We start from the raw sequence: 57,671 nt of genomic DNA, 5'->3' as shown, positions 1-57,671 counted from the left end.
GCCGCGAGGTGAGCAGCACGCCGCCGACGGCGGAGAGCAGACCCGCGATCCCGTAGACGGTGATGGTGACGAGGGTGACCGGGACGCCCGCGAGGCGTGCCGCCTCAGGGTTCGAGCCCACCGCGTAGACGTAGCGTCCGAAGACCGTGCGCTTGAGGACGAAGGCGGCTATGGCGGCGATGGCGATGAAGAGGATCAGTAGGTTGGGGATCCCTGCGACCGAGCCGTTCGCGATGGCTTGGAAGTCCTCCGGCAGACCCTGGATGGTGTTGGCGTCGGTGATGACCAGCACCACACCACGGGCGATGCCGAGCATGCCTAGAGTCGCGATGAACGGTGGCAGCTTGAACCTCGTGACTAGCAGCCCGGTGATGATGCCGAGGACGGCGCCGACGAGAGCTCCGAGGAGCAGCGCCGCAATGACGGGCACTCCTGCCACGAGGAGCTGCGCGGTGACCGCGCCGGCGAGGCCGAGGATCGATCCGACGGAGAGGTCGATGCCGCCGGTGAGGATCACCATGAGCTGACCGATGGCGAGGATGCCGTAGATCGACACCTGCCGTGCCAGGTTGGCGAGGTTGTTCCCGGTGAGGAAGTCGTCGCTGGCGAGGGTGAGTGCACCGAAGACGACGAGAAGGACGATGAGTACGCCGCTCTCTCGGCCGGCGATGCTGCCCAGGGTCGCGACCCGGGGCTTGAGGGACGTCGAGGACGAGCCGCTCTGCGCGGTGCGGACGGCATCGTCCTTGCGCACGACGCGGATCGTGGTCGTCTCGATGGGCTCGCGCCACATCAGCTTAGGCATGGGGTACTTCCTCGATGTTCTGTCGGATGACCGGGTCGGTTGAGGGATTGTGCTGGAGAGGCGGAGTGCGCCGGAGGGGGTCCGGTGCTGTGCCGCCGCCGCTGGCGAGGTGGAGGACCTCCTCCTCGGAGGCGCCCCCGCCGAGTTCTCCGGCGATCGCCCCCTCGCGCAGGACGAGTACGCGGTCGGCGAGGCCGAGCAGCTCGGGCAGGTACGAGGACACGACGATGACCGCCAATCCCTGCCGGGCGAGGTCGTTGATGACGTCGTAGAGCTCGCCTTTCGCTCCCACGTCGATGCCCTTGGTGGGCTCGTCGAACATGATGACCTTGGGCTTGGTGAGCAGCCAGCGCGCGAGCAGCACCTTCTGCTGGTTGCCGCCGGACAGCGTCGAGACCGGCTGATCGTAGGACCCCGCCCGCAGCCGCAAGCTGTCGAGCAGGGCGTCCGCCTCGTCGGCCTGCGACTTGCCGGGCACCAGCCCCTTCCGTGACCCGGCGCGGAGACTCGCGATGGTCACGTTCTCGCGGATGGACAGCTCGGGGAGGAGACCGAGAACCTTCCGGTCCTCGGTGAGCAGCGCGACGCCCGCGGTCATCATGGTGCGCGGGCTGTCCGGATTTACGGGCACCCCGTCGATCCGGACCACGCCCTCGATGACCGGCTCCGAGCCGAAGATGCTCAGCAGCAGCTCGCTGCGTCCCGAGCCGAGGAGACCGCCGATACCGAGGATCTCGCCGCCGCGCGCCTCGAAGTCGACAATCGGCCCGTCGGCGGTGCGTCGGAGGCCGCTAACGCTCAGGCGGGCCTGTCCCGTCTCGCGCGCTTCGTCGGGATAGAGGGAGGACACCTCGCGGCCGACCATCGCATTGATGAGCGTCGCCTCCGAGTAGTCGCTCATCGGTCCGCTTTGCGACAGTTCGCCGTCGCGGAGGACGGTGACCCAGTCGCCGATCTCGAACATCTCCTCGAGACGGTGGGTGACGTACAGGATGGCTACGCCCTGGTCGCGGAAGAGGCGGATCTGGTCGAGCAGGCGTGCTGATTCCGCCTCGGTCAGCGCAGTCGTCGGCTCGTCGAAGACGATGACTTTGACCGCGTCGGCCGTGACGACCTTGGCGACCTCGACGAGCTGTTTCGTCGCGGCGGGAAGTCGTTCGACGACGACGTCCGGGTCGAGCTCGGTCAGGCCGAGCGAGTCGAGAACGACGCGGCACCGGTCGTGTAGGTCACCGGTCTTGATGACACCGGAGCGGGAGGGAAGCCGCCCCATGAACATGTTTTCGCCGACCGACAGGTGCGGTAGCAGGCTGAGCTCCTGGTAGACCGCCTGGACACCGGCGGTTCGCAGCGAGGCGGGTGTGATCGCAGTGACCGGCTGACCCTCGATCTCGTACTCGCCGGTGTCGCGGTGCAACGCTCCGGTGAGAATCTTGATCAGCGTCGACTTCCCGGCGCCGTTCTCACCGGCGAGGCAGTGCACCTGGCCGGGCACCAGCGTGAGCGAGACGCCGTTCAGTGCCTGGACGGCGCCGAAGGCTTTCGAGACCCCGGTGAGCCGAAGTACAGCCGTCCCGTCGGGATTGATGACTGCCATCAGTCGACCTCAGCGGTCTGCGGCTCCAGCAGCGACTTGATCTCGGGGGTCTCGCTGTTCTCGCGATCAGCGATGGCCACGCCGGGGTCGAGGTTCGCGGGAGGGATGCGGCCTTGGGTCGCCATGGCCGCCTCGACGACGCCCTGGTATCCGAGGAACCAGGGGTTCTGCACGACGAGTGCGTCGATGGTGCCCGCGGCGAGGGCGGCGTTCTCGGCGGGGTCGGAGTCGAAGGCGACGACCGCGATGCGGTCGGCCGCGTCGTTGTCCTTGATGGCTGTCGCGGCGCCGACTCCGGAGCTGTTATTGTCGGCGAAGACGCCGACGAGGTCGGGGTTCGCCGAGATGGCGTCGTTGACCTGTGCGGCAGCGGTAGCGATGTCGTTGTTGTTGTAGCTCTGCAGGCTCGAGTCGATGTCCGGGCAGCCTGTCGCGAGTCCTGCGCGGAACCCGGCGTCGCGATCCTGGTTCGCTTCGATCCCGGCGATGGGCGCCTCCACGAGGACCTTGCCCGTCGTCGTTCCCTGAGCGGTGAGCAGCTCGCACATCCGCTCGCCCGCAGCGGTACCCGCGGAGATGTTGTTCGTTCCGATGTGGCCCTCGATGTCCGCGGTCACGCGGGTGTCGGCCGTGATGACCTTGATCCCCGCCTCGCGGGCAGCGTCGATGGAGGCGTTGAGTGCCTCGCTCGAGCTCGGCGCGATGAGGATCGCGTCCACGCCCCGGCTGACCGAGTTCTCGACGAGCTGGACCTGGCCGGCGATGTCGGTCTCGGAGGTGGGACCGAAGCTGGACACGTCGATGCCGTAGTCCGTGGCCGCCGCCTCGGAGCCGGCGAGGAGGGTCTGCCAGTACGCGGAGTCGCTGGCCCGGATGATGACGTCCACTGCGACGCCGGACGCGGCGCCGCCGCTGCCCCCGCCGGTGGTGTCTGCCTGGGAGACGGTGGCCCTGCCACCGACGACTCCCCCGACGAGGGCGACGAGGGTGATCGCCGCCACGAGGGAGAGTGAGAAGACTGTTCTTGATCGCGCCATTGCGTGTTCCACCTAGTGGTTCGGGCATGGATCATGCCGGTTGTCGTGGGGTGTTGCCGTGCTTCGGGGAGGAGGGTTGGGAGGGAGGGAGAGGGGTGGACCGGCTGCGGCGACCGAGATGCCCCGGTGTCGCAGCCGGTACCGGTCAGGAGGCGGGGGTCGGAACGGCGATCCCCAGAAGCTCGTTGCGGAGCTGCTGCGAGGCGATGCCGTCGGCCTTCTCGATCACCGAGGTGATGCGGTCGACTCCGACGGCCTCGATCTTCGCGATGAGCAGCTCGACCGTCGCCCGGTTCGTCTCGGCCTCCTCCTGCGCGTCCTCGCGAATCGGGAACGTGTCGAAGTAGATGACGCCGTCGTACTCGTGACGGAGGAGGTAGTAGAGGAACTCGATCGTCTCGAACGGGTGGATCGAGCCGATCATCAGTCCGTCGTCGTGATCGTTGTTGCCGTCGTTGAGGTGGACGCCCCACAGCTTGCCCTCGGCGAGGAGGAGCGCGGCCCCGAATCCGGGGGCGTCTCCAGCCATCAGCATGTGCGCGAAGTCGAGGGTCGCGCCGACGTTGGGACGGTCGATCAGCTGAAGGATGTGCAGCGTCTGGCCGACGCTGCGGATGACGGAGTGGACGCGCTCCTCGTACGGCTTGTACTCGATGCTGATCCGGATGTCCGGACGGTAGTCGGCGAGCTCCTGGAACGCCTCGACGATGCGGCCGAGATCCTTCGCGTAGTCCTTCTGGAAGGTGTAGTCGAAGCCGTCGTAACCGAGCCAGACGGTGACGAGGTCGCTGCCTCCGGCGGCGGCGGCGTCGATCCCCTCCTTCGTCAGCTCGATCGCCTCGCGGCGGACGGCCTCGTCGCGGTTGCTGTACTCCCCGTGGACGAAGTCCTTCCGGAAGCGCATGGCGACGCTGTTGAGGGTGAGTCCGAGCTCGTCGAGCAGGGGCTTCATGGCATCGGAGCCGATACCCGTGAAGTGCTCGGGGTAGTTGAGGTCGACGTAGTCGATGCCTCGGGTCGCACTGATGCGACGGAGGGCTGCAGCGGTGTCTCCGCCGCTGATGAACGAGTTGAGGCGCGTGGCGAACTTCATGACCTGAAAGTACGACCGATGACAAGCGTTGTCAAGAATATTCATTCCGGGTCATTCTGAGGCGGCCCTGTCCGACAGATGTCGCTGTGAACCGAGCTTCGTGCGGTCCTTTGACAATTTTTGTCATGGGGTCGTAAGGTCACAGGCAGCGAAGAGGAGACCTCTATGACAGAGAACGCCATCCTGGTGGTCGGCAGCATCAACTACGACCTGATCATCAGTCAGCAGCGGCTCCCGCGTCGGGGCGAGACTCTCGCGGCAGACAGCTTCCGCGGCGACTTCGGCGGAAAGGGCGCCAACCAGGCTATGCAGGCGGCGCGGCTGGGAGCGGCCGTGCGCTTCATCGGCGCTACGGGCGCCGATCACTACGGTCGGCTCTGCAGCGACAACCTGCAGGAGGCGGGTATCACCTGCCGCCTTCGCCCCACGAGCGCTCCGAACGGTTTGGGCATCGTGCACGTCGTGGGCCAGGGCGAGGTGTACGCGACCATCGTCGAAGGCGCGAACGCTGAGGTGACGGAATCCTGGATCGATGACAGTGCGGACTTCTTCGAGGGCGTCGGACTTGTCGTGCTGCAGAACGAGGTCCCCATCTCCGCGAACGAGCGTGCCGTGCAGCTCGCGACGGCCGCGGGGATCCCTGTCCTCTACAACGCTGCGCCGGCGAGGCCTGTGTCGCGCGAGCTCACCCGCGCCTGCGCCTGGCTTATCGTGAACGAGGACGAGGCGGCGTCCTATCTGGGACGCGACCTCGGTCAGGTCGATGACGACGCCGCAATGCGCCTCGCCGTCCGGGAGCTGCGCTCCTGGTGCGATGACGTGATCCTCACCCTCGGTAGCCGTGGCTGCTATGTTGCAGCGGGTCTGGACGTCGAGTTCGTTCCGGCCGTCGCGACCTTCGCCGTCGACACGACCGGCGCCGGAGATTCGTTCATCGGCGCCTTCGCCGCGGCGATCGTCGACGGAGCAGCGCCGTTCGACGCGGCGCGGGGTGCGGCACGTGTCGCCTCGATCACGGTCGAGGGCGTCGGTGCTCAGTCCAGCATGCCGACACGAGAGGCCCTCCAGAGTGAAATCGTTCGCCAGGCACCAGCTCATCCTCGACCGGGTCGCGCTGGGTGACTCGATCCTGATCGAGGACCTCGTCACCGCGACGGGAGCCTCGTCCTCCACCGTCCGGCGTGACATCCGCCTCCTCGAGGAGGAAGGACGCGTCGTCAGTCTCCGCGGCGGAGCCATCCGCGCCCAGGACCGCGCAGCGGAGCTCCCGGCTGCCGCGAAGTCGCTGATCAACCATGCCGAGAAGGTCGCCATCGCCCGGGCCGCCGCCGCCCTCGTGACCGACGGCGAGACGATCTACGTCGACTCCGGAACGTCTCTCACCGAGTTCATGCTCGCCTTGACCGACGTGCGCGTGCACGTCATCACGTCGAACACGCAGGTCCTCGCCGTCGTTCCGGCACCGGGCATCACGGTGACCGCGCTCGGCGGCGACTATCTTCCCGACATCGGCTCGGTCGCGGGGACGATGACCGACCGCCAGCTCGACGAACTGTACTTCGACCGCGCCTTCATCGGAGTCACAGGGATCCACGCCCTGGCGGGAGTCACGACCTTCGATGTCCGCGAGGCGAACAAGAAGCGCATCGTGCAAGCGCACAGCCGCGAGACGTTCGTCCTCGCGGATAGCAGCAAGTTCGACGTCATCTCGTTGTGCCGGTCGTTCAGCCTCGCCGACTGCACCGTCGTCACCGACCGGGACGGGCCTGTCCTGGCCTCCGCCGGCGCGAAGGTCATCGCACCGTAGGACGCACCGCCCCCGAACGAAGGAAGCGCCTACTGCGCGTCACCTCGTCCGGCTCGCTGCCCCCGGGCCGTTCTCGTACGAGAACCGGGTGAAGCGCGCGATGGCCGATGATGCACGCCCGTTCCCGGTCGCGTAGGGGCCGAGGTGCACGCCCGTGAAGCCGCCCGCCCGTTCCGTGCTCAGCGCGCGGATGTCGATCGGTGCGGCCGCCGGTCTGAACTCCTCGGAGCCGCCGAGGCGATAGCGGAAGCTGTAGTGGGTGCCGTCGGACTGCACCGACAGCTCGACTACGCCGCCCGGTACTGGGGAAGATTCGATCGTCTCGACGCCCCGGTCGCGTCGACGGACGGTGAGCACGACCTCAGCTCCCGCAGGACGCCGCAGCGTCATCGTGGCGAAAGCCGATCGGTTCTGGACGATCACGACGCCGGCCTCGTCGTGCGGCTCGAGGGGCTCGAAGTCCAGCGTCACGCGGAGGTCGAACTCGTGGTGCTGCTGCCGCCGAAGGAGGGCGGCCTGAGGTCCGGTCCCCGTCAGATCGCCCGGGAGCAGAGTCATCGTCAAGCACCCCTCGTCGGTCGAGACGCCCGAGGTCTCGCGCGGGTAGCGGAGAGTCGACCAGATAGGTGAGTCCCAGCCATCGCGGTCCGGTTCCGGACGCACGAACCGATCGGCTGCCGAGTGTGCTGACGTGCCCGAGAGAGGCCGCCGCTCCACCTCGCGGACGTGGCCGACTCCGGGTGAGAAGACCGGACCGCTCTCCTCCCACTCGACGGGAACCAGGAAGACCTCACGTCCGAGCACATGCGAGCCCTGCCGAGGACGCACGCCGAGCACGAGGGCCCACGTCTCACCCAAGGGAGTGTCGACGAGATCCGCATGCCCCACGTTCTGAATCGGAAAGCCGGAACCCAGGTGTCGGTGAGTCAGTACCGGATTCCGACCCGACCCGCGGTAGGGCCCAGTGATACTTAAGGCGCTGGCGAGGGTCACCGAGTGGTTGCGCTCGGTGCCGCCTTCCGCTCCGATGAGGTAGTAGATGCCGTCACGCTTGTACAAGTGAGGTCCTTCGACCCAGGCGCCGGAGAGCGCTCCAGTCCAGAGGGAGTACTGCGGGCCGACGAGTTGCAACTCCTCGAGGTCGAGCTCCTGCATCCACAGCTCCCCAGGATTGCCGGCGGCTTGGTTGTCTCTGCAGGCGGTGAACCAGCATCTGCCGTCGTCGTCGAAGAAGAGGGACGGGTCGATGCCGTCCGCGATCAAGGGGACGGGGTCGGACCAGGGACCGGCCGGATTGGTCGCGGTCACGACGAAGTTGCCGCCGCCCTTGCGGTTGCGGACGAGCGTCGTCACGACGTAGTACACGCCATCGTTCTCGCGAATCGTGGCCGCCCAGATACCGTCCGAGCTGTCGACGCCCGTCAGGTCGAGCTGCTCCGGTCGGTCCAGCACGTGGCCCAGGGGCGTCCACGTTACGAGGTCCTCGCTCGTGAACAGAGGCACTCCCGGGAAGTACTCGAAGGAGGAGGTGACGAGGAGATAGCCGCCGCCGTCTCTCCGGCAGACGGAGGGATCCGGGTGGAATCCGGGGAGGACGGGGTTGCTGAAGGTGCTCATGTGTCCCTCCTGCTGCTCGAGGGGCATGAGCTGAGGGGGCGGCGACGCGATCATCGGCGGCGCTCCGTCTCGCGAAACACTGCGACGTCGCCCGGCGCGATGACGGCCGCACCGTCGGCGGTCATCCCTGTCATCAGGTCGACCCCGGTGACGTGCAGCGATCGCGGCTCAAGGGTGTGGTTGATCGCGAACAGCCAGGATGACGGAGCCGATGAATCGCTGGAGACGCGTCGCACGCGCTCCAGGCCGGGGTCGCCTTCGGCGACGGGCCGGAGATGGTGGCGGCGGGCGAGCGAGGCGATGAGGGCATCCTTGGAGTCGGTGTCGAGGAACGTGGAGTGGTAGATCGCGGTGCCCGACCCGACGGATCGGCGGAAGAGTGCGGGGGAACCTGCGAGTGCACCCGTCCGGTAGGTGGCCGTCACTTCGGCGCCGGCGCTGCGCCCCAGCTCCGACCAGAGATGACCGGCGGATCCATCCGAGAGAACGGTCTTCTGCCGCTCGAGCAGCGGAAAGAATTCTTCCATCCGCACCCCCAGCAAGTCGCGGAGCGCTCCCGGGTAGCCGCCGCCGATGACTCGGCCCTCGTCGTCGACGATGCCCGAGAACGGCGAGACGACCAGCACTCCCCCGGCCTCGACCCAGCGGGTCAGTCGCTCGACGGCCGCTGCGGGCAGGAGGTACACCGAGGGGAGGAGAACGAGGCGGTAAGCCTCGAGATCCGCCTCCGGCGGGAGTACGTCGACCGCCAGCCCCCGCGCGGTCAGGACGCGGTGGTAGGACAGCGCCTCTTCGAGCGGAGTGAGCTCGATGCTCGGCTTCGGACCCGATCGTAGTGCGGCTGCCGCGTCCTCACTGAAGAGGATCGCGATGTCGGCTCGTTCTGTGACGGAGCCCGCCACTTCTGCGAGTCGCTCGAGAGAGGCACCGAGTGCGGCGACCTCGCGGAAGATCCTCGAGTCGGCGCCCGCGTGCGGAACCATGGCGGAGTGGAACTGCTCGCTGCCCGCGGTCGATTGCCGCCACTGGAAGAACAGAGCGCCGTCGGCTCCGCGGGCGATGTGCGCGAGGCTGTTCCGCGCGAGCTCTCCTGGTGCCTTCGCGCGATTGCGCGGCTGCCAGTTCACCGCGGAGGTGGAGTGCTCGATGAGCAGCCACGGCCGGCCTCCCGCGACCCCGCGGGTCCGGTCGGCACTGAATGACAGCTCCCCGTGTCCCTCTGGGTCGGCGGCGATCGGGTAGTGGTCGTTGGCGACGAGGTCGACGTCCTGAGCCCATCGCGAGTAGTTCGCGACGCCGGGCTCGTTCTGGATCATGAAGTTGGTCGTGATCGGGATCGCGGGTGCGAGGCTCCGCAGCAGGTCGCGCTCGGCGCGGTAGTGCTCGAGGAGCGCGTCACTCGAGAACCTCTCGAAGTCGAGCAGGAGCCCTGGGTTGTGGCTCGTCCCCGTGGTTCGGGGCGGCAGGATCTCGTCGAAGTCCGAGTAGACGTGGCCCCAGAAGGCCGTCCCCCAGGCTCGATTCAGGGCGCCGATGCTCTCGAACCGACGGCTCAACCAGAGCTGCCAGGCGCGAGCCGTCTCGTCGCTGAAGCAGCGGTGGTTCTCGTTGCCGAGCTCGTTGCTGACGTGCCAGAGCCGCAACGCCGGGTGCGCTCCGTACCTCCTCGCCAGGGCCTCGACGATCCGGAGCGCGTAGCGGCGGAACACGGCAGAGCTGGGTGACCAGCCGAGCCTCCCTCCCTGCGACATCCGCACCCCGGAAGCGTCGGTGCGGAGGATCTCGGGGTGCTTCTGCAGTAGCCAGACAGGAGGGGCCGCGGTCGGCGTGGCCAGGTTGATCCCGACCTCGTTCTCGTGCAGGAGATCGAAGACCCGGTCGAGCCAGCCGAAGTCGAAGACGCCGTCCGCGGTCTCGACGAGTCCCCACGAGAACACTCCGAGGTTGACGCAGTTCACCCCCGCCTCGCGCATCAATCGAACGTCGTCGACCCAGACGGACTCCGGCCACTGCTCCGGAGAGTAGTCACCCCCGAAGGCGAAGCCGTCGGCTATTCCGGGGAACGTCGTGCCGGTGGGGAGGTCGAGGGAGTGGGAGACGATCGCTCTGCGCACCCTCGATCAGCCCTTGAGCCCGCCGGAGAGCAGGTCGAGGCGCCAGAAACGCTGCAGCACCAGCATCAGCGCGATGAGCGGGATGATCGACACCGCCGCGCCCGTGATGGCCAGCGAGTACAGCGCGGGCGACCCCGAACCTTTCGACAGCAGCGTGTAAAGACCGACAGTGAGGGGGTAGTTGTCCTGGTCCGAGAGCATGACGAACGGGAGGAGGAAGTTGTTCCAAATCCCGACGAACTGCAGCATGAACACCGTCACCATCCCGGGAACCAGAAGCGGGAGCGCGATCGAGCGGAAGATGCGCCACTCGCTCGCGCCGTCGATCCGCGCGGCCTCGATGGTGTCGGTCGGCACCGCGGAGGCGGCGTAGACCCGGGAGAGGTAGATCCCGAACGGGCTGATGATGACGGGGAGCAGGACCGAGAGGTAGCTCCCGGCCAGACCGAGTTGCGACAGGAGCAGGTACTGCGGGATCGCGAGAGTGATCCCGGGGATGAGCACGCCGCCGAGGATGCAGTAGAAGATCAGGCTCCGTCCGCGGAACTCGTACTTCGCCAGCGCGAAGCCGGCCATCGCCGAGACGAGGGTCGAGAGGAGTCCGCCGAAGCCGGCGAAGAGGATGGAGTTCAGCGACCAGAGGCCGAACTGGCCGCCGCCGTAGCTGAAGAGGTCGGCGAGGTTCCCGAGGAGACCGGAGCCGGGAGCGAAGGTGAAGCTCGAGAAGAGCTCGGCCGGAGACTTCGTCGAGGCAATGAAGACCCAGGCGACGGGGATCAGGCAGTAGAACGCGCCGATCAGGAGCAGCGCGGTGGGAATGAGGCGTCCCCAGAACAACGACTTCTTGGGCTCGGTCCTCTGCGTCGTCGTGCTCGACGCGGTCCTGGTGCTGAGTGCGGTCATTCGCTGACTCCTGCCGTGCGGCGACGGGTGATGCCGAGGACGAGCGCCGACAGGGCGACCGTTCCCACGGCGAGGACGACGGAGAGTGCCGCAGCGGACGGAAGATCGTCGGTGAGGAATGCATCGCGATAGATGGTCATGAGGGGCACCCAGGTCTGGCTGATCACGTTCGTCATCGGCTTCAAGGTGGTCGGCTCGCCGTAGAGCTGGAGAGCGCCGATCACAGAGAAGATCCCGGTGAGGACGAGGGCAGGGACGACGAGGGGGATCTTGATTCTCAGCGCGAGTTGCATCTCGTTGGCTCCGTCGATGCGGGCCGCCTCGTAGATGTCGGCGGGGATCCCGCGTAGCGAAGTGAAGATGATGATCATGTTGAATCCGACGCCGCCCCAGATCGCGATGTTCGCGATGGAGCCGAAGATTCCCGTCTCGTCGAGGAACGGGATGGCGCCCCCTCCGAGAGTTATGGAGACGTCGGAGAACGGGCTCGTCCCCGGCAGGTAGAGGAAGCCCCAGAGAAGGGCGGCAATGACCCCCGGCACGGCATAGGGGATGAAGATGGCCGTGCGCGCGAACCTCGTCGCCCGGGCGGCGGGGACATCGAGCAGCAGAGCGAACAGCAGCGCCAGCCCGAGGGTGACGGGAACGGCGATCACGGCGTAGATGCTGAGGTGCCCGAACCCGACGAGGAGCTCCGGGTTGGTCAGCGCAGAAACGTAGTTGTCCAACCCTGCGAACACCTGGACACGGGTTCCGAGGATCCCGCCGCCCTGCAGGCGGTAGGTCTGGAAGCTCAGCCAGGTCGCGTAGATGATCGGGACGACCATGAACACGACGAAGAGCACCAGCGCGGGCAGGAGGAAGAGGTAGGGGGCGGCGCGGCCGCGACGGCGCCTCGAAGGGCGGCGCCGGGGCGCAGCTCCGGTCGTGACGGCCGGAGTCGCGGCCGGGGTGGTCGTGGTGGTGGTCATGGTCGTCCTTTCGGCAGCGTTCCCCGCCGGCGCGAGGCCGGCAGGGAACGAGCGGTGCTGCTAGTTGGAGACCTCGAAGCCGGACTTCTTCATGTCGGCGACGACGACGTCCTGGACCTCGATGAACGCGTCGCGCCACGAGGTGCCGTCCTGCACGGCCTTGTTCAGGGTGTCGCCGAAGGCGGTGTTGGCGACGTTGTAGTTCGGACCCCAGGTGACCGGGATGGTGTCGGAGGAGATCTCGGCAGCCGTCTGGTAGTAGTCGGTCTGCTGCGGCATCAGAGCGGGCGGTTCACTCGACGCAGCGGTCTCCTGACCGGAGGTCGCGGCCGGGTAGATGTTGCCCTCGGAGAGCAGGAGATCGGCGCCCTCCTTGCTGGAGTTCATCCACTCGGCGAACTCGGCCGCCTCCTCCGGGTGATCCGAGCCCTTGGTCACGATGACTCCCGACCCTCCCTGGTAGGCGACGGCGGCGTCACCGGCGGTCCACTGCGGCAGGGGCGCCATCGACCACTTGCCGATGGTGTCCGGGGCGACGCCCTCGATCACGCCGGGCGCCCAGAGCGCGGACGGCCAGGAGAGCACCTTGCCGGTGTTCGCCGCGGCGTTCCACTCCGGGGTGAGAATGGCGTCGGTCGAGATGTAGCCCTTCTCGGCGAGGTTCTGGAAGAAGTCGGCGACCTCGAGTGATGCGTCGTCGGCGATGCCGACCGTCCAGGTGCCGTCCTCGACGCTCCACCACTTCGCCCCTGCCTGCGTGGCGACTCCGGCGAAGAATCCGGTCTGGTTTGCGGGCAGGGCCGCGAGAGTCGCCGTCGGGTCGGCGGCCTTCACCTTTTCGGCCGCCGCCCCGAACTCCTCCCACGTGGTCGGCACGGGAATGCCGTACTGCTCTAGAAGGTCCGAGCGGTACATCAGCGCCATCGGGCCGACGTCCTGAGGAAGGGCGAAGATCTGGCCGTCGAAGGTGACCTGCTGGAGGGTGCCCTCGGTGTACGCGGCCTTCGCGTCATCGGTGAGGACGTCCGTCAGGTTGAGGGGTACATCGGCCACGATCAGCGACGGGAGGGTCGTGTACTCGACTGCGGCGAGGTCGGGTGCGTTGCCCGCGCGGCTCGCGGTGAGCAGCTTCGCGGAGGAGTCGGTGCCACCACCCGCGTCGGTGTGCTTGACCTGAATGTCGGGGTGCTCCGCGTTCCACGCCGCGACGAGCTCGGCGCTCCCGGGGGCCCAGGCCCAGTAGTCCAGGGTCACGGACCCGGCATCGCCGCCACCGTCCGACCCGCCGGAGGTGCACCCCGAGAGGATGAGGGCCAGGGCGGCCGAGACGGCACCGGCGACGAGCACATTTCTCTTCTGCATGTCATCTACTTCCTTGTAGTTCGAGCGACTGCGATGAGCCTGTCACCGCCGAGAAAACGTGTCGATTGATTTACGCAATAAAGCTACGCTTGCTCGATGGCAGCGATACCTGGGGGCGGAGACGCCAGGCGGCGGGCTGTGCGCCTGGCCGATGTAGCGGAGCGGGCCGGCGTGTCGGTCCCGACGGTGTCCCGGGTCCTCGCGGGGCGCGGCGAGACGAGCTCGGTGACGCGCGCCCGAATCCACGAGGCAGCCCACACACTCGGCTACATGCCGGGAGTCGAGAAGCGCGGGCGCCCTCGCACCAAGGGCGCGTACCTGATCGACCTTGTTATGGGGAGATTCCACGATCCCTGGACCAACGAGATCACGACCGGCGCTCGCACCGCAGCCGCTCGCCACGGATTCGACCTGGTGCTGACCGTCGAACGGGACGACCCCGACGACGACTGGCCGCAACGGATTCGGTCGCGCAGCTCCGTCGGGGTCGTGCTCGGCCTGATCTATCCGACCTCCGATCAGATGTCGGTCCTCGAGAGCGCGCGGATCCCAGTCGTGCTGCTCGAACCTCTGACCGACGTCCGGCCAGGCCTCACCAGCGTGGGCGCCACCGACTGGCAGGGAGGTTTCGACGCGGCCGCGCACCTCCTCTCCTGTGGACTGAGGAGCCTGGTCATCGTGACCGACGAGCCGCGGTTCCGCTTCGGCCGGGAGCGCGTCCGCGGATTCACCGACGCCGTCGAGCGGATCGATCCCACCGTCGACGTCGTGGTCCTCAGCTACCCCTGGGCCGAGCGCAGAGCCGAGCCCTGGCTCGTCCAGCACCTTTTCCGGCGCCACGACACTCCGATCGGTGTCTTCGCTCTGACGCACTACATCGCCACGAGCATTTACCGCGCGGCGCATCTTGCGCAGAAGTCCATCCCGACTGACGCCTGCGTGGTCGGATTCGACGATCCGCCCGAAGCTCGTTTCGCTGCCCCACCCCTGACTACCACCCATCAGCCCTTACGGGAGATGGCGACGGTCGCGGTGGATCTCGTCGTTGAGGCCGCGCACGGGGCCGGGCTGCCCGGGAGCCGCATCGAATTGCCCACCTCGCTGATCGTCCGAGGGTCCACCGCCTTCAGAAGCGGCCGGACGGGAGACGAACCCGTCGGGGCGGGCGAGGACGGCGAGTACCGAACGCCTCGCTCGGCTGATCCCGAGCCGGTCTCCGGCGACGACCGCGGTCGAGGAGTGGCGACGTCTCGGTCGACGGCACGTGGCGCTCGCACCGAGGGGTGATCCTGGAGCGAGCAACGGTCGGCAGGTGGTCGCTCTCGAACCGGTGGCCGAAGTCCGTGTTCACCGCTCCGCTCGCCAGAGGGCGCGATGGAGGAGGACGCGCACTCGGTCGTCCATGCGGCGGCCGGTCCTGGCCGACTCCGCGATGGCTTCTGCCGCCATCGAGAAAGCGAGCATCACGTCGTCCATCTGCACATCGGCGTGAATCGTGCCGTCCCGCAAGCCGGTGACCAGCAGTGGGCCGAACGCCTCGCGCGTCCGGCGCGACAGGGCAAGCAGAGGTGCTTCATCCGCTCGCACCAGGACTCGCACGAGTGCGCCGTTGACGCTCTGCTGATCCAGAACGAAGTCGAAGAGGAGCACGATCCCGCGAGAGGACCCGTGAAGGGCGGCAGCGTGCTTCTCGATCTCTGTGACGTTCTCCTCGAGAAGCGTCGCGATGAGCTGTTCCCGAGTGCGGAAGTTGCGGTAGAGGGTCGTCCTGCTTACCGACGCAGCCTGCGCGACATCCTCGAGGGGCGCATCGGGGCCGGATTCAGCGAAGACCCGCCGTGCTGCTGCAACCAGTTGCTCTCGATTCTTCGTCGCGTCGATGCGCGGTGCGCGCTTGCCTGACGACGACATAGGAGAGAGCGTATCTCGCACCTATCGGCCCGGAGGCGGGGCCTTCGCGCGTTATCGAGTCACCCGTACTCATTTGCGTGCAGAGGTGTACGTTTAGCGCGAACCACGTACCACGACACGAGCGGCACAGCCGCCGCTCACCCGAAGGAGGGCCTCATGGACGGCTTGCAGGACAAAGTCATCGTTTTCGCGGGAGCAGGCGGCATTGCGACTGCTACGGCGGGCATCCTCGGGGCCGGCGGCGCGAAGATCGTCGTCGGCGATGTCGTGCTCGCTCCGGCCGAGAGGACGGTGCAGGCCGCCGTCGACGTCGGAGGAGAGGGCGTCGCCACGACGTTGGACATCTCGGACGAGCAGCAGGTCAAGGCACTCATCGATCTCGCGATCGAGCGGTACGGCCGGATCGACGGGCTCTTTAACGTCGCCGCGAACATCGACCCCGACCAGGTCGAGCTCGACACCAACGTGGTTGAGATCAAACTCGCCGCCTGGCAGCGAACGATCGACGTCAACCTCACCGGGTACCTGCTGACGGCCCGTTACGCGATTCCGCATCTGATTGCCGCCGGCGGCGGATCGATCGTGAACACCTCGTCCGAGGCCGTCTACGCGGGCATGGCCGACAAGGTCGCCTATGCGGCGACCGCCCTCACGCGCCACATCTCCCGGAAGTACGGCAAGGAGGGCGTCCGCGCGAACACCGTCTCCCCCGGACTCGTCCTCACTCCTCAGACGGAGGCGAACCTGCCCGACGAGTTCCGCCAGACGATTCTCGCGATGACGCCCGCACCCCGCAACGGAAACCCGTCCGACATCGGCAACACGGTCGCGTTCCTACTCTCCGACGCCGCTGAATGGATCACGGGACAGGTGTACTCCATCAACGGCGGAACGACCATGCGCGCCTGACGCCGTCAGCGCGCACACTTGCGGGCCGATCCCGGGTCCAGAACGCACGAACGATAAGGAGCATGACGATGGAGTCGACGAACTCTCGGTCCGAGACAGAGCGACGGCGCCCGCCGTACGACCCAGGGGTGGCCGCCGCGTTGGCGACGATGGCAGAGGGCGGCATCTTCGCACCGCTCACGCTCGAGTCGATCCCGGTGATGCGCCAGTACGCCGTGCCGGAGGACATCAGCCGATTCGACCTAGTGGAGTCGGAGTACACAGCACCGGGCTTCGGCGGTGCGGAGCTGGCTGTCACCGTCCTTCGCCGCCGCGACCACACCGGTACCGGTCCAGGCGTCTTCCACATCCATGGCGGCGGGCTGGTGATGGGCACGAGGAGGACCGGCATCTCCCTGGTAGCACCGTGGGTCGACGCTCATGACGCGGTCGCCGTCACGATCGAGTACCGCCTGGCCCCTGAACATCCCGACCCCGTTCCCGTCGAAGACTGCTACGCGGCGCTGCTGTGGACGATCGAGAACGCCGACGAACTCGGAATCGATCCGTCCCGGGTTGTCCTTGCCGGAGCGAGCGCCGGCGGCGGTCTCGCTGCAGGAGTCGCGCTCCTCGCGCGGGACCGCGGCGGACCCGAGCTCTTCGGGCAGGTCCTCATCTGCCCCATGCTCGACGACACCGACTCCACCGTCTCCGCGCAGCAGTTCGACGGTGTCGGCTTGTGGGACCGGGGAAGCAACCGGGTCGGGTGGACAGCGCTTCTCGGCGAGCGACGGGGAACCGACCACGTGAGCGAGTACGCCGCGCCTTCTCGCGCGAGTGACCTCTCCGGACTTCCTCCAACCTTCCTGGATGCAGGGTCGGCCGAGGTGTTCCGCGATGAGAACGTGTCGTATGCGAGTCGGCTCTGGGCGGACGGGGGCAACGCGGAGCTGCACATCTGGCCCGGCGGCACTCACGGCTGGGACGCCCTGATCTCCGGTTCCCCTCTCGCCGAACTGGCCGCGGCAACACGAAACGCCTGGGTGGCCCGACTCCTGTCCGCCTGAGGTCGGACGGAAGCGGAACCGACGAGAGGAAGCGCCATGAGCGTCATCACCGCTGCCCACGGGGACGTTCCATCGAGGGAGCTCGGGTACACCAGCATGCACGAGCACCTCGCTGCGAATCTGAGCCTGATGGGTGCGGTGCTCGCTCGTTACGGCGCACAGCAGGCGCCGGCCTCGATGCTCACTCTGACGCCCGAAAAGTTCGCTTTACTCCGCGACGGCGCAGCGATCTTCTGGTCGGAGTGCAGCAGGTGGGGGACGTCGACTCCACGGCCGAGTTCGGCTTCTTAGCACGTGCCGTGGGCAGTGATCGAGCGCGCCCGAGGCAGGTTTTTCCTGGACGGCACGTCCTTCAACGACGTGCCCGACTACGTCCGGGCGATGATCCCGGCCGACCAGGCCGACATCTCGTTCGAGGAGTTCGCGGCGGGGGTCCGAGCCGCTACCCAGGAGCGGCAGCCGACCGACCCCGTTCTCTACGCGCCAGATGCCGTCGAGGAGTACGGGCGCTACTACCTGTACTTCTGCCTCTCGGACGACAGCGAGGGCGTGGCGATCGCCGCTTCTCCTGCCGGGTCGTTCCGCGGGGCGCGGCGCCTTCCGATCAGCGGAATCGACCCTGCCGTCTTCCTCGACGAGGACGGCTCCGCCTATCTATACATGGGGCATGTTCGAGGCCAGCGCGGCGCGGGTCGGCACCGACCTGGTCACGATCGACGAGCACTCGATCGTGACGGTGGCGGGGCGGAGCACTTCTTCCACGAAGGGTCTTCTCTCCGGAAGCGGGGGGATCTCTACTACCTCGTGTTCTGCGAGACCTCCTGCGGCACGGCGACCACCCTGGGCTACGCGACCTCCACCTCCCCTCTCGGTCCCTTCACCTACCGTGGTGTGATCATCGACAACGCCCCGTGCGACCCGGAGAGCTGGAACATCCACGGCTCGATCGAGGAGTTTGGCGGCCAGTGGTACGTCTTCTACACCGGTCGTCGCAGAACTCCCCGTCGATGCGTCGGGCCTTCGTCGAGCGGATCGAATTCGCCGCCGACGGTTCTACCCCGAAGGTGCTGATGCCCTCGCAGGGTGCCGGATTGCCCCTCGCCGTCGGGGAGCACCTACCCGCGTCGCTCGCCCGCGAGCTCGCGGGCACGGCTCACCTCGCCCCGTCGACGGCGAGGACGCAGTCGTCGGCATCTCGGACGGCGACTCGGCGACCTTCCGGTACCTCGAATTGGATGAAGTACCGTGGACGGTTCGCCTCGTGGCTCGAGGTCTCGGTAGGTCGAGGTGCACTTAGGCGATGTCCACGCCGCCACCCTCGTAGCGGGAGGCGCTGCCCAAAGGCTTCCCGCGCTCGCTGGGCTGCACGAGGTCCGTCTCGTGTTCCGTGCGCCCGACGGGCTCGAGCTCGACGCCCTCATCATCGAGTAGGACTTGCAGCGGCGGAAGACTCACCGCGGTCTTGCACTCCGGGTCCGCGAGACAGTCAGACAGGGGACAGTATCGTTCGTGCCTCTCGGATACGACCGGGGAACTCCGTCGTTTCGATCGCCGCAACGTACCCGTCCGGTCTGACCAAAATCAGAGCATCTCCCGTCACCCCGTATCGGCGATGGATGTCTCCCGTCGTGTCTTCCAGGCTCCTGAGCTCACCATCCGCCTTCGGCCGGACATGGACGACGCGCAGCGAGGCCCCTGTCGCGGGCCAGGGAAGTGAGTCGGCAGCGAATTCCGCGGCCGCTCCGAAGGCGAGCAGGGTGAACTGCGGTCCGCGGTAGACGTCGAACAAGTGCGAGACACCTTCGGCGACGCACTCTGCATCCGGGGCCCGGTCGCCCGCCCTGACCGCGCCGGTCGCTCCCCCTCCGGACGGCGCGAGAGGCCCACCCGAGTAGGAAACTGAGAGCTGTCGCTCCGCGTCTCCCCGCCGTAACGCTTGAGGCGTGGACGATCCGAGCTTCGCGTAGAGAGCAGACGACAGCGCGAGTACGTCGGCGGCGACGGGCCGTCGTTCCGCTTCGTAGCTCTCGAGGAGAGCGTCGTCCGCGCCTGCGAGCACCTGTCCTAGCTTCCAGCCAAGATTGTTGGCGTCCTGGATTCCCGTGTTCAGGCCTTGCCCACCGGCCGGTGTGTGGACATGCGCGGCATCACCGACGAGGAGGACTCGTCCTGCACGGTAGTGGTCGGCGAGACGCACATTTGGGCGGAAGACCGATCGCCAGGTGATGTCGTGCAGGCGTCGTCCGGTGCTCAGCCGGAAGCGCGCTGCGATCGCCTCGTCCCCCAGGTCCACCTCCTCATCCGCTCGCAACCGGATCATGACCTGGAACCGGGTCCCGTCGGGCAGCGGGCACGCCGCGGTGCCCCTCCCCCTCCGACCCGGCCACATGTGCCAGCGCCTGCGCGACAGGCCGTCGACGCTCGCATCGACGATCAGCATGCGGTCTGCCGGGTCGGTCTCGCCCACGAAGGTGATCCCGGCCGCCCGCCGGACAGCGCTGCCGCCACCGTCGGCGCCGATGAGGTAGCGAGAGTGTATTACCTCTCCCGTCGTCAGCTCGGTCGTCACGCTGGCGGAGTCCTGCTTCATTGTCGAGAAGGCACTCCCGTACTCGATGCTGACGCCGCCGCGTTCGAGGAGCCGGTGCAGAACGGCGTCTGTCCGGTCCTGCGGCAAAAGCAGCGCGTTCGGATACGGGACGTCGCTGGTCGCCCGGTGGTTCGGCTGCATCCGGACGGGGACGGTGACGGGTCCGAGATGAAGTCCGACGAGCGGGTACGGCGAGCCCAACTCTCGCGCTTCCTTGAGCACTCCCAGGTCATCGAGGATCTCCTGGGTCCTCGGTTGCACGCCTTTCGCCCGCGAGCCGTCGAAGCTGTGCTCGGCACGATCGACGATCCGGACCGTGACGCGACGGCGGAGGAGGTCGGCGGCGAGAGCGGAACCCGCAGGCCCCGCTCCGATAATCAGTACATCCAGGTCGGACTGCGGCATAGTTTGTTCTCCATTTCGGTTACGTCGTAACCATATACTGAATGGATACGATGTAGCCATAAAGGTTTCACACAACAGGAGGCAGCGGCTTGGCGGACGATACGAAGGCACCAAACCCAGCCGACGGAACGACCCGGAGGCGCCGCGGCCGCCCGGCGTTGTCCCGGGAGCATCTCCTCAGCACGGCCCTCGAGCTCCTGGACGACGTCGGGCCCGACGCCTTCAGCCTGAGAGAGCTGGCGGAACGGCTCAATTCGGGAACGGCGACCCTCTACCGGCACTTCGCGGGGAAGCACGAGATCCTCGATCTCCTGCTCGACCGGGTCTTCGCGGAGATCCCGGAGCACCTCGATGCCTCGCCCAAGGACGCCGACTGGCTGGAACGGACCCGCGCGCTCAGCGTCGCCTTCTTTCGAACGCTCGTCGCTCATCCCCGGGCCGTGCCGCTGCTCGTGGAGGGAATCCCATCCGGACCGGCGGGCCTCACCGCTCGCGAGTCCATGCTCGCGGCACTGCTGCCGACCCCGTTCCCGCCGGACGCGGGTGCCCGCGTCTACACGACGATCGCCCACTACGTGATCGGCTTCGCGACGCAGGTGGGACCGTCGCGCGCGGCGACGAGCGAGACCCCCCGAAGACCTCTCGAGCTCGACTCGGCTCGGTTCCCCGCGACGACGGCGGCCTCGCCGTTCCTCGCAGCGGACGCCGAGGAGGAATTCGCGTTCGGCCTCGAGCTAATCCTCTCCGGCCTGCGCGTCCTGGAAGTCCGAAGCCGCAGCACCCCGCCGCGACTCCAGGTGCGGGCCGCCGGAGGAGGCTCGACAGACGGCGAGCATCCCGTCAGCTCGTAGCAGGGCCGTCCTCGAGTTCGTCGGCGTCACGCAGGCGGGACATGAAGACGGCGGACAAGATCGCCACACCCGTGGCGACGGCGCCGGACACGAGGTACGGGAGGTGCAGGTCCTCTCGCGCCAGGATGCCGCCTGCGAGCGAGCCGGCCGGCATCGCACCCCACAGGATCATCCGCCAGGTCCCGTGGACGCGGCCGAGCAGCTCCGTGGGGATCATTCCCTGGCGGAACGACAGCCCCAGGACCGCGAACGACATCGCCCCGACCGAGGAGGCGAACAGTGCCGTGCCAGCGACCCACAGGTTCGGTGCCAGCCCGACGACGATCATCGGCACTGTGAACAGCAGGTTCGCCGCCGCCATCGCCGGCCCGGTCGAGAACTTCCTCCGCAGCCTCGGCGCCAGGGTGGATCCCAGGACCGCGCCGGCGGCGCTGGTCAGCATGAACAGCCCGAACAGCGGCTCCGGCAATCCGAAGCCTTGCACGAGGTAGACGACGAGGGGCCCGGTCCCGACCGCCTGGCAGAGGCTCACGACCATCGAAATCAGCAGCAGGACCCGAAGCGTCGGGTTGCTGAAGATGAAACGGAAGCCGCCCGCGAGGCCGGCGCCGCGCTTCCCTCGCGTTGCCGACGGCGACGGCTGCCGACGACCGGCGGACGATGAGAGCGCAAGGACGAGCCCCGCTGAGACAGCGAACGCAAGCACGTTGAGACCGAGCGGGATGAGAGCTGCGACCGCGAGTAGCGTCGAGGTGAACGGTCCGGCGAGGAACGTCTGCGTCACGATCTCCGACGACTCGATCCGCGAGTTGGCTTGTGCAAGGGAGGAGCGGGGGACGATGCCGGGCACAAGGGCACGGGTGGCGGTGTCGTAGACGGTCTCGCCGATTCCCAGGATGAAGATCAGGACGAGCAGACTCCAGATCTCGAGCACGCCGAGGAGCGACAGGGCCGCGAGGGCGGCCGCTGCGACGGTTCGGAGGGTATTCGCCACGGCCAACGCGGCGCGCTTGTCGACGGCGTCGACGATCGCCCCGGCCGGGACGGCGAAGACGAGCCAGGGCAGCATCACCGCGGCTCCCACCGCCGAGATGAGGAACGGGTCGTCGGTGAGCCCGAGGGCGAGCAGCGGCCCGGCGGTCCGGAGGATCCCGTCCGCCAGGCTCGAGACGATGTTCGCCGAGAAGAGGAGGCAGAAATCGCGGCCGAGGCTCGGCCGGGTCACCGGAGCGCGAGACCCTCCGACCGCATCGTGTACCGCCAGCTGTGCACCCCTCCGCTCACCTCGAACGGGCGCGGATCGGGGTGCTGCGGGAGCTCGACGTGCGCGGAGCAGCCGGGCGGCACCGTGGCGTCGACGGTCATTGTGTCTCCCTCGATCGCCCACGACACCTCCGTGTCGCCGAAAGGTGTGCGGAGTCGGAGGCGCGCGTGCCGCAGCTCCCCGCCCGGGCGCGGGGCGATCCGCATCCGACGGTAGCCGGGTTCCAGCGGAGCGAGCCCGCCGACGACCTCGTGTAGCCACTGCCCGATCGCACCGGAGGCGTAGTGGTTGAAGCTCGTCATCTCGCCCGGATTGATCGATCCGTCGGGAAGCATCGAGTCCCAGCGCTCCCAGATCGTCGTCGCCCCCATCGTCACGGGGAACAGCCACGACGGGCACTCGGTCTGCAGGACCAGACGGTACGCGTCATCGAGGTGCCCGGTGTCGGTCAGCGCCCCCGCGATGAAGGGGGTGCCCGCGAACCCGGTCGTGACGACGTGTTCCGCCTCCCGGACGAGCTCGGCGAGCCGATCGCCCGCCGCCTGCCGGGCCTCACCCTCGACCAGGCCGAAGGCGATGGCGAGCGCGTACACGGTCGGTGCGTCGCTCTCGAGGCGATCACCGCGGAGGAAGGCGCGGCGGAAGGCGGTGCCGATGCGCTCGGCGGTGGCCGCGAACTCGGCCGCGTCCGTCGCGCGCCCGAGTTCACGGGCGGCACTCTCGACGATTCGCGCCGACCGGTACACGCACGCGGTGGCGACGACGAACGGATCGGCCTTCCCCTGCGAGGGTTCGTCGGCCGGAGCATCCGGGTCGAGCCAGTCGCCGAACTGCAGGCCACGCAGGATCCCGTCCGAATCGAGGGCCAGCGCGATGCGCCGCGCGTACGACGCCATCGACGAGTAAGCCGACTCGAGTGCGGGGCGCCGCCCGTAGGCGCGCCAGGCCGCCCACGGGACCCAGGCCGCGGCATCGTGCCAAAGCGCCGCGATCGGGTAGGGCAGCTGCTTCATCCGCTCCGTCATCCCCCAGCGCTTCTCGAGCTTGAAGTTGTCGGGGACCACGAGGGGGATCATGCCGTCCGCGTGCTGCTGCTCGACGGCGAGGTCGGCGAGCCAGTCCTCGAGGAAGGATCCGACATCGTAGAGGACGACGCCCGTCTCGACGAACGCAGAGAGGTCTCCCGTCCAGCCGAGGCGCTCGTCGCGCTGCGGGCAGTCGGAGGGGACGTCGAGGAAGTTCCCGCGCATGCTCCACACGACGTTCGAGTGCAGCCTGCTCAGCAGCGGATCCGAGCACTCGAACCAGCCGATGCGCTCCAGATCGCTCGACACCACCACGGCGGTGAGGGCGGTGGCGAGCTCCTCGGCGCTCCCCGCCCACCCCGTGATCTCGGCGTATCGGAAGCCGTGGAACGTGAAGGTCGGCTCGAAGTCGTCGCGCCCCCCGCTCAGCACGAAACGGTCCGTCGCGGCCGCAGTGCGGAGAGGACGGACCCCGAGCTCGCCGTGCTCGAGGACCTCGGCGTGACGGAGCCGGATCGTCGAACCACGGGTGCCCTGCACCGTCAGCCTGATCCAGCCGACGAGGTTCTGCCCGAAATCGAGGAGGGTCGCGCCGGACGGAGCGGCCCAGATGGACACCGGTGCGACCTCCTCCTGGCGGCGCACTGGCGGGCCGATGTAGGGAGTCAGTCGCCCCTGATCGAACGGGAGTGCGACCACGGGTCTGCCCGTCGCGGCATCCTGCGTCCCCGCGGACCACGGCTCGTCCCTGAGCCCGGCGTCGATGGTCTGGCCGTCGTAGAGGTCGTCGGCGAGGACGTCCGACGGGCCGGAGCGCCACGACTCGTCGGTGACGACGGTCTGCTCGTGTCCGTCCTCGTACCGGATCAGCAGGACGAGCCACGCGGCGCGCTCCTCGCCGTACAGGGCGCGCTTCTCGACGAAGCCGAGGCGTCCCGTGTGCCAGCCGTTGCCGAGGAGGATGGCGAGATCGAAGGTCGGGCGCAGCAGTGCTCCGACCTCCCAGCGGGCGTAGCGCAGTCGCCACTCGTAGCTGCTCCACCCCGGGGTGAGAACGTCCTCGGTCACGACCGTGCCGTCGATCCTGATCTCGCAAAGGCCGAGCGCGGTCGCGAAGATCGTCGCGTCGACGACCGCCCCGTGCCCGGACTCGAGCGCGACGGTCCGCCGGAGCAGTGGCGCACTGCCGAAGTCCTCCTCGGCCGCGATCATGCGCGCGTCCCTCCGGAGGTGCCCGGGGAGCCCGGCACCCGGCGTCTCGAGGTCACTCATCGCCCACCGCCAGCAGCAGGTGCCACTGCCAGCGGTACCGGCTCTCCACGAGACGGTGCTGCGCGGTCGTGTCCGGGCCGATGCGTCCGGTGCCCATACCTCGATGCGCGACGTCCACGTGCACAACGGTGCCCTCGCGCACGGGGAGCTCCCACCAGTGGTCGACGGACTCGAGCTCGTCGACGCTGTACCGGGACGCGTTCACGTGCAGAGGTGCCGCGCTCGACAACGTCGCGACGCCGCGCCCCCCGGTCATCGTGAGGTCGACCACTCCGCTGCGCGTGCCGTTCTCCTGCGGGCGGAGGTAGGGCACCGCGAGATCGTCGATCGGTGCCGACCAGCGTCCGAGGAGCGCTCCGCTGCGGCGATCCGTGTAGTTCTCCCAGGGGCCAAAGCCGGTCCACTCCGCGTGGTCGAAGCCTTCCCTCAGCTCGAAGACGACACCGACGCGGAGGTGGTCGTGCGTCCCCTTCGCGAACCGGACGTCCTCGTCGAAGAGGTAGCCGTCCTCCGTCCTGCTGATGCGGCGGCGGTGCTCGACGCGCGCGCCGAAGGCGGCGCGGTAGACGATCGACACCTCGGTCGCCTCCTCCCCCGGCGAGACGACCGTCTCGATCGGATCGAGGCAGAAGAACCCGGAGCGGACGAACCGCTGATCGAGCGCCGCCGAGAGGTCGTTGTCGGTGAGGGCCCGCCACAGCTCGAGCCGCGGCCCTGAGCGCAGGAGCGGGTCGACGATGTCACCGCGCTCGTCGACGACGGCCGGCCCGATCCCCCGCGGGAGGACCGTCGATGGTCGCCTCAGCACGATCTGATCGAGCGCGAGCTCCGTCCCCTCCGGCGCCCAGAGCGATCCCGTCCCGGTCCTGACGATCGCCGTCAGGGCGAGCGCGGCGGGGTCGTGGATCGCGGCGAGCACCACCTCGGGGAGCGGGAGGCGCGCCTCGGAGCCCGCCGGGAGAGGCGGCAGGTCGAGCATCGTCTCCTCCCCGGAACCACCGTCGGAGCGCTCGACGCGCAGGTGCACGGTCAGCGCACCGGCATCGGCGAACGACTGCCTGTTCCACACACGGATCCTGCCGGCGTGCAGTTCTTCGGGGGACGCGGCGAAGCGGAGGGGCGCGAAGACGGCGCGCACCTCGTGCAGCGCGGGTTTCGGCGTGAGATCGGAGGCGACCAGACCGTTGAGCATTGTCGCGCCGTTGTTCGGCTCGTCGCCGAAATCACCGCCGTAGAGGCTGCGGCCGTCGCCGTCCGGATCGAGCGCGTGCTCGAGGAACTCCCAGATGAAGCCGCCCTGGAGCCCGGGAAGCGTCTCGAAGAGCTCCCAGTACTCGGCGAAGCCTCCGGTCGAGTTCCCCTGCGAGTAGGCGTACTCGCAGGTGATCAGCGGGCGATCCGCCCGGTCGTCGGTCGCGTAGGCGCGCAGGCTGGCGAAGGAGGGGTACATCGGGCAGACCACATCGCTCGCGGCCCGGCCGCCGTACCAGTCCGAGGCGACGGCGCCCTCGTACTGCACCGGTCGTGTCGGGTCCGTCCCGCGGACCCAGGCCGCCGCGGCGTCGTGAGCGGGGCCGTAGCCCGACTCGTTGCCGAGCGACCACAGGATCACGCAGGGGTGCGTGCGATCGCGCAGCACCATCCGCGCGACGCGCTCGATGATCTCGGTCAGGTAGAGCGGATCGTGGACGAGCGTCGAGGCGAAGGCGTGCGATTCGACGTCGGCCTCGTCGATGACGTAGAAGCCGATCTCGTCGCACAGGTCGAGGAACTCGGGCGAGTTCGGGTAGTGGGAGGCGCGGATCGCGTTGACGTTCGAGCGCTTGAGCAGCGACAGCTCTGCGAGCATCCGCTCGCGGCTCATGATGCGGCCCGTGGTCGGATCGATGTCGTGGCGGTTGACCCCCTGCACGAGGATGCGCGCGCCGTTCACCAGCAGATCTCGTCCCGCGATGCGGACCCGGCGGAAGCCGATCCGCCACCTGGCGGCATCGACGACCCGGCCGTCGGGGTCGAGCAGCTCGACGAGCAGATCCTCGAGATGCGGGGACTCCGCCGACCAGGGCGGCACGTCGAGATCCTCGAGCTCCAGCTCGGCCTCTCCCGGCGCGGTCAGCTGCGGGGTCACCCACCACATCGCGTCCGGGTTGGCCCGGAACTCGGGCGGGAGCTCGGCTCCCGCTGCGGCCATGCTCAGGGAGTCCATGAAGTCGTCCGGCATCCGCTGCGGCGGACGCACGCGGCGATCCCGCGACGGCTTCGGGAGCGTCTGCGTCGGCATCCGCGCCGCGACGGGGACGAGGTGCTCGCCGCCGAGGACGGCGACCCGGGCCCGGTACCCCGGCTCCTCCCGGCCGCGCAGACCGGTCGTCTGCACCGTCACGCTCAGTCGGCCGCGTCGCGTCTCGGAGTCGTAGTCGGAGACGACGACCGCATCGTGCAACCTGATCCGGGGTACCCGGTGCAGGCTGACAGGGCGCGAGACCCCGAACTGCCACCACTGGTCCTGATCCTCGAGGTAGCTCGCGGCCGACCACTTCGAGACCGCGAGCTCGAGGACGTTCGCGCCCGGGACCACGTGCTCGGTGAGGTCGAACTCGGCTTCGAGGTGCGAGTCCCCACTCGTGCCGACGTTGACACCGTTCACGGCGACGCGGAGGAATCCCTCGGCCGCACCGACCCGCAGGATCAGGCGCTGATCCCCGAGGCCCTCGACCTCGATGTCCCGCCGGTAGACGCCCATCGGGTTGCTGGTTGGGAGATCGGGGAACGCCTCAGGGAAGGGCATCGGCACGTTGGTGTAGTGCGGATGCTCGCCCCCTGCGCCTCGCATCGTCCACAGGTCCGGCACGGTGACCGGTTCCCACGGCGTACCGTCCGCTGCCGCAGCGCTCGGACGCAACTGGAACTGCCAGCCCTCGTCGAGGACGGGATCGGCGTCCCGCCGCAGCGAGCTGATCGGCAGACGGTTGACCGCGTGCAGACCCGACGTGTCGAACGGACCCTGCAGCACACTCACTTGAGCGCCCCCGCTCCGATGCCGTTGACGATGTGCCGCTGCGCGAAGAGGTAGAAGACCACGACAGGAACGATCGAGATCGTCGTCGCCGCGAGCAGGATCTGCTGCTGCGGCGTCTCCGCCGAGACGAAGCTGGTCAGCCCGCGCTGAATCGGCATGAGCGAGTCGTCGTCGAAGAGCACGAGCGCCATCAGGTACTCGTTCCAGACGCCGAGGCCCTGGACGACCGCGACCGCCGCGAGGCCCGGTCGCGCGAGCGGGAGGATGACCCGCCAGAAGATCCCGAAGGGCGAGGCGCCGTCGAGCGCCGCCGCCTCCTCGAGGTCCTTCGGCTGCGAGACGAAGAAGCCACGCATGATCAGCGTCGCGACGGGGATACCGGCCGTGATCAGGATGAGGATGTACCCGATCCGGTTGTTGGTCAGCCCGAACGCGATCATCAGCTTGTACTGCGCCAGGAACATCGCCGGGGCGGGGATGATCATGACGGCGAGGATGATCCCCGTGAAGACCGCCTTCCCGGCGAACTCCAGACGGGCGAGCGCGTAGCCCGCCATGCTCGAGATGATCAAGATGCCGATGACGGCCGCGGTCGTGTAGACCGCGCTGTTCAGCAGGTACGCGCCCAGATCGCCCTGGACCCAGGCCGTGACGTAGTTCCCCCACTGGGGATCCGACGGGAAGAAGCTCTGCCCGCTGTAGAGCTCGTCGATCGACTGCAGCGAGCCCGAGAGTAGGAAGAGGATCGGGAACAGGGCGCTCACCGTCGCGATGAGCAGCAGCAGGTACAGCGAGACCTGGTCGGCGCGGAGGCGCCGCCGCCGACCGGGTGCCACGGGTTCGCGCGGGCGATCGGGCGCGGTCAGCACAGGAGATGCCGACGCCACACGGGCTTCGGTGAGCAGATCGGTGCTGCTGCCGGGATCGTTGTTCATGCTCGTGCCTTCCTCGCGGTGTACCAGAGCTGGAGGGCGGCGAGCACCACGAGGGCTCCGCCGAAGATCACGGACATCGCCGCGGCCGTGCCGTACCGGTGGTTGGTGAAGGCCTCGGAGTAGATCAGGAGCGTCGGCACCATCGTGTTGTAGCCCGGGCCTCCATTAGTGAGGACCTGCACCGTGCCGAAGATCTGCATCGCCCCGACGATCGTGAGCAGAGTCACGATCGCGGTCACGGGAGCCAGCTGAGGCCACGTGATGAAGCGGAATCGCGCCCAGGCGCGAGCACCGTCGAGGCTCGCGGCCTCGTACAGCTCCGCGGGGATGTCCTGCAGGCCGGCCAGGAAGAGCAGGAACGCGAAGCCCCAGTGATACCAGACGAAGACGGCGGCGACGGAGGGCAGCGCCCAGGCGGGGTCGCCCAGCCAGTTCTGCTCGAGCTCGGACAGGCCGGCCACCTCGAGGATCCGATTCAGGATCCCGACGCTGGGGTTGAAGATCCACGAGAACATCAGCCCGACGACCACGACCGAGAAGACACCGGGGAGGTAGAACGCGGTGCGGAAGAACGCTCGTCCGCGGGTCGACTTGTTGACCGCGATCGCCATGGCGAGGGCGATGCCCACACCTCCGACGAAACCGATGGCGGCGAAGACGAGCACGTTCCTCATCGACGCCCAGAAGATCTCGTCCTCGAACACGCGCTGATAGTTCTCGAGCCCGACGAACGGGGTGTCCGGGCTGATCCCGTCCCACTCCTGGAAGCTGAGCAGGATGGCCTGCGCGAACGGCGCGAGGGTGAAGGCGGCGATCAGGATCACCGCGGGTGAGAGGAAGAGCCAGCCGGCGAGGTTCCTGCGGAACGCCGACCTCCCGCGCCGCGGCGTGAGCCGCGACGCAGGAGGCGCGACGACGGCCGTTGTCATGCGCTGCGGTCCTGAGCGCTCTGGACCTCTTCGAGCACCTCATCGACCGTCTTCTCACCGAGCACGAGGCTCTGCGATCCGCGGTTGATGGCGTCGACGACATCGGCGGTGAACTGGTTCTGAATGACCTGCACGTCGCCGATGGTGTCGACGAAGCCGGCGACCTGATCCGGCGCCTCGCCGGATTCGAGGAGCTCGACGTTCGTCGGGATGAGGCCGGCGGTGTCCATCAGAACCTTCTGCTGGTCCTTCTCGGTCAGCCACCTGACGAAGGCGAGCGACTCCTCGACGTGATTGCCCTTGGCGTTCACAGCGGCGCCACGGCCGGCGATCGCGGGAGCGCGGGGCGCAAGGTCGCCGTCGTCGGCGGCGGGCAGCGACATCGTCCGGTACGAGGTGAAGTCGGGTGCCGTCGCGGTAGCGACGCCGGTCGCCCACGAGCCGTCGAAGATCGCGGCGGTGTCCTTGACGTTGAAGAACGATTTCTCGACGGCCGTGTTGTCGTCCGAACCGGTCGGGAGCGCGTTGTTGGCGATGACGCCGGCGTCCCGCAGATCGGTGAAGATTTCGAAGGTGTTCCGCCAGCCGTCACTCTCCCAGCTCGCGTCGCCACCGAGGGTGTCGTTGATCTCCTCGTCGGAGAGCCAGTTGGAGGCGTACGACTGGACGAAGGTGGGCGCCAGCGAGCCGGCGACTGAGAACAATCCGTTGCCCCCTCCGGCCGACTCGCTCAGGAGGTCCGTCATCTCGCCGATGGTGGTCGGCGGAGCCTCCGGATCGATGCCCGACGTGTCGGGATTGACGAAGACGCCGTAGGTCGCGATCTCCCAGTAGGCGGCGTAGGTGCCGGCCGGGACGTCGAGGGCGTTGCCGTCCTCCCAGGCGCTGATCTCGACGACGGCGGGAGTGAACTCGTCCTTCCAGCCGCTCTCGAGCTCGGAGCTGAGGTCGAGAGCCCAGCCCGCCTTGTAGTACGGCGCCATGTCAGCGGGGCCGACGGCCGTGAAGACGTCGGGCATACTGCCGGACTGCGCCTTGGACTGGAGCTTCGAGACGTAGTCGGCGGGTCCGGGGGTGTCGAGCGTCACCGTCACTCCCGTCTCCTCGGCGTAGGTGGCGACGAGCTGCTGGAGGGCGGCCTCCTGGCCGCGGGAGTGGTTCATCATCGTCAGCTCGACGGGGCCGCCCGAGTCCGATCCGCCCCCGCTCGCCTCGGAACTGCACCCCGAGAGGACGAGGGCTGAAGCGGCCAGGAGGGAGATCGTCGCCACGCTCGATCGAGAGCGGTGACGAGGGGGGAAGGCTGCGAAGGGGCGTACGGAAGTGCTCATGTGTCCTCACCTTTGAACGACGGTCATGGAGTCCCGAGCTGCCGATGAAGCGGTTCGTGAACGGTCACGACTTTATGTTCGGCTGCTCACTCTGTCAAACGATTGCCACGCGTTCACGCGCCTGTAGACGGGCAATCGACGACGGTTAGCCGGAGGCGAGTGAAGGTCGTGGCAGGCCGTTGCGGGGTACCCCGCCCTCGAGGGGTCAGGCGACCGGACGGTTCAGAATGTTGAGCGAGCGGACGACTCGCGTAGAACGAGCTCGTGCGAGATGACGGCGTCGGGGCGGAGGTGCGTCCCTGTCGATCCTCCGGCGACCACCGCCCGGATCGCCTCGAAACCGCTGCGGGCGATCTGCTCGATGTCGACCGCGATCGTCGTCAGCGGCGGGTGCGACCATGCTGCGAAGGGTAGTCCGTCGATCCCGATGACGGCGCACTCCCGCGGAACGTCAACGCCCCGCTCGCGCAGAGCGGTTAACGCCCCGAGCGCGACGACGTCGTTGAAACCGAAGATCGCGTCTACGTCGTGCACCTCGGTGAGGAGCCCCTCGACCGCGGTTCGCCCCGCCTCCACGGTCGGCTCGTTGGCTGAGGGAAGCGGCAGCACCCGCGACTCCAGTCCGCGTTCGCCGGCGAGGCGTTCGAAGGTCCGGGCGCGCGGCGAGGTCGTCCCGGAGTCGGTCGGGCAATCGATCATCACGATCCGCCGCCGGCCCGTTGCGACGAGGTGGTCGAGCGCGGCGGCGATGCCCGCCGTATGGTCCGTGAGGATCCAGGGGTGACGCACACCGACCTGGCGGTCGAGGAGCCGGACCACGGGGATATCACCGATGAGCTCGTCGAGGACCTCGTCGCCCGCGAGGAGATAACCGACGATCGCGTCCACCTGCTCGGCGAGGAGGCGCAGAGCGCGATGCTCCTTCTGCTCGTCGCGGCCGATCTCCTGGACGAGCACCGTCCAGCCGTACTGCGCGGCGATATGGATCGTCCGGGAGGCGTACTCGGCGTAGTAGGGGTTCATCAGGTCGATGACGACGAGGCCGAGGGTGAGCGACTCCTGCTTCACCAGCCCCCGCGCGAAACGGCTCGGCCGGTACTTGAGAGCCCGCGCAGCCTCGAGCACACGGGTCTTCGTCTCATCGCTGATCCCGTACATGTCGTTCATCGCCCGGGTGACCGTCTGCCGCGAGACGCCAGCGAGCGTCGCCACGTCGCGGATCCCGACGCGCTTGCCTGTCGCGTCGTCTCGCACGATGCCGTCCACGGAGGACAGCTTATGCATCCGATTGCCGAGTCCGGTGCTTCGGCACTCGGCCCGCGTGCGGGTTCCGGGTCCAGAGCTCGGTGCGAGCAAGCGAGAACACGCCCGACTGCGTCCGACTACGGTGCGTCATGCGGTGATCAGTGCCCAGCCGTCAGCCTGGATGTTGTGACCCGTATCCAGTCTTCGGGCACAGGGTGACGACCCGGATGTTGTACCGTCCCTACTCGCGCGCTGCCGCGCGGGACAGGCCGAGCACCAAACGACCGTGTCGACGGCCACGAGCACCCACGTTTGGTCGATGCCCTGGATAGGCAGGGGCGACAAGAACGCCGCCGACGGCGCAGCCGTCGATGCCATGCGAGCGTTCCTGGGCACCGTCGATTTCTCCGGGCTCATCGTGATCGGCGAGGGCGAGAAGGACAACGCGCCCATGCTGTTCAACGGCGAACTGGTCGGCTCAGGATCGGGACCCCCCTGCGACATCGCCGTGGACCCCATCGACGGAACGTCCTTGACCGCTGCCGGACGTCAGGACGCGCTCTCGATGATCGCCGTCGCGGATCGCGGCTCGATGTTCGACCCCACCGCCGTGTTCTACATGGACAAGCTCGTCACCGGTCCCGAAGGCGTTCGAGTCGTGGACATCCGCCGGCCGATCGGCGAGAACATCCGCGCCCTCGCGCGAGCCAAGCGCAAGCCCATCGACCAGATGCGCATCGCGGTCCTCGATCGTCCTCAACACGCTCAATTGATCGATGACATCAGAGCGTCGGGAGCAACCACGCGTCTTCTGCCGGACGGCGACGTCGCCGGCGGTTTCAATGCGGCACGTCATGACTCCCGAATCGACATGTGCGTCGGTACCGGCGGTACCCCTGAGGGGATCATCACCGCCTGCGCGATCAAGGCCCTCGGCGGCGTTATCCAGGCGCTCCTGCTCCCGAAAGACGACGAGGAGCGTCATCGTGCCCTCGCCGCCGGACATGACCTCGATCGCGTCCTGCACGCCAACGATCTCGTCCGCAGTGACAACACGTACTTCGTCGCCACCGGAGTGACCGACGGTGGACTCCTTCGCGGCGTCCGTAGTGAAGGACAACTCATCAAGACGGAGAGCATTATCCTTCGCGGACGTTCCGGCACGGTCCGCCGTGTGAAGGCGGAGTATCGCGCTGAGACCTGGGTCTAGGCCTAGGGCCTCGGATTCAAGCGCCCTGGGTTTGATGGAGACTCACGCTATTTGGTTCCCACGAGCTGATCGCGTGCACCTAGAAAAAGGGGTCAGAGTTCGCCGGCCGTTGACGTCATCTCATGTCAGGTGATCTTCGGGTCCATTCGATCACGTTCGGTCGCTAGCGTCAGCGTCACCGCGCCGCCGAGGAGGGCGAGCGCCGCCGCGGAGAGATAGAGCACTAGGTACTGGGTCTCGTCGGAGGGCGCAAGACCCAGGAGCAGGGGGGCTGCAAGAGGTCCGATGGCGCTTGGAATGCGTTGCGAGAACGAGGTGATGGCGAGGAACCGCCCCGCCTCGGTCTCGCGGAAGGGTAGGACGTCGAGGATGAGGGCCTGACCGACCGAGCCGAACGCGGCGATCCCGAGGTTGGTGAGAAGCGCGCCCGTCACCAGCATCGGGAAGGTCCAGGAAAACGCGGAAACGACGCATCCGGTAGCGAAAATCATGGTTGACGCCGCCGCCCAGCTTCGTCTGGTCCCGAAGCGATCCGATACCCAGCCTCCCCCCAGTGAACCCAGGGCCGCCGAGAGGACGCCAGACGCGGAGATCACGGCCATGACCGACGAAACCTCGGCGACCGGCACGCCGAGGCGCTGCGCGTAGAAGTAGGTTCCGTACGCGACCGTTAAGAAGAGACCGAAGAAGAAAAAGAATCGACCGACCAGCGCCCAGGCGAAGGCGGGGTGGTCACGCGGGCGGAACAGAAGGCTTTTAGCGAAGCGTGGGAAGGTGAGGCGATTCTTGAAGGTGAGGTGACGGGAATCGGCCTCGGGGACGAAGAGGATGAACAACGCGACCATCACCGCACCGACCGTCGCCGGCACGAGGAAGAGCAGGAGGGCGTCCCCCGTGAACTGTCCGGCGAGGAGGATCCCGAGTACGGGAGAGACCTGGCCTGCAAGACCGGTTAGTCCAGAGACCTTCCCTCGCTGGCTCTCCGGTAGGCGATCCGCTAGCAGGTTGCCGATCGAGCCCCCCGCCGTCCCCCATCCGACGGAGGTGAGCATCCAGCCGATTCCGAGCACGATGGCGTTAGGGGCGAACGCCAGCACTGGCACCGCGGCGAGACCGATAGCGACTCCGAGCACGGTGAACGGTCGGCGTCTTCCCCATCGGGATCGTGTGCGGTCACTGACGATACCGGTCAAGGGTGCCGAGACGAGCGAGCACAGAGCACCGACTCCCAAGATGTAGCCGAGCACTTGCTCGCTCCCGGGGGCGAGCTCCGTCAGGCGCAGCGCCATGGAGAACGCCATCGGCACGACGAGTGCGAGACCGGAGCCGAAGGCGGCGACCACGATGAGGGTGATCGTCAGCCACGACACTGGGTCCTGGTCGACGACCGGCCGGGTCTCGGCCGGCGGATCGGGTTGGGTGACGGTCGCTCCGGGCACGGCTGCACCCGCTACTGCCGCATTGGCCACGGTCATACCGGGCGGCGCGGAACTCAGGTCGTCTCCGACGTCGACATTCCGTCTATCGGCCATGCGTCAGAACCTTCACCAATCCACCCTCACCAGTCGTACTCTCACCAGTCGTGGACGGTTCCGTCAGCGAGGCGGTTGTACGGGAGGTACGCCTGCGCGTACGGGTACTTCCCGGCCTCGTCGACGTTGAGCTCCACGCCGAGACCGGACTTCTCGCCCGGATGCAGCAGGCCGTTCGACCAGGTGAACGACTGCTCGAAGACCTGGTCGGTCTTCGCGCCGTGCGGCATGTACTCCTGGATCCCGAAGTTGTGGATCGCGAGCCCCAGGTGCATAGCGGCAGCCATCCCGACTGGCGAGATGTCGGTCGGTCCGTGCATTCCGGACTTGATCTGATACATCGCGGCGTAGTCGAGGGTCTTCTTGAGTGGCGAGATGCCGCCCATGTGCGTCACCGCACCTCGCACGTAGTCGATGAGCTGATCGCGGATCAGGTCCTTGAAGTCCCACACGGTGTTGAAGATCTCGCCAATCGCGAGCGGCGTCGTGGTGTGATGTCGCACGAGGCGGAGCGCCTCCTGGTTCTCAGCCGGGGTGCAGTCCTCGAGCCAGAAGAGGTCGTACGGCTCGAGACTCTTGCCGAGCTTCGCCGCCTGGATCGGCGTCATCCGGTGGTGCCCGTCGTGCAGCAGGGGGATGTCCGGGCCGAACTCGTTGCGCACGGCCTCGAACACTCCGGGCAGGTGGGTGAGGTAGGCGCGAGTGTCCCAGTCCTCCTCTGTCGGCTTCGTGCCCCGACGTGCCGGCTCGTGGTCGTAGCGGAGCTCGGCATCCGCCATCCCCTCCGCCTGCGAGGCGATGCCGTAGATGGACTTGAGGCCCGGCACACCTGTCTGGATGCGGATCGAGCGGTACCCCGCCTCGAGGTGCTCGCGCACGGAGTCGAAGAGCTCGTTGTTCGTCTTCCCCGACGCATGCCCGTAGGCCATGAGGCCGGTACGACTTGCCCCGCCCAGGAGTTGGTAGACGGGCATCCCGGCCGCCTTGCCCTTGATGTCCCAGAGCGCCATGTCGACCGCGGCGATCGCCGCCATGGTGACGGGGCCCCGACGCCAGTAGGCGCTGCGGTAGAGGAACTGCCAGGTGTCCTCGATTCTCGAGGCGTCGGCGCCGATCAGGAGCGGCACGACGTGCTCCGTCAGGTATGCGACGACGGCGAGCTCGCGCCCGTTGAGGGTCGCATCCCCGAGCCCTGTGAGCCCGTCGTCGGTCGTGATCTTGAGAGTCACGAAGTTGCGATCCGGACTCGTGACAATGACTTCCGCCTTGTCGATGATCATGCCGAGTGCTCCGTTCCGGGCTTGCGGTTTTGGAGGCCCCTCCACCGGTCGCGCAGTCCGTGCGCGGCCGACTTGGGCTTGCGGTCGCGGGTGAAGACACCCTTCTTGTTGCCGTCGATGCGATGGATGCCGACGGTCGTCTGGAAGTCGGCAAAGTTCCAGATCTGCTCGCCGACGAACGAGGGGGTGCGGTCGAAGACGCGGTGATGCATCGCGAGGTAGTCGCGCTGGTACTCCTCGGTCCACGGCACGTTCCACAGCGAGTGCAGCCCTGAGAGCGTGTCGACGCCGTACTCGGCCATCATGATCGGCTTGCCGTACTTGTCGGCCCATCCGCGGAGGTCGTGCTCGAGGTACTTCTCCGCGGTCTCGAGATCGCCGATCGCGACGTACCAGCCGTAGTAGCGGTTGAGGCAGATGACGTCGAGGAGATCCGCGACCTTGTCGTTCTCGAAGGTGGCGAACATGACCTCGGCGATGGTGACCGGCCTCGTCGGATCGAGCTCCCGGGTGAGGGCGATCAGCGGCTCGAAGTACTCTCTCGCGCCGTCCTCGTTCGACGCCGGCTCGTTGGCGACGCACCACATGACGACGCTGGGGTGGTTCTTGTCGCGCGCGATCAACTCTCGGATGTGCTGCGCGTGAGCGGCCTGCGTCTGGTCGTTGCAGCCGTCGGGGGCGAAGGTCGGCGTGACCGGAGCGCCGGACAGCCCGCCCGTGACGCCGAGGTTGAGCCCGACCGCGGCGGTCTCGTCGATCACCACGATGCCGTGGCGGTCGGCGAAGTCGAGTACCTCCTCGGCGTAGGGGTAGTGCGAGGTGCGGAACGAGTTGGCTCCGATCCAGTCAAGGAGCTGGAAGTCGTGCACGAGGTAGGCGTCGTCGTGACCCTTGCCCCGGATAGCGGTGTCCTCGTGCTTGCCGAAGCCGGTGAAGTAGAACGGCTCCCCGTTGATAAGGAACTGCTCGCCGCGCACCTCAACGGTGCGGACCCCGACGGCGAGAGTGAAGCCGTCGACGACCTCGTCGCCGTCGACGATCTCGGCGGTGAGGTCGTAGAGGTAGGCGGCTCCGGGTTGCCACAGCTGCACGTCGGTCACTTGAAGAGTGCCGGATGCACCCGAGGACTCGGCGACCGTCACGCCCGCGGCATCTGCGAGACGCACCCGCACGGCGGCACCCGTGCCGTCGCCACCGGTCGAGTCGACCGTGTAGTGCACGAGGCCGGTCGAGCCGTCGACGGTGGTGGTCACCGTGATGTCGTCGAGGTGGAGGGTCGGCGTCGAGTAGAGCCAGACGGAGCGGGCGAGACCGGCGTAGTTGTAGAAGTCGTGGAGATACGCCTGCTTTTCCTTGCCGTCGGGACCTGTCGTCACCGTGCCCGGCGGGATCGTCACGTTGGTGAGCCGGTTGTCGACGCCGATCGTCAGACGGACGGCCTGCCCTGCCTCGACGACGTCGGTCAGGTCGGCCTCGAAGGGGGTGTATCCCCCGACGTGCTCGGCGACCAGGGCGTCGTCGACGTAGACGAACCCGGCATGGGTCGCGGCATCTACCCTCAGCACGATGCGCTCGCCGCGCCAGCCGCGGGGCACCCGCACCGTGCGCTGGTACCAGACCAGGCCCACGTGCCCCCGGATCGCGGAGTCGATGAACTGGTCGTTGAAGCTCGCAGGCACGGCGGCCTCGAGCGCGCCCGGCAGCACCGAGCTCCAGGGGGCGTTCAGGTCGGGGAAGTCGATGGCGAATCGCCACGTTCCGTCGAGGTTGATCAGGTCGCGTGTGGCGGTTGCCTGCGGCTTCAACATGTGTCGGTCCTCAATCGTTCGGGGTGAAGGTCAGATCCCAGGCCCACGTGTAGTGGTCGCCTCGGAGTCGGTATCGGGGACGGGTGTCGGGGCCCAGCAGGGCCGTGCCGACGCCGCGGTGCGCGATGTCGAGGTGCACGATGGTGCGCTCGCTCTCGGGCAGCTTCCACCAGTGCGTGGTCTCTTCGAGCTCCTCGACCGTGAACCGCGACACGCTCGCGTGTAGCGGCTGCTCCGAGCGCGCTCGCGCGAGGCCCGACGCACCCGAGATCTGGAGTTCGTCGATGCCGCCGCGCGTGCCGTTCTCCTGCGGAATCAAGTACGGGGTCGCGAGGTCGTCGATCGAGCTCGTCCATCGACCGTGCAGGGCGGAGTCGCTGCGGTCGGGGTAGTTCTCCCACGGGCCCAGGCCGACCCAGCTCGCATCGGTGTAGGCGCCTTCTAGCTCGAACTCGACGCCCACGCGCAATCCGTCGGTGGTTCCCGGGGGGAGTGTCACCTGCTCCTCGAATCGGAATCCGCCGTCGATGGCGCTGATGCGACGGGCGTGCACGACCTCCTCGTCCCAGGCGGTGCCGTAGCGGATGATCACTTCCACCGCGTCGCCGACTCGCTCGACGTCGACCGAGCGCTCGATCAGCGAGAAGAAGCCCGACCTCACGAAGCGCTTGTCGAGCGCGAAGGAGCTGTCGTTGTCGATCAACGCCCGCCAGAGGCACAGCCGCGGGCCGCTCTTAAGGAGAGCGTGCTCGACGGTGCCGTCCGCGGTTACTGCGACCTCCGCGGTGCCGCTCGGCAGAAGCAGCGGCCGGCGCGGCAGCACCACCTGCTCGACGGAGAGCTCGGTGCCCGCTGTCGCCCAGATCGACTCCGACGCCGTGCTCACGATGAGCGACAACGCCAGCGCGTCGTCGCCCGCGAGAAGCTGCACGACCGACGGCGGGATTGCGACGGTGTCCTCGCTGCCTGCCGCGAGGGCGACCTCGACCTCGACCGGAGCGGTCCGCCCCGCGCGGGTCTCGATCACCAGGTCGAAGCGGAGGTCGCTCAGATCGGCGAAGTGCCTCCGGCTGCGCACGCGTATGACGCCCTCGAGTGCGGAGGCGGCATCCGAGGTGATTTTCACCGGGCTGAAGATGCCCCGCATCTCGTACATCGCCGGCTTCGGTGTGGCATCCGAGAAGGCGATGCCGTTCAGCATGGTCGCCCCGTTGTGGCCCTCGTCGCCGAAGTCGCCGCCGTACTTCGGCCTGCCGCTGCCGTCGGGGTCGAGCGCGTGGTCGGTGAATTCCCAGATGAAGCCGCCCTGCAGGGCCGGCATCGTCTCGAACATGCGCCAGTACTCGGCGAGCCCGCCGGTGGCATTGCCCTGTGAGTACGCGTACTCCGAGAGGATCAGCGGCCGGTCGGTTCGCTCGTCGTTCGCGTAGCCCTCGAGAGCGGCGAACGACGGATACATCGCGCCGACGATGTCGGTCACATCCCGCCCGCCGTGCCAGTCAAGGGAGATCCCGCCCTCGTAGTGGACGGGGCGGGACGGGTCGGCCTCGCGTACCCACGCTGCGGCCGCGGTGAGGGCCGCGCCGTGACCGGACTCGTTGCCGAGCGACCAGACGATCACCGACGGGTGGTTGCGGTCGCGCACGACCATGCGCGACACGCGCTCGACGATCGGCGGGAGGTATCGCGGGTCGTCGGGGATGATCGACGCGAATCCGTGCGCCTCGACGTCCGCCTCGTCGACGACGTAGAAGCCGATTTCATCGCAGAGGTCGAGGAACTCGGGAGCATTCGGATAGTGCGCCGTGCGGATGGCGTTGACGTTGAACTGCTTCAGCAGCGAGAGCTCGTTCAGCATGCGCTCATGGCTGATCACCCGCCCAGTGCGGTCGTCGATGTCGTGCCGGTCGACGCCCTGGATGAGCACGCGCTTACCGTTGACGAGGAGGTCCTTGCCGACGATCCGCACCGTACGGAAGCCGACTTGCACTGCGACGGAGTCGACTTCGACTCCGTCCGGGTCGAGCAGCGTGACCGTGACGCCGTAGAGCGTCGGGCGCTCCGCCGACCAGGGCGTGACGTCGACCGTGCCGATAGCAATCTTCGACGTGCCGGCGATGCCGAAGCTCGGCATGGTCATCGCGTTCATGTTCGGCATGGCCCGGAACTCGGTCGGGATGGGCGCGCTCGCTGCCTGGATGCTCAGCAGGTCCATGAAGTCGTCGGGCATCATTGGCGCGGGGCGGGTCTCCCGCCCCTTCGCCGGCTTCGGGAGGGTGGGGGCGGCGACCCGTGGCGCGACGTCCCTCTCGTGCGAGTCGCCCTGGAACTCGACCCTGACCCGGTACCCGCCGTCGGTGCGCTGCCCGAGGCCGTGGGTCGTGACGTCGAGAGACAGCGTTCCCGACGCCTCGATGTGGTCCCACTCGGCATGCGCCACGACGTCGGCGATGCGGATGCTCGGCACCAGCGAGATCCAGACCGAGCGCGAGATCCCCGCGTGCCACCACTGGTCTTGATCTTCGAGGTAGCTCTCCACCGACCACTTGGCGACGATCAGCTCGACCTCGTTGACTCCGTCGCGCATGGCATCCGTGACGTCGAACTCCGCCTCGAGATGCGAGTCGGTGCTCGGCGCGAACGCGACGCCGTTGACGACGACGGTGAGCTGGCCCTCGGCGGCTCCGACGTGCAGGATCGCGCGCGTCCCGGGCTCGACGCCCAGTTCGACCGTGCGCCGGTAGACGCCGGTCGGGTTCTTCTCCGGGACCATCGGCGGCACCTCGTCGAAGGGCATCGGCACGTTCGTGTAGAACGGTCGGTCCACCTCCGACGTCATCGTCCAGAGCGAGGGCACCTCCGCCTGCTCCCACGCCTCCGAACGCGGCGCGGCCGGGTTCGGCAGCAGCTGGAACTGCCAGCTGCCGTCGAGGGAAATGCTCGGTGCACGCCGGATCGCGTGGATGGGCTCCCGCTCTTTCGGTGCCGGACGGGTGGTCGTCGCGGTCCCGGGAGGGGTCTCGGCTTCGAGGATGGTCATGATGTCTCCTGGTCCTGGCCCGCGGCGACGAGCAGTTTTTTGAGGGAATCGAGGGTGCGGAACACGGCGACCGTGTCGGACGCGGAGTGAACGGGATGCTCGATCAGGCCGTCGTCGATTGCCTGCGCGACGGCGCGCAGCATCGGCACGTAGCCGTTCCCCTCCTTGTCGAGCGCCAGCAGCGTCGGTGTCACGAAGATCGCCTCCGCGGTGCCGGCGTGCAGCTCGAGGGCGGTTGTCGACCAGAACGGAGCGGGAAGGGTCATCCATCCCGCGGTGCCGCTGATGGAGGCCGACAGGTCGGCGAAGCCGAGCATGCCGCACGCACCGTGGGCGAAGGCTCCCCCGTCGAACTCAAGGGTGAAATGCGCTTCGGTGTCGAGCCCGTCGGTTCGCACGGACCCTGTGGCGTGGATCGTGGTCGGCTCACCGAGCACGGTGTGCGCGAGAGTCACGGGGTAGATCCCCTGGTCGAGCAGCGTGCTGCCGCTTCGAGCCACGTCCCATCGGCTGCCGCCGTCCTTCGGGAAGGGAACCGAGAATCCGGCGCGGACGCTGCGGGGGATTCCGATGAGCCCCGCGGCGATCTCCTCGTGGAGTCGGCGGAAGGCGGGATTGAACTTCATCCACATCCCCTCCATCAGGAAGACGCCGTTCTCCGAGGCCAGGGCGAACAGCTCGTCTGCCTCGCGGGCGTTCAGAGCCATCGGCTTCTCCACCAGCACGTGCTTGCCGGCGATGAGCGCCCGCCGGGTCATCCCCGCGTGTGTCGCGAACGGCGTCGAGAGGTAGAGCGCGTCGACGGAGGCATCCGCCAGCACCGCGTCGTAGTCGGTCGTCCAGGAGGGGATGCCGTGTTCATCGGCGAACCGCTCCGTCCTCTCGGCATCACGGCCGTGCAAGAGCACGATCTCGACGCCGTCGACGGATGCGAGATCCGGCACGACGCTCTGCGAGATCCTCCCAGTGCCGACGACCGCCCACCGCTGAGCCTTCACGGGCGCGATGCTCCTACGGCCGCGCCGTTGTCTTTCGCGACGGACCCGAGCCAGGTGAGGCTCGGCTTGGGCGTGCGCACGAAGGTGGTGCGGTCGACGGCGATCAAGCCGAAGGTCGGCGCCCAGTGGCCCCACTCGAAGTTGTCGAGGAGAGTCCAGTGCAGGTAACCGCGCACGTCGATGCCGTCGGCGATCGCCCCGGCCAGTGCCTCAAGCGCTCCCTCGGTGTAGGCGATGCGCTGCGTGTCGTCGGAGGTGGCGATTCCGTTCTCGGTGACCAGGATCGGCACTCCGCCGGTGACCTCCCAGGCATGGCGGGCGGCGATGCCGAGGGCGTCTGGGCGATAGGGCGTGCCGACGAGGGTGTCGTCAGACTTCGGCTCATGCGGCACCAGGCCGTCGGGCCCGACGGTCAAGGTCGAGTAGGACTGCACGCCGATGAAGTCGTCGCCTCTCGCCGCCTCCAGGTACACGTCCTCCCAGATGCGGCTCAACTCGTCCGCCTTCTCCTGGCCGCCCGGCAGCGCCTCGTACGCCCGGTTCGCGACAGTCCATCCGACCTTCGCGCCGGTGCGGCTGCGCACGAGGTCGCGCACCGCGTGATGCGCGTCGATGAGGCGCTGCCCAACCTCGAGGTCGGGCGGGGGCAGCTGGGGGCGCGCACCCGCCGCACCGGCCTCGCCCTCCACCGTCGGGCTCATCCACTTCTTCGTCGCCTTGGGATCGGCGACCCTGCGCGACATCCCGGTCATCATCGCGAGCATGTTCGGCTCGTTCATCGTCGCGACCCACTCGACGCCGTCGAGGATGCCGGTCACCGCCTCCGCATAAGCCGTGAAGCGATCGACCGTGGAGTCCGACAGCCAGCCGCCCTCGTCGGCGAGCCACCGGGGATTGGTGAAGTGGTGCAGCGTCACGACCGGGGTGAGTCCGAGCTGCAGCGCCGTGTCAATCATGCGGCGGTAGTGTGCGAGCTCGGCATTCGAGATCATCCCCGGGCGGGGCTCGATGCGCGCCCACTCGACGCCGAACCGGTACGACGTGTAGCCGGCATCCGCCAGCAGCCTCATGTCCTCGGGGTAGCGGTGGTAGCTGTCGCAGGCATCGCCGCTGAACTCCATGCCGGGCACCCGGCCCTCGTTCGCCCAGAAGTCGCTGCCTACGTTGTTGCCCTCGATCTGGTGCGGCGCGGAGGACGCCCCCCAGAGGAAGCCGTCAGGGAAAGTGGTCATCGTCGATCCATCCTTGGTAACCGGTTGCCATAAGCTAGCATGAAACTACTAGCCAGTTACTAATTTCGTTGCGGAAAGGACGCCACCATGCCCCAGGGCGGGGAACGCGGCTCCTACGCGAAATCCGAGCAGGTCCGGCGGCGCATCGTGGAGTGCTGCATGGAGGTCTTCGCCGAGACGGGGTTCCACGCGGCGACCATGGCCGGGGTCGCCCGCCGTGCGGGCGTGAGCCACACTGGTCTCCTGCACCACTTCCCCACCAAGGAGGATCTCCTGCTGGCCGTGATCGAGCGTCGGGATCACCAGATCGCCGAGGATCTCGGCGCGGACCCCGGCAGCACCGATGCGGATGCCCGGCTCTACCTCACCAGTGCGACCTGCACGAACTCCCCCTTCACGACTCCGCTCGGTCTTCTCGAGCTCGACGCGGTGCTCTCGGGCGAGGCGTCGGTCGCCGAGCATCCCGCGCATAAAGCCCTCGCCGAGCGATACGCCGGCATCCGGAGCTTCTACGCGAGGATGTTCCGGCGCCTCCGCGACGAGGATCGGCTGACGGCGGATCTTACCCCCGAGGCGCTGGCGGTGATCCTGCTGGCGTTCACCGACGGGGTGCGCCATCAGTGGCTCTTCGACAAGGAGGGCGTTGATATCAGCGGTTCGATCGACGCGCTGCTCGATCTCCTGGTTGCGGATGTGGGCGACACCGTCGACACCGGCATCGTGGCCCCCGCCCCGGTCATCCCCGTTCCTCCTGCAGCATCAGACGCCTAGCCGCGCGTCCCACCTCGTCGACGAAGCTCTCGTCTCCGGCGAGGCCAAGGTCCAGGCGGGCGATCGCCGACCGCGTGACGTCTGAGCCCACCGGAGCGGACCCGGCGGATTCGGCGTCGCGACTCGTCGCCGCGATCCAGGCGGCGACCGCCAGCGCGCACCCCGATCCCGAGCGTCGGGCGGCGCGTTCCCGAAGGGCGACCGGCACGATGCGGTGGCGCAGCTTGGTCTCCGCATCCAGGGCGATCTGGGCGAGCCGGTGCTCGATGCGGGGGTTCTCGAAGCGGGCGAGCAGAGCGTCGCGGTAGGAGTCGAGCTCGAGATCGGGCAAGTGGCGGGATGCCTCGTCCCACAGCGTCTCCACGGCGGATCTGCAGACCGGGTCGGCGACGGCCTCGGCCACCGTGTGGTGCCCGCGTAGCGGGCCGAGAGCGGCGAGCAGCGTGTGCGCGCCGTTGAGGAGCCACAGCTTGCGCGCCTCCCACGGCTCGATGTCGTCGACGAAGCGGGCCCCGGCGGTCTCCCACCCGGGCCGCCCGGACGGGAAGTCCCCACTGAGCACCCAGTCGGAGAAGGCCTCCGTCACGACGGGGGCACGGTCGACCCGTCCGGTGCCGTCGAGTACGGTCGCGGCATCCGTCGGCGTCTCGCGGGGGGTGATGCGGTCGACCGAGGTCGAGACGACGCTCACGCCCGTCGTCATCCACTCGGCGAGAGCCGGTGAGACCCGGTGCGTCAGCGTGCTGAGAGCCGCGGCCAGCACCTGTCCGTTGCCCGGAATGTTGTCGCATGGCACGATCGCCAGCGTCGGAGCGCCCAGCCGGCGACGCCCGTCGAGCGCTAGCACGATCTTCCCCAGCGCTGTCGTCAATAGCGGTGCGGATGCCCCGTCCGACGCGAGGTGCTCCGTCAGCGCCGCCATATCGTGAACGGTGCCCGCGTCGTCGAGGTCGAGGGTCGAGTCGCCGCGGAGGCGGTAGCCCGCCTCGGTGATCGTGAGGGTCAGCACCACGACCCGTGGGTCGGCGAGCAGCTCGGCGAAGCGATCGACGTCGTCACCGGCGTGCACCTCGACGATGCTCGACACGAGCTCGAACCGGTCCCCTGCGGGCCCCCGCTCGATCAGCGTGTAGACGCCATCCTGTGCACCGAGCCGCTCGGCGAGCTCGGCGCTCCGCCCGGTGAAGGCGGCGATCCCCCACTCGTGGGCATCCACCGCCCGAGAGGTGTACCAGGCCTGGTGGGCGCGGTGGAATGCGCCAAGACCGAGGTGCACGATGCGCACCGGTGGCGTCGGGGTAATTGATGGCGAAGCCGCCCTCGAGAGCAGCTCCGGCACTATGAAGTCGGTCACAGCTTGAACACCTCTCGGGGGATGGCGCTGACGAGGTCGTCGGCGATGCGCTCGGCGTGGCCGATGGAGAGTCGGCCGGCGACGACGAGGTCCGCGAGGAACGCGGCATCCGCACGCCTCGCGGTGTCGTGCCGCGCAGGGATGGAGAGGAACGCGCGGGTGTCGTCAATGAAGCCCGACGTGCGATAGAAGCCGGCGGTCTCGGTGACGGCCGCGCGATACCGGCCCATGGCGTCGGGCGAGTCGAGGAACCACCACGGTGCCCCCACGTACACGCCGGGGTAGAACCCGGCGAGAGGCGCGAGCTCGCGCGAGAACGTCGTCTCGTCGACTGTGAACAGCACCAGGTGGAAGTCCTTCGCCAGCCCGAACCGCTCGAGCAGCGGGCGGAGCCCCCGGGTGAACGACGTCGGCACCGGGATGTCGTGCCCCGTGTCGGCGCCAAATCGCTCGAACGTCGACGAGCTGTGGTTGCGCAGCACTCCAGCGTGGAGGGTCATGACGAGACCGTCGTCGACGCTCATCCTGGCCATCTGCAGCAGCATGTGCCCACGGAAGACGCGACGGTCAGCGGCGTCGGCGGACCCTCGGCGCACCGACTGGAAGAGCCGTTCGGCGTCGGCGGCGTCAAGATCTGCGGTGAACGGCTCTTCGACCCCGTGATCCGTCGAGACCGCTCCGTGCCGCGCGAAGTGCTCGCGTCGCGCCTCTAATGCCTGCAGATACCCCTCGAAGGTCGCCGGATACCCGGTCGCCGCGAGCAGGGCCGGAACCGCCGTCGCGAACCCGGCAGCGTCGGGGTCGATGTACTTGTCTGGCCGGAAGGTCGGGACGACGCGTCCGCCGAGACCGGATGCCGCGAGGGCCGCGTGCGGCGCGAGGTCGTCGAGCGGGTCGTCGGTGGTCGCCATCAACTCGATCCGGAACCGCTCGAACAGTGCGCGGGGCCGGAACTCGGGCCGGGCGAGGTTCGCCCCGATGGAGTCGAACAGCTCGTCCGCAGTTTCGGGGCCGAAGGGCACGTCGATGCCGAAGACCTCGTCAAGCGCCTCCTCGACCCAGTACCCCGACGCCGTGCCGGCGAACCGGTGCCATTGCGACGCGAGTAGGCGCCACGCCTCCCGGGGATCGCTGCCGGCGCGCACATCGGCGAGATCCGCTCCCATGGCGTGCAGCAGCCGGGTGATGTAGTGATCGTGCGTGAGGAACAGGTCGGCAGCGTCGACGAACGGCGGGTCGTCGACGAGGAGCGTCGCCGGCACATGCCCATGGGGAGAGAGGATCGGGGCGTCGCGAACCCGCTCGTGCAGACCTCTCGCGATCGAGCGCGCCGCAGGGTCAGCCGGAAGGAGGCGGTCAGGGTCGCGCCGTTGCGAATGCATGTTGCTTATTGAGCCATCTTGTCGGTCGTCTGTCAACCGATTGCCATACCGACCGCCGACGGTGGTTATGCGATGATGAGCATCGACGCGGCGCGAGCGGAGGATCGGCATGACAACAGAGGAGTCGTCTGTGCCTCGCAGCACTGGCAACCGGAAGCCGCCCACGACGATCTACGACATCGCGGTGGCCGCGGGCGTCAGCCCCTCGACGGTGTCCCGGGCCCTGACGAAGCCCGGCCGCATCAACATCAATACCGAGAAGCGCATCCGTGCCGTCGCCGCAGACCTCGACTACCGCACGAACCCCATGGCGCGGGCCCTCCCCACGGGCCGCACCGGCACGCTCGCCCTCCTCCTCTCCGACATCACGAATCCCGTCTACTTCGACCTCATCCGCGCGGCGGAGCGTGTCACGAGCTCTCAGAGCCACATCCTCGTGCTCGCCGAATCCCAGGAGTCCCCCGAGCTCGAGCTGCAGACCGCGCATCGCCTGCAGCCCTCGGTCGACGGGATCGTGCTCGTCGCCTCGCGGCTGCAGGACAATCAGATCCGCGAGCTCGCCGACATCAAGCCGATCGTCGTGGTCAACCGCACGGTCGCCGGCGTCCCGTCCCTCGTACCCGACGCTCGTCCCGGGCTCGAGGCCGCCGTCCTCCACCTCAAGTCCCTCGGTCACCGCTCCTTCTGCTACGTCTCGGGCCCGACCACCTCCTGGATGAACTCGCTTCGGTGGCAGACGCTCTTCGACCTGGCGGTGGCCGAAGGCATGTCGGTCGTCGACATCGGTCCAGGGGCTCCGACCATGGAGGGCGGGGCGGAGCTCCTACCCCGGATACTCGCGTCCGGGGCCACCGCGATGCTCGCCTACAACGACCTGATGGCCATCGGCCTGCTCCGTGCCTGCCAGGATCGGGGGATCTCCGTCCCCGGACGGATCAGCATCATCGGCTTCGACGACATCTTCGGGGCGGATCTGCCCACTCCCGCCCTCTCCACCATCCGGAGCCCGCTCGGCGAACTGGGCGAGACCGCCGTACGGCTCCTCACCGCCGACCACGATGGTGGTGACGCGTCGCACCGGCCCCCGACGGTCTTCATCTCCCGCGACTCCACGTCGTCGCCGGACTAAGACCGCATCGATCCCTTACCTTCGAATCGAACTTGGCAATCGGTTGTCAAATTCGCTCGACTAGTGGTTCACTGGTCGAAGCACCCTCCGGGTTGCTCCGTGACCTCACCGGGTCCTCCTGGGCGCAAGGTCACCCCCAACGAAGTGGATGGAGAACCGACGGATGTCAATCGAACGAGGCGCTGAGAGCCAGGCTCTGTTCATCGGAGCTCCCGAGTCGCTCGGCGAGGCCGCCCCTCACGTCCGTAACGTCTTCGAGCTCGTCGAGGCACCGGCGAGCGCGACGCTCCGCGTGACCGCGCTCGGCCTCGCCGAGCCGTGGATTAACGGACACCGTGTCGGCGACGAGGTGCTCTCCCCCGGGTGGACGTCGTACCGCCACCGAATCATCGTGTCCGAGCACGACGTGACCGACCTGCTGCAGTCCGGCGAGAACGTGCTGGGCGCGATCGTCGGGCGCGGCTGGGCCGTCGGACGTCTGGGCTGGGACGGCGCGTCGAAGTTCTACGCCGACCGCCCGTCGGTCTGGCTCGAGTTGACTCTCACTGACACCGACGGAAGGGTGACCTCGATCGCGTCATCCGACCAGTTCGTCGTGTCGACGGGCGCGGTCGTCGAGGACGACCTCTACGACGGCGAGGTGTACGACGCGCGGCTGCATCCGACCGGATGGAGCGAGCCGGGCTACGACGCGTCGGACTGGGTTCCCGCTGAGGTGTATCCGTGGGACCTCTCCACTCTCGAGGACCGCACAGCGGAACCGATCCGGCGCATCGAGGTGCTGCCGGCCCTCGAGGTTACGACTCCTGCCGCCGGAGCGCACGTCATCGACTTCGGGCAGGTCATCTCCGGCTGGGTCCGCCTTCGCGTGACCGGCCCCGCGGGCACGGAGCTGACGCTCCGCCACGGCGAACTGCTCACCCCCGGCGGTGAGCTCGAGACGGTGAACCTCCGCACGGCCAAGGCGATTGACCGCTACATCCTCAGCGGTGAGGGCGTCGAGGAGTGGGAGCCCCGCTTCACGTTCCACGGCTTCCGCTACGCCGAGATCACCGGATGGCCCGGCGCCCTCGAGCCTGCAGACGTGGACGCTGTGGTCGTGCACAGCGACATGACGCGCACGGCGTGGTTCGAGTCGTCCGACCCTCTGCTGAACAAGCTGCACGCGAACTCGGTGTGGGGCATGCGCGATAATTTCGTCGGCCTCCCGACCGACTGCCCGCAGCGCGACGAGCGCCTGGGTTGGACCGGGGACATCAACGCCTTCGGGGCCACCGCCGCGCTCCTGTACGACGTGCGCGGCGTGCTTTCCTCGTGGCTCGCGGATGTTGCCGCCGAGCAGGAGGAGCTGGGGTACGTGCCCTGGTACGTGCCGCAGATCACCGGCCGCAAGCAGGCGCCCACTGCACTGTGGGGCGACGTGGTCGTCAGCCTGCCCTGGGCTCTCTACCAGGAGTACGGCGACCTGGCGCTGCTCGAGCAGAACTACACGTCGGGGGTGAAGTTCGTCGACAGCGTCGAGGCGCTGCTCGACGTCAATGGGCTGTGGGCGAGGGGCTACCAGTTCGGCGACTGGTTGGATCCGGATGCCCCAGGGGACCGACCCGACCTCGCCAAGGCGGATCGCTACCTCGTCGCGTCGGCGTACTTCGTGCGGGTCTCCGGTGAACTGGCCGCGATCGCCCGCCTACTCGGACACGATGACGACGCCGAACGATACGGGATGCTCTCCGAGCGGGCCAGGCAGGCCTTCCTGCATGAGTACGTCGCGCCGTCGGGGCGCATCGTCGGGGAGTCGCCTACGGCGTACGCCCTGGCCATCCGGTTCGGGATCCTGGACGACACCCGCAAGGCCAGAGCCGGCGAGCGACTCGCCACCCAGGTCGCCGACGCCGGCTTCCGTATCGCGACGGGATTCGCGGGCACGCCGCACGTGCTCGACGCCTTGGTCGAGACCGGTCAGACCGAGGTGGCGTTCCGTTTGCTCATGCAGACTGAGAGCCCCTCCTTCCTGTATCCGGTGACCCAGGGCGCGACGACCATCTGGGAGCGGTGGGACGCCGTCCGGCCCGACGGGACGCTGCACCCGTCGGCGATGACCTCGCTCAACCACTACGCACTGGGTGCCGTCTCCGATTGGATGCATCGCCGCATCGGCGGGCTCAGCGCGCTCGAACCCGGCTACACCCGCGTCGAGATCGCCCCGCTGGTGGGCGGCGGCCTCACGTCCGCGTCGGTGTCGCAGCACACGGTGAACGGGGCGATCTCCGTCTCGTGGCGGCTGGAAGGCGACCTCGTCTCGCTCGACGTGTCGATCCCGGAGGGCGTCACGGCCCGGGTGGTGCCGCCGCTGCATCCGACGGGCCTCGTATTGGAGGTCGGGAGCGGAGATCACACCTGGTCCTACGAACGCGAGGTGTTCGAGATGCCCGAGTTCGACCTCGACACCCCGGTGGGCGAGATCATCGTCTTCCCCGCGGCGTGGGATGCGGCATTCGAAGCGATCCTCGAGCACCACCCGTTCCTCAAGGCCTACTGGAAGCAGCCGCTGGCGAGTTCGCAAGAGGGGCAGATGTCCCTTCGATACATGCTGAGCAACATCCCGGGCTCAGGTCCCGTCGTTGAGGCAGACGTATTCCGCGCGCTGCAGTCCGCACGCAAGGAAGCCCAAGCCGCGGTCGCCGGATAGCCGCCGTGCGCCGCCTTCCAGATGCTCCCGGACCCCACCGGAATCCCCTTCTGCCGCTGGCCATCCACATTCCCGACGGTGAGGCGCGGGTGATGCCCGACGGCCGGCTCTACCTCTACGGCAGCCTCGACCGCCGCGAGGAGGGCTACTGCAGCCCCGAGTACCGGGTCGCGTCGACCGCGGACCTCGTCGACTGGACGGTTCACCCCACCTCGTTCACCACGGCCGACGTGCCGTGGGCAGGGAGCGAGCAGCCGTCCGGACGCTCGTTCCTCGACGGCGTCACGTCGTACGACGAGCTGCCGGAGTACGCCCGCGCAATGCTTCCACCCGGGGCGATGGAGGTGCCGTTCGAGCAGTTCGCTGCAGGTGTGCGGAGGGCGACGGCGCAGCGGCAGCCGGTCGAGCCTCTTCTCTATGCACCGGACGCGATTGAGCGGAACGGCAGGTACTACCTCTACTTCTGCCTCTCCGACGACAGCGAGGGCGTCGCCGTCGCCGACCACCCCGCAGGCCCCTTCCGAGATGCCCGACGGCTTCCGATCTCGCAGATCGACCCCGCCGTGTTCGTCGACGACGACGGCCAGGCCTACCTCTACTGGGGGCAGTTCCAGGCGAAGGTGGCACGACTGCACCGCGATATGGTGACTCTCGACACCGATTCGCTCGTCGAGCAGATCGCGACGGAGGCGGAGCACCACTTCCACGAGGGGTGTTCGATGCGCAAGCGCGCCGGCATCTACTACCTCGTGTTCGCCGACACCTCGCGCGGAGCCCCGACCTGTCTCGGCTACGCCACCTCGACGAGCCCGACCGGGCCGTTCGACTACCGCGGCGTCATCATCGACAACGCCGACTGCGACCCGATGTCGTGGAACAACCACGGGTCCATCGAGTGCGTCGACGGGCAGTGGTACGTCTTCTACCACCGCTCGTCACGGGGCGGTGCGAATTGGCGACGCGCGTGCATGGAGCCGATCGAGTTCGGCCCCGGCGGCGCGATCGCCGAGGTGCTCATGACCTCGCAGGGCGCCGGCCATCCGTACGCTCCCGGCGAGCTCATTCCCGCCTACGAGGCCTGCGCGGTCGATGGCACTGCTCGGATCGCCCCGTTCGCGGGCAGTGAGGCGGTCACGGATGCTTCGGCGGGAGACACGATCGTGTTCCGGTATCTCGAGAACGAGCATCCGGTCACCTCGGTCGCCGTCGACTTCGAGGGCACGTGCGAGCTCGACGTCATCGTCGACGGGTCGACGGTTGCCACCGTGCGCCCTGGGAAACACGGTGCGCCCATCGACATCGCCCCGGGTCGCCACGAGATCGCCATCTCCTTCGTCGCCGCCGAGGCGACGACGATCCTCCTCGGCCTTCGGTTCGACGCGTAGGCATAGCAACGAGGCGCCGGTTCGTCGCCGACGCCTCGTTGCGGATGGATGTCCTCTCAGGGTCGCATCGAGGTGCCACCGTTGATCGAGAGCACCTGACCCGTGATCCACGCCGCGGAGTCGGACAGCAGGAAGGCGACCGTAGCGCCGATGTCGGCCGGCTCGCCGTTGCGTGTCGACGGCGTCATCGCCAGGATCCGCTCCCGGAACTCTTCCGGCAGGTTCGCCTCGGTCTGCTGAGTCAGCACGAGCCCCGGAGAGACGGTGTTGGCGCGCACGCCCTGCTTGCCGTACTTCCGCGCGATGTGGCGGGTGAGCGCATTCACACCGGACTTTGTCGCGGAGTAGGCGATCTTTTCCTCCATCCCGGCGTAGACCGCCTCGGAGGACGTGTTGACGATCGATCCGCCACCGGCCTCGACGAGGTGTGGGATCGCGTACCGCGCCGTCAGGAGGTACCCGGTGAGATTGACATCGATCATTCGCTGCCAGACTCCGAGGTCGATGTCGACCACATTGGTGTCCTGCTCGACCTGCGACGGGTCGACGTTCGCGGCGACGTTGAAGAGGCCATCGATCTTGCCGTATCGCTCGATCGCGAGATCGATGAGCGCCTTCACCTGCTCCTCGTCGGCGATGTCCAGAGTCGTCGCCACGCCCTCGCCGCCTCCCTCGGCGGCGGCCTGCACGGTGCGCTCGGCCGATGCCGGCGAGACGTCTCCCACTACGAGTCGGGCTCCGCCGGCTCCCAGAATCGCCGCTGCGGCGGTGGCGATACCGCCGGCTCCTGCGAATACGATGACCTTGTCCCTGAGACCCTCCATCGGGTCCTCCTTTTCCTGTCGGTGACGTGACTGCCGCCCGTTGTCGGGCGCGGAGACGGTGCCTACTGGCTGACGCCCGCCTGGACGTCCTGCTCGCGCTGGGTTTCCCTCAGCCGTACCCGATTGGCGCGACGCGCTTCCTGGCGCACCGGATCGGCGACCGGGGCGGCGAGCAGCAGCCGCTGAGTGTACGGATGCTCCGGTTCCGATGTGACGGCGGCCGCGGTGCCTTCCTCGATGATCTCGCCCCGGTACACCACCCCGACGCGATGGCTGATGTGTCGCACCACGGTCAGATCGTGGGAGATGAATAGATAGGCGACGCCGGTGCTGCGCTGCACATCGACGAGCAGGTCGAGGATCGTAGCCTGGGTCGACAGGTCGAGGGCGGATACCGGCTCGTCGCACACGATCAGCTCGGGCTCGGGCGCAAGCGCCCGGGCGATCGCCACACGCTGCCGCTGGCCACCGGAGAACTCCCGGGGTAACCGCTCGGCCGCGTTCTTCGGCAGCCCCACGCGGTCGAGGAGGTCGAGCACCCGCGCTTGGGCGTCTCGGCGAGTCGCACCCTGCACGACGAGGGGTTCGCTGAGCGTGTCGCCCACGGTCAGGGAGGGGTTGAGCGAGGTGTAAGGATCCTGGAACACGACCTGCAGGTGCTTCGCGAGCTCCCGCCGATGCGTACCCGTCGCTTTGGAGATCTCCTGGCCCGCGAACCGTACGCTTCCACTCGAGACCGGCGCAAGGCCCAGGATGGCCCTTCCGATGGTGGTCTTGCCCGAGCCCGACTCCCCCACGATGCCCAGCGTCTCGCCGACGCCGATCGAGAAAGACACGCCGTGCACGACCTCGACGGGCGGCTTGCGGAATCCGCTGACGGGATAGCTGACCTTCAGGTCGTTCACTTCCAAGAGGCTGTGGCTCATGATCCCTGCTCCTCGAGGGTGATGGGTCGTGCGGGCGGACCATCCGAGCGGACCGTGCTCTCGTCGAGGATCGCGTCGAGGAGCATTCGCGTGTACGGATGCTTCGGGTCGGCGAATACCTCTCGGGTGCCGCCCGTCTCGACGACCTCGCCGTTCCGCATAACCGCGATGCGGTCGCAGATGTCGGCGACGACTCCGAAGTTGTGCGTGACGAGGATGATCGCCATGCCGATCTCCTGCTGGAGGTCGCGGAGCAGGTCGAGGATCTCGGCCTGCACCGTCACATCGAGCGCCGTCGTCGGCTCGTCGGCGATCAGGAGCTTCGGTCGACTTGCGACTGCACCAGCGATCAGCACGCGCTGGGCCATGCCTCCCGAGACCTGGTGGGGATAGGAGTCGAAGGTGCGCTGGGGGTCCGCGATTCCCACCCTCTCGAGCAGGGCGAGCACCCGCGCCACAGCGTCCTTCCGCGACATGCTCGAGGATGCCCGGAGCCCTTCGACCATCTGGGCACCGATGGTGTAGACGGGATCGAGGTTCGACATCGGCTCCTGGGGGATGTACGCGATGGTCGAGCCCCTCAGCGCATGCAGATCCTTCTGCTTCGCCCCCAGCAGTTCACGCCCTTCGACGAGGACCGAGCCGCGTGTGACGATCGCCTCCGACGGCAGGACGCCCAGGACGGCGAAAGCGGTTTGCGTCTTGCCTGATCCGGACTCGCCAACCAGCCCGAGGACCTCGCCGGGGTTGACCTGCAGCGACACTCCGCGGACTACTTCGACGCGGTCCCCGGAGGGCGACTGGTAGGCGATTCCGAGATCGTGCACGTCGAGCATGGCTCCGGCCTTGTGGTCGGCGGCGCGCTGCTTCACCTCGTCGAGAGCGGTGCCGTTGACGGTGAGTTTCGCCGGGCGGGGACGGGCACCCTCGAACGCGTCCCGAAGGGCGTTTCCGAAAAGGACCAGGCACGCCGTGAGCAGACCGAGCCACAGCGACGGCCAGATGTACTGCAGCGGATCGACATACAGGTTGCGGAATCCGTCGCCGATCATCGCCCCGAAGCTCGGGATCTCCTTCGAACCGACTCCGAGGAACGCGAGCCCCGCCTGCACTCCGATCGCCGATCCGGCGAGGAACGACGTCGCGACGATGATCGGCCCACGGACGACCGACAGGACGTGTCGCGCGAGGATGCGCGTGTTCGTCACGCCGGAGACTCGAGCCGCGTCGACGTAAAGCTCGCGGCCGACGCCGATCGTCTGATTGCGCACGATGCGGTAGATGCCCGGCGACAGAAGCACACCGAAGATGGCCATCGTGTAGCGGTAGTCGCCCGCGGTGAGCGGCATCAGCAGGATGAGCAGGAGCAGACCGGGGAAGGTCATGATCAACGTGAAGAGCCACTCCGTCACACCCCTGACCCGCTGGAAGTATCCCCCGACCAGGCCGGCCGCGGTGCCGATCACCAGCGCGATCGAGGTGCCGATCAGAGCGGAGACCGTCGCGGTGTTCATCGAGTGCAGCAGTCGGCTGAAGATGTCACGACCGAACTGGTCGGTACCGAGGGGGTAGGTGTCGGAGAACAAAGGAAGGTTGTACGAGTCGAGGCGCGCTTCGTTCGGCTCATGCATAGGGAGCACAGACGCGAGCAGCCCGAATACCACCATCACGAGGATGATCGTGCCGGTGATGACAGCCTGCGGATCCCGAATGAGCTTGCCGAATGTGCTGCGGCGGGAGCTGCGATCGGGCGGATCGACGGTCTCCGCGATGACGGGCAGTGTCGCGCTCAATGGACTCTCGCTTTCGGGTTCAGCCAACCATTGGCCAGGTCGGTGATGAGGTTGATGGCGACAGTGAGACCGACGGAGAAAATGACGAGCCCCATGATGACCGGGAAGTCGCCCTGGATGGAGGCGTTGAAGCTGTAGAGACCGACGCCGGGGAGGGCGAATACCTGCTCGATGACGAGCGCGCCGAAGAACATCGACCCGAACTCCAGACCCGCGACGGTAAGCGCCGGCCCCGCTGCGTTGCGCAGTGCGTGACGCAGTACCAGCGCTCTCGTGCTGACGCCCCGCGTACGCAGGGTCCGCACGTAGTCCTTGCGAAGCTCGTCGATCATCGTGCCGCGTACCTGGGTGGCGATGTTGGCGGCTCCCCCGAGGCACAGCACGATGACCGGGATCGTTATCGACCGCACCCATGCCTGGGGGTCATCCTGCGGCGAGGTGTAGCCGCCGGCCGGAAGTACCTGCAGGGTGACGGCGAGAACCGACACGAGGAAAATGGCGACAAGCAGGCCCGGGATCAGGAGACCGCTGAGCATGACGCCCTGCAGCATCTTGTCGATCCAGCCGCCTCGGGCTGCAGCGACAACGCCGAGCACCACGGCGATGACGACGGAGATGATCAACGCCGGGATGATCACCGACAAGGTCACCCCCATGCGACGGGCGACCGCGGAAGCGACTGGCTCCCCCGTGTAGAAGGACTGGCCGAGGTCTCCGGTCAGCACCCGACCGAGCCAGTCCACGTATTGCACGGGGATCGGACGGTCGAGGCGAGTTCGGCCTTGAGCGCGGCGACGGTCTCGGTGTTGGCGGCGGTCAGAAGCCGGTTGGCCAGGATGCTGTCGAACGAGAAGCTCAATAGCCAGTAGGTGATCGCTGAGACCAAGACGATCAGGATGATGCCTGTCGCGATCCGGCGCGCTGCGTATCTCAGCAAGGAATCCTCGATTTCAAGAGAGGTGGGGGTAGTACGGCAAGCGTGCCGGTCGGCGGGGAAGGTAAGGCAGGCGCGCGGGTCGGCGGGGCCGCCAGAAGCGGTCGGCCCCGCCGGTCAGGTCACTCGGAGACGTCGAACTGGTCGAGAGTCGGGGCGATCTGATAAGAGGTGTTCACGACTGCGTACCCCTCCCGCGCGGCGACCAGCGAGTGGCTCTTGACGATGGGGGCAGACCAGGCGTTCTCGACGCCCCACTCGTTGATCTCCTGGTAGACCGCGCTCGCCTCTTCTGCAGAGACGGCCGCACGCGCTCGGGTGAGCATCTCGGTGAGCTCGGGATCCTCGCTGCCGAAGGGGTTCAGGAATCCCTGCGGCGAGAAGTGACCGAAGGCGACCGTGCCGTCGGGGTCGTTGCCGTCGGGCCAGACCACGAGGGGAACGACTTGGACGTGATGGCGGTAACCGTGTCTTGGGCCGGGATCGGCTGCCATGTCACGTCGATCCCGATGTCCGCCAGAGCCTGCCCCACAACGGGCTCGAGCTGCCCCGAGTAGATGATGCTCGGCATCGTCACCGAAAAGCCGTCGGGATAGCCTGCTTCTGCAACAGATCTTTGGCCCCTCAACGTCGTATTCATAGGTGTCGTTGAGGGCTTCGTCGAAGGCGTCGAAGGTCGGATAGAACACCTGCTCGGATGGAGCGCCCAGTCCGTTCATCGCATTCGCCACGATGTTCTCCCGGTCGAAAGCCATGTTGATCGCCTGCCGAACGCGCACGTCGGCGAGGGCCGGCTGAATGGTGCCGTCCCGGTCGGCGATGATCAAGGTCTGCTGGCTGGTGTTCTCGACCTCGGAGATCTCGATGCCCGGCACTGACTCCAGTGAGGCACGCGAGGCGGGAAGCACGCTCGGTGCGACGTCGACCTCCCCGGAGCGGAGTGCGTTCTCGAGCGCGGTGGAGTCTTCGATGACGCGGACCGTGACGGTTGAGAAGGGGTAGTTGTCGGCGTTCCAGTGATCATCCCGCTTGGTCAGCACATACTCCGCCCCGGGCGTCGAAGCTTCGAGATCGAGGATGTACGGTCCGGAGCCGATCGGATTCTGCCCGTAACCCGGTTCCGCCAGCTCGCCCGCCTTCGCGATGATGCCGGCTGGGCCGGTGAACTTCCGCAGGAGGCTGGGGTCGGGCTGGCTCAGCGTCAGCGTCAGCGCCGTGTCGCTGGTGACCTCGATCGACGCTATGCCCTCGACCTCGCGCTGGCTCGGCCCGGGGTGTCCCGGATGCGCTCCAGTGTCGCCTTCAGGTCATTCGCGGTCGCGGGTGTGCCGTCCGAGAAGACGAGG

The 57,671-nt window shown here is 67.8% G+C and carries 43 protein-coding genes and 2 pseudogenes (1 of these 45 running past the window's edge); 13 read left to right on the top strand and 32 right to left on the bottom strand.

Translation table 11 applies throughout. The features are described from left to right. From C1I63_RS18225 to C1I63_RS18210, 4 genes are all read right to left on the bottom strand, one after another. Window positions 1-805, bottom strand: partial view of an ABC transporter permease gene (locus C1I63_RS18225; protein ID WP_107575992.1) — the 5' portion only. The gene continues 260 nt to the left of window position 1, outside the view; only the first 805 of its 1,065 coding nucleotides appear in the window; the start codon lies at window positions 803-805; the stop codon falls past the left edge of the window. After that, window positions 798-2,402, bottom strand: a complete 1,605-nt coding sequence (locus C1I63_RS18220) for a sugar ABC transporter ATP-binding protein (protein WP_107575991.1) — start codon at window positions 2,400-2,402, stop codon at window positions 798-800. The genes C1I63_RS18225 and C1I63_RS18220 overlap by 8 nt, the downstream gene beginning before the upstream one ends. Next, window positions 2,402-3,403 carry an ABC transporter substrate-binding protein gene (locus tag C1I63_RS18215; protein ID WP_211315690.1) on the bottom strand — a complete coding sequence of 334 codons (1,002 nt, stop codon included), beginning with the start codon at window positions 3,401-3,403 and terminating at the stop codon, window positions 2,402-2,404. Before C1I63_RS18215 ends, C1I63_RS18220 begins: the two co-directional genes overlap by 1 nt. Window positions 3,404-3,584: 181 nt before the next feature. Continuing rightward, a complete protein-coding gene (locus C1I63_RS18210) occupies window positions 3,585-4,532 on the bottom strand; it encodes a sugar phosphate isomerase/epimerase family protein (RefSeq protein WP_107575989.1) in 948 nt (315 codons plus the stop codon). Window positions 4,533-4,697: 165 nt separating this feature from the next. On the opposite strand from C1I63_RS18210, the gene C1I63_RS18205 reads away from it, so the two are divergent. Together C1I63_RS18205 and C1I63_RS18200 are read left to right on the top strand one after the other, a co-directional pair. Beyond that, window positions 4,698-5,654 (top strand): ribokinase, encoded by a 957-nt coding sequence (locus tag C1I63_RS18205; protein ID WP_107575988.1) that lies wholly within the window; start codon window positions 4,698-4,700, stop codon window positions 5,652-5,654. Beyond that, window positions 5,602-6,339: a DeoR/GlpR family DNA-binding transcription regulator gene (locus C1I63_RS18200; protein WP_159989421.1), complete on the top strand. Its 738-nt coding sequence runs from the start codon at window positions 5,602-5,604 to the stop codon at window positions 6,337-6,339. Before C1I63_RS18205 ends, C1I63_RS18200 begins: the two co-directional genes overlap by 53 nt. Before the next feature lie 39 nt (window positions 6,340-6,378). On the opposite strand, the gene C1I63_RS18195 is transcribed toward C1I63_RS18200, so the two are convergent. From C1I63_RS18195 to C1I63_RS18175, 5 genes are read right to left on the bottom strand one after another with little or no spacing between them, the layout of a single operon-like run. Continuing rightward, window positions 6,379-7,956 (bottom strand): glycoside hydrolase family 43 protein, encoded by a 1,578-nt coding sequence (locus C1I63_RS18195; RefSeq protein WP_211315689.1) that lies wholly within the window; start codon window positions 7,954-7,956, stop codon window positions 6,379-6,381. Between the two features lie 50 nt (window positions 7,957-8,006). Continuing rightward, complete coding sequence (locus C1I63_RS18190; RefSeq protein ID WP_236553716.1) at window positions 8,007-10,070, bottom strand: beta-galactosidase; 2,064 nt, start codon at window positions 10,068-10,070, stop codon at window positions 8,007-8,009. A 6-nt stretch (window positions 10,071-10,076) separates the two neighbouring features. Further along, on the bottom strand, window positions 10,077-10,973 hold the full coding sequence (locus C1I63_RS18185) for a carbohydrate ABC transporter permease (protein WP_107575986.1): 897 nt from the start codon (window positions 10,971-10,973) through the stop codon (window positions 10,077-10,079). Beyond that, complete coding sequence (locus C1I63_RS18180) at window positions 10,970-11,944, bottom strand: carbohydrate ABC transporter permease (protein WP_107575985.1); 975 nt, start codon at window positions 11,942-11,944, stop codon at window positions 10,970-10,972. The genes C1I63_RS18185 and C1I63_RS18180 overlap by 4 nt, the downstream gene beginning before the upstream one ends. A 60-nt stretch (window positions 11,945-12,004) precedes the next feature. Beyond that, entirely contained in the window at window positions 12,005-13,306 is a 1,302-nt protein-coding gene (locus C1I63_RS18175) for an ABC transporter substrate-binding protein (RefSeq protein ID WP_107575984.1), read from the bottom strand. Window positions 13,307-13,402: 96 nt separating this feature from the next. On the opposite strand from C1I63_RS18175, the pseudogene C1I63_RS20195 reads away from it, so the two are divergent. Continuing rightward, window positions 13,403-13,570 (top strand): annotated as a pseudogene (locus C1I63_RS20195) (LacI family DNA-binding transcriptional regulator); the annotation flags it as partial. A gap of 6 nt (window positions 13,571-13,576) precedes the next feature. Further along, entirely contained in the window at window positions 13,577-14,593 is a 1,017-nt protein-coding gene (locus tag C1I63_RS18170) for a substrate-binding domain-containing protein (RefSeq protein ID WP_244907294.1), read from the top strand. A 60-nt stretch (window positions 14,594-14,653) separates the two neighbouring features. Here the strand turns inward: C1I63_RS18170 and C1I63_RS18165 are convergent, their stop codons facing one another. After that, window positions 14,654-15,217 carry a TetR/AcrR family transcriptional regulator gene (locus C1I63_RS18165; RefSeq protein ID WP_107575982.1) on the bottom strand — a complete coding sequence of 188 codons (564 nt, stop codon included), beginning with the start codon at window positions 15,215-15,217 and terminating at the stop codon, window positions 14,654-14,656. 156 nt (window positions 15,218-15,373) lie between these two features. On the opposite strand from C1I63_RS18165, the gene C1I63_RS18160 reads away from it, so the two are divergent. From C1I63_RS18160 to C1I63_RS18145, 3 genes are all read left to right on the top strand, one after another. Further along, on the top strand, window positions 15,374-16,126 hold the full coding sequence (locus C1I63_RS18160) for an SDR family NAD(P)-dependent oxidoreductase (RefSeq protein WP_107575981.1): 753 nt from the start codon (window positions 15,374-15,376) through the stop codon (window positions 16,124-16,126). A gap of 68 nt (window positions 16,127-16,194) precedes the next feature. Further along, window positions 16,195-17,172, top strand: coding sequence for an alpha/beta hydrolase (locus C1I63_RS18155; protein ID WP_107576178.1), 978 nt, complete (start codon window positions 16,195-16,197; stop codon window positions 17,170-17,172). Window positions 17,173-17,466: 294 nt separating this feature from the next. Next, window positions 17,467-18,243: a family 43 glycosylhydrolase gene (locus tag C1I63_RS18145; protein WP_146168489.1), complete on the top strand. Its 777-nt coding sequence runs from the start codon at window positions 17,467-17,469 to the stop codon at window positions 18,241-18,243. Window positions 18,244-18,658: 415 nt separating this feature from the next. Here the strand turns inward: C1I63_RS18145 and C1I63_RS18140 are convergent, their stop codons facing one another. Continuing rightward, complete coding sequence (locus C1I63_RS18140) at window positions 18,659-20,167, bottom strand: FAD-dependent monooxygenase (protein ID WP_107575978.1); 1,509 nt, start codon at window positions 20,165-20,167, stop codon at window positions 18,659-18,661. Window positions 20,168-20,325: 158 nt separating this feature from the next. Here C1I63_RS18140 and C1I63_RS18135 point away from each other — a divergent pair, with 158 nt between their 5' ends. Next, the gene (locus C1I63_RS18135) at window positions 20,326-21,018 is read left to right on the top strand and encodes a TetR/AcrR family transcriptional regulator (protein WP_159989496.1); all 693 of its coding nucleotides are present in this window, start codon (window positions 20,326-20,328) and stop codon (window positions 21,016-21,018) included. On the opposite strand, the gene C1I63_RS18130 is transcribed toward C1I63_RS18135, so the two are convergent. The 7 genes from C1I63_RS18130 to C1I63_RS18100 all read right to left on the bottom strand — a co-directional run bounded on the left by C1I63_RS18130 (window position 21,008) and on the right by C1I63_RS18100 (window position 32,059). Then, window positions 21,008-22,243, bottom strand: a complete 1,236-nt coding sequence (locus tag C1I63_RS18130; RefSeq protein WP_159989495.1) for an MFS transporter — start codon at window positions 22,241-22,243, stop codon at window positions 21,008-21,010. The genes C1I63_RS18135 and C1I63_RS18130 overlap by 11 nt on opposite strands. After that, window positions 22,240-24,579 carry an alpha-L-rhamnosidase gene (locus tag C1I63_RS18125; protein WP_211315688.1) on the bottom strand — a complete coding sequence of 780 codons (2,340 nt, stop codon included), beginning with the start codon at window positions 24,577-24,579 and terminating at the stop codon, window positions 22,240-22,242. The genes C1I63_RS18130 and C1I63_RS18125 overlap by 4 nt, the downstream gene beginning before the upstream one ends. Continuing rightward, complete coding sequence (locus C1I63_RS18120) at window positions 24,572-27,598, bottom strand: glycoside hydrolase family 2 TIM barrel-domain containing protein (RefSeq protein WP_107575974.1); 3,027 nt, start codon at window positions 27,596-27,598, stop codon at window positions 24,572-24,574. The genes C1I63_RS18125 and C1I63_RS18120 overlap by 8 nt, the downstream gene beginning before the upstream one ends. Then, on the bottom strand, window positions 27,595-28,533 hold the full coding sequence (locus C1I63_RS18115) for a carbohydrate ABC transporter permease (protein WP_107575973.1): 939 nt from the start codon (window positions 28,531-28,533) through the stop codon (window positions 27,595-27,597). Before C1I63_RS18115 ends, C1I63_RS18120 begins: the two co-directional genes overlap by 4 nt. Further along, a complete protein-coding gene (locus tag C1I63_RS18110; RefSeq protein ID WP_107575972.1) occupies window positions 28,530-29,462 on the bottom strand; it encodes a carbohydrate ABC transporter permease in 933 nt (310 codons plus the stop codon). The genes C1I63_RS18115 and C1I63_RS18110 overlap by 4 nt, the downstream gene beginning before the upstream one ends. Next, window positions 29,459-30,733 carry an ABC transporter substrate-binding protein gene (locus C1I63_RS18105; protein ID WP_159989494.1) on the bottom strand — a complete coding sequence of 425 codons (1,275 nt, stop codon included), beginning with the start codon at window positions 30,731-30,733 and terminating at the stop codon, window positions 29,459-29,461. Before C1I63_RS18105 ends, C1I63_RS18110 begins: the two co-directional genes overlap by 4 nt. 282 nt (window positions 30,734-31,015) lie before the next feature. After that, window positions 31,016-32,059: a LacI family DNA-binding transcriptional regulator gene (locus C1I63_RS18100; RefSeq protein ID WP_159989493.1), complete on the bottom strand. Its 1,044-nt coding sequence runs from the start codon at window positions 32,057-32,059 to the stop codon at window positions 31,016-31,018. Between the two features lie 298 nt (window positions 32,060-32,357). Between C1I63_RS18100 and glpX the strand changes: the two genes are divergently transcribed. Further along, window positions 32,358-33,248, top strand: a complete 891-nt coding sequence (glpX, locus tag C1I63_RS18095; RefSeq protein ID WP_107575969.1) for a class II fructose-bisphosphatase — start codon at window positions 32,358-32,360, stop codon at window positions 33,246-33,248. Window positions 33,249-33,373: 125 nt separating this feature from the next. Here glpX and C1I63_RS18090 read toward each other — a convergent pair whose 3' ends face one another. The 6 genes from C1I63_RS18090 to C1I63_RS18065 are packed head-to-tail and all read right to left on the bottom strand — an operon-like array spanning window position 33,374 to window position 43,138. Next, the gene (locus tag C1I63_RS18090; RefSeq protein ID WP_107575968.1) at window positions 33,374-34,780 is read right to left on the bottom strand and encodes an MFS transporter; all 1,407 of its coding nucleotides are present in this window, start codon (window positions 34,778-34,780) and stop codon (window positions 33,374-33,376) included. 41 nt (window positions 34,781-34,821) lie between these two features. Then, on the bottom strand, window positions 34,822-36,060 hold the full coding sequence (manD, locus tag C1I63_RS18085; RefSeq protein WP_107575967.1) for a D-mannonate dehydratase ManD: 1,239 nt from the start codon (window positions 36,058-36,060) through the stop codon (window positions 34,822-34,824). Further along, window positions 36,057-37,868 (bottom strand): beta-glucuronidase, encoded by a 1,812-nt coding sequence (uidA, locus tag C1I63_RS18080; RefSeq protein ID WP_107575966.1) that lies wholly within the window; start codon window positions 37,866-37,868, stop codon window positions 36,057-36,059. Before uidA ends, manD begins: the two co-directional genes overlap by 4 nt. 10 nt (window positions 37,869-37,878) lie before the next feature. Further along, window positions 37,879-40,908 carry a glycoside hydrolase family 2 TIM barrel-domain containing protein gene (locus C1I63_RS18075; RefSeq protein ID WP_107575965.1) on the bottom strand — a complete coding sequence of 1,010 codons (3,030 nt, stop codon included), beginning with the start codon at window positions 40,906-40,908 and terminating at the stop codon, window positions 37,879-37,881. Beyond that, on the bottom strand, window positions 40,905-41,906 hold the full coding sequence (locus C1I63_RS18070) for a Gfo/Idh/MocA family protein (protein WP_159989492.1): 1,002 nt from the start codon (window positions 41,904-41,906) through the stop codon (window positions 40,905-40,907). The genes C1I63_RS18075 and C1I63_RS18070 overlap by 4 nt, the downstream gene beginning before the upstream one ends. Then, on the bottom strand, window positions 41,903-43,138 hold the full coding sequence (locus C1I63_RS18065; RefSeq protein WP_107575964.1) for a glycoside hydrolase family 1 protein: 1,236 nt from the start codon (window positions 43,136-43,138) through the stop codon (window positions 41,903-41,905). Before C1I63_RS18065 ends, C1I63_RS18070 begins: the two co-directional genes overlap by 4 nt. 87 nt (window positions 43,139-43,225) lie before the next feature. On the opposite strand from C1I63_RS18065, the gene C1I63_RS18060 reads away from it, so the two are divergent. Continuing rightward, window positions 43,226-43,909 (top strand): TetR/AcrR family transcriptional regulator, encoded by a 684-nt coding sequence (locus C1I63_RS18060; RefSeq protein ID WP_107575963.1) that lies wholly within the window; start codon window positions 43,226-43,228, stop codon window positions 43,907-43,909. Here the strand turns inward: C1I63_RS18060 and C1I63_RS18055 are convergent. Both C1I63_RS18055 and uxaC read right to left on the bottom strand, forming a co-directional pair. Beyond that, a complete protein-coding gene (locus C1I63_RS18055; protein ID WP_211315687.1) occupies window positions 43,875-45,263 on the bottom strand; it encodes a mannitol dehydrogenase family protein in 1,389 nt (462 codons plus the stop codon). The genes C1I63_RS18060 and C1I63_RS18055 overlap by 35 nt on opposite strands. After that, window positions 45,260-46,645, bottom strand: coding sequence for a glucuronate isomerase (gene uxaC, locus C1I63_RS18050; RefSeq protein ID WP_107575962.1), 1,386 nt, complete (start codon window positions 46,643-46,645; stop codon window positions 45,260-45,262). Before uxaC ends, C1I63_RS18055 begins: the two co-directional genes overlap by 4 nt. 130 nt (window positions 46,646-46,775) lie before the next feature. On the opposite strand from uxaC, the gene C1I63_RS18045 reads away from it, so the two are divergent. From C1I63_RS18045 to C1I63_RS18035, 3 genes are all read left to right on the top strand, one after another. Continuing rightward, complete coding sequence (locus C1I63_RS18045) at window positions 46,776-47,774, top strand: LacI family DNA-binding transcriptional regulator (RefSeq protein WP_159989491.1); 999 nt, start codon at window positions 46,776-46,778, stop codon at window positions 47,772-47,774. Window positions 47,775-47,937: 163 nt separating this feature from the next. Further along, entirely contained in the window at window positions 47,938-50,463 is a 2,526-nt protein-coding gene (locus C1I63_RS18040) for an alpha-L-rhamnosidase (protein WP_107575960.1), read from the top strand. 92 nt (window positions 50,464-50,555) lie between these two features. After that, window positions 50,556-51,848 carry a family 43 glycosylhydrolase gene (locus C1I63_RS18035; RefSeq protein WP_107575959.1) on the top strand — a complete coding sequence of 431 codons (1,293 nt, stop codon included), beginning with the start codon at window positions 50,556-50,558 and terminating at the stop codon, window positions 51,846-51,848. A 56-nt stretch (window positions 51,849-51,904) separates the two neighbouring features. Here the strand turns inward: C1I63_RS18035 and C1I63_RS18030 are convergent, their stop codons facing one another. From C1I63_RS18030 to C1I63_RS18005, 6 genes and pseudogenes are all read right to left on the bottom strand, one after another. Beyond that, the gene (locus C1I63_RS18030; RefSeq protein WP_107575958.1) at window positions 51,905-52,672 is read right to left on the bottom strand and encodes an SDR family NAD(P)-dependent oxidoreductase; all 768 of its coding nucleotides are present in this window, start codon (window positions 52,670-52,672) and stop codon (window positions 51,905-51,907) included. A 62-nt stretch (window positions 52,673-52,734) separates the two neighbouring features. Continuing rightward, window positions 52,735-53,598, bottom strand: coding sequence for an ATP-binding cassette domain-containing protein (locus tag C1I63_RS18025; RefSeq protein WP_107575957.1), 864 nt, complete (start codon window positions 53,596-53,598; stop codon window positions 52,735-52,737). Then, window positions 53,595-55,391 carry a dipeptide/oligopeptide/nickel ABC transporter permease/ATP-binding protein gene (locus tag C1I63_RS18020; protein ID WP_211315686.1) on the bottom strand — a complete coding sequence of 599 codons (1,797 nt, stop codon included), beginning with the start codon at window positions 55,389-55,391 and terminating at the stop codon, window positions 53,595-53,597. Before C1I63_RS18020 ends, C1I63_RS18025 begins: the two co-directional genes overlap by 4 nt. Beyond that, window positions 55,388-56,143, bottom strand: coding sequence for an ABC transporter permease (locus C1I63_RS18015; RefSeq protein ID WP_211315685.1), 756 nt, complete (start codon window positions 56,141-56,143; stop codon window positions 55,388-55,390). Before C1I63_RS18015 ends, C1I63_RS18020 begins: the two co-directional genes overlap by 4 nt. Then, window positions 56,110-56,328, bottom strand: a complete 219-nt coding sequence (locus C1I63_RS20020; RefSeq protein ID WP_107575955.1) for a hypothetical protein — start codon at window positions 56,326-56,328, stop codon at window positions 56,110-56,112. The genes C1I63_RS18015 and C1I63_RS20020 overlap by 34 nt, the downstream gene beginning before the upstream one ends. A 119-nt stretch (window positions 56,329-56,447) precedes the next feature. Beyond that, a pseudogene (locus C1I63_RS18005) lies at window positions 56,448-57,596 on the bottom strand (ABC transporter substrate-binding protein); the annotation flags it as partial. Between the last annotated feature and the right edge of the window lie 75 nt (window positions 57,597-57,671).

This window comes from Rathayibacter caricis DSM 15933 (assembly GCF_003044275.1).
Classification (GTDB): Bacteria; Actinomycetota; Actinomycetes; order Actinomycetales; family Microbacteriaceae; genus Rathayibacter; species Rathayibacter caricis.
The sequence above is the reverse complement of the archived record's forward strand: the minus strand, read 5'-3'. Positions and strand labels throughout refer to the sequence as shown.

Bases quoted from the DNA above. Each gene is read 5' to 3' on its own strand.
- C1I63_RS18165 (WP_107575982.1), bottom strand. From the start codon at position 15,217: ATGTCGTCGTCAGGCAAGCGCGCACCGCGCATCGACGCGACGAAGAAT.
- C1I63_RS18065 (WP_107575964.1), bottom strand. From the start codon at position 43,138: ATGACCACTTTCCCTGACGGCTTCCTCTGGGGGGCGTCCTCCGCGCCG.
- uxaC (WP_107575962.1), bottom strand. From the start codon at position 46,645: ATGCATTCGCAACGGCGCGACCCTGACCGCCTCCTTCCGGCTGACCCT.
- glpX (WP_107575969.1), top strand. From the start codon at position 32,358: ATGCCCTGGATAGGCAGGGGCGACAAGAACGCCGCCGACGGCGCAGCC.
- C1I63_RS18180 (WP_107575985.1), bottom strand. From the start codon at position 11,944: ATGACCACCACCACGACCACCCCGGCCGCGACTCCGGCCGTCACGACC.
- C1I63_RS18170 (WP_244907294.1), top strand. From the start codon at position 13,577: ATGCCGGGAGTCGAGAAGCGCGGGCGCCCTCGCACCAAGGGCGCGTAC.
- C1I63_RS18060 (WP_107575963.1), top strand. From the start codon at position 43,226: ATGCCCCAGGGCGGGGAACGCGGCTCCTACGCGAAATCCGAGCAGGTC.
- C1I63_RS18140 (WP_107575978.1), bottom strand. From the start codon at position 20,167: ATGCCGCAGTCCGACCTGGATGTACTGATTATCGGAGCGGGGCCTGCG.
- C1I63_RS18155 (WP_107576178.1), top strand. From the start codon at position 16,195: ATGGAGTCGACGAACTCTCGGTCCGAGACAGAGCGACGGCGCCCGCCG.
- C1I63_RS18075 (WP_107575965.1), bottom strand. From the start codon at position 40,908: ATGACCATCCTCGAAGCCGAGACCCCTCCCGGGACCGCGACGACCACC.
- C1I63_RS18220 (WP_107575991.1), bottom strand. From the start codon at position 2,402: ATGGCAGTCATCAATCCCGACGGGACGGCTGTACTTCGGCTCACCGGG.
- C1I63_RS18205 (WP_107575988.1), top strand. From the start codon at position 4,698: ATGACAGAGAACGCCATCCTGGTGGTCGGCAGCATCAACTACGACCTG.
- C1I63_RS18175 (WP_107575984.1), bottom strand. From the start codon at position 13,306: ATGCAGAAGAGAAATGTGCTCGTCGCCGGTGCCGTCTCGGCCGCCCTG.
- C1I63_RS18160 (WP_107575981.1), top strand. From the start codon at position 15,374: ATGGACGGCTTGCAGGACAAAGTCATCGTTTTCGCGGGAGCAGGCGGC.
- C1I63_RS18040 (WP_107575960.1), top strand. From the start codon at position 47,938: ATGTCAATCGAACGAGGCGCTGAGAGCCAGGCTCTGTTCATCGGAGCT.
- C1I63_RS18125 (WP_211315688.1), bottom strand. From the start codon at position 24,579: ATGAGTGACCTCGAGACGCCGGGTGCCGGGCTCCCCGGGCACCTCCGG.
- C1I63_RS18110 (WP_107575972.1), bottom strand. From the start codon at position 29,462: ATGACAACGGCCGTCGTCGCGCCTCCTGCGTCGCGGCTCACGCCGCGG.
- C1I63_RS18185 (WP_107575986.1), bottom strand. From the start codon at position 10,973: ATGACCGCACTCAGCACCAGGACCGCGTCGAGCACGACGACGCAGAGG.
- C1I63_RS18210 (WP_107575989.1), bottom strand. From the start codon at position 4,532: ATGAAGTTCGCCACGCGCCTCAACTCGTTCATCAGCGGCGGAGACACC.
- uidA (WP_107575966.1), bottom strand. From the start codon at position 37,868: ATGTTGAAGCCGCAGGCAACCGCCACACGCGACCTGATCAACCTCGAC.
- C1I63_RS18025 (WP_107575957.1), bottom strand. From the start codon at position 53,598: ATGAGCCACAGCCTCTTGGAAGTGAACGACCTGAAGGTCAGCTATCCC.
- C1I63_RS18030 (WP_107575958.1), bottom strand. From the start codon at position 52,672: ATGGAGGGTCTCAGGGACAAGGTCATCGTATTCGCAGGAGCCGGCGGT.
- manD (WP_107575967.1), bottom strand. From the start codon at position 36,060: ATGATCATCGACAAGGCGGAAGTCATTGTCACGAGTCCGGATCGCAAC.
- C1I63_RS18035 (WP_107575959.1), top strand. From the start codon at position 50,556: ATGCCCGACGGCCGGCTCTACCTCTACGGCAGCCTCGACCGCCGCGAG.
- C1I63_RS18115 (WP_107575973.1), bottom strand. From the start codon at position 28,533: ATGAACAACGATCCCGGCAGCAGCACCGATCTGCTCACCGAAGCCCGT.
- C1I63_RS18090 (WP_107575968.1), bottom strand. From the start codon at position 34,780: ATGGCCGATAGACGGAATGTCGACGTCGGAGACGACCTGAGTTCCGCG.
- C1I63_RS18195 (WP_211315689.1), bottom strand. From the start codon at position 7,956: ATGAGCACCTTCAGCAACCCCGTCCTCCCCGGATTCCACCCGGATCCC.